The 56,930-nt window shown below is 70.6% G+C and carries 49 protein-coding genes, 2 tRNA genes and 4 pseudogenes (1 of these 55 running past the window's edge); 23 read left to right on the forward strand and 32 right to left on the reverse strand.

Going from position 1 to position 56,930, the window contains the following annotated elements:
• Positions 1-115: 115 nt before the first annotated feature.
• Together C2L59_RS16095 and C2L59_RS16100 are read left to right on the forward strand one after the other, a co-directional pair.
• Positions 116-310, forward strand: coding sequence for a hypothetical protein (locus C2L59_RS16095; RefSeq protein ID WP_103350324.1), 195 nt, complete (start codon positions 116-118; stop codon positions 308-310).
• Positions 311-524: 214 nt separating this feature from the next.
• The gene (locus C2L59_RS16100) at positions 525-938 is read left to right on the forward strand and encodes an Lsr2 family protein (RefSeq protein WP_103350325.1); all 414 of its coding nucleotides are present in this window, start codon (positions 525-527) and stop codon (positions 936-938) included.
• 198 nt (positions 939-1,136) lie between these two features.
• On the opposite strand, the gene C2L59_RS16105 is transcribed toward C2L59_RS16100, so the two are convergent.
• Genes C2L59_RS16105 through C2L59_RS16115 form a run of 3 tightly spaced genes read right to left on the reverse strand, consistent with a single transcriptional unit; the run spans position 1,137 to position 4,265 of the window.
• The gene (locus tag C2L59_RS16105; protein WP_103350326.1) at positions 1,137-1,736 is read right to left on the reverse strand and encodes a TetR/AcrR family transcriptional regulator; all 600 of its coding nucleotides are present in this window, start codon (positions 1,734-1,736) and stop codon (positions 1,137-1,139) included.
• Between the two features lie 28 nt (positions 1,737-1,764).
• Positions 1,765-2,817: a hypothetical protein gene (locus C2L59_RS16110; protein ID WP_103350327.1), complete on the reverse strand. Its 1,053-nt coding sequence runs from the start codon at positions 2,815-2,817 to the stop codon at positions 1,765-1,767.
• Positions 2,814-4,265 carry an NAD(P)/FAD-dependent oxidoreductase gene (locus C2L59_RS16115; RefSeq protein ID WP_103350328.1) on the reverse strand — a complete coding sequence of 484 codons (1,452 nt, stop codon included), beginning with the start codon at positions 4,263-4,265 and terminating at the stop codon, positions 2,814-2,816. The genes C2L59_RS16110 and C2L59_RS16115 overlap by 4 nt, the downstream gene beginning before the upstream one ends.
• 335 nt (positions 4,266-4,600) lie before the next feature.
• Here C2L59_RS16115 and C2L59_RS48960 point away from each other — a divergent pair.
• The 7 genes and pseudogenes from C2L59_RS48960 to C2L59_RS16140 form a co-directional block, all read left to right on the forward strand.
• Positions 4,601-4,798 (forward strand): annotated as a pseudogene (locus C2L59_RS48960) (arabinofuranosidase catalytic domain-containing protein); the annotation flags it as partial.
• Between the two features lie 46 nt (positions 4,799-4,844).
• Positions 4,845-4,892 (forward strand): annotated as a pseudogene (locus C2L59_RS49845) (hypothetical protein); the annotation flags it as partial.
• Between the two features lie 167 nt (positions 4,893-5,059).
• Positions 5,060-5,353: pseudogene (locus tag C2L59_RS48965) on the forward strand (AbfB domain-containing protein); the annotation flags it as partial.
• Positions 5,354-5,453: 100 nt separating this feature from the next.
• A complete protein-coding gene (locus C2L59_RS16125) occupies positions 5,454-5,831 on the forward strand; it encodes a DUF6292 family protein (protein WP_103350329.1) in 378 nt (125 codons plus the stop codon).
• A 129-nt stretch (positions 5,832-5,960) separates the two neighbouring features.
• On the forward strand, positions 5,961-6,719 hold the full coding sequence (locus tag C2L59_RS16130) for a sugar phosphate isomerase/epimerase (RefSeq protein WP_233223517.1): 759 nt from the start codon (positions 5,961-5,963) through the stop codon (positions 6,717-6,719).
• Between the two features lie 227 nt (positions 6,720-6,946).
• Positions 6,947-9,316, forward strand: coding sequence for a tetratricopeptide repeat protein (locus C2L59_RS16135; protein WP_158263089.1), 2,370 nt, complete (start codon positions 6,947-6,949; stop codon positions 9,314-9,316).
• Positions 9,317-9,612: 296 nt separating this feature from the next.
• Positions 9,613-10,005 (forward strand): Lsr2 family protein, encoded by a 393-nt coding sequence (locus C2L59_RS16140; protein ID WP_103350331.1) that lies wholly within the window; start codon positions 9,613-9,615, stop codon positions 10,003-10,005.
• A gap of 493 nt (positions 10,006-10,498) precedes the next feature.
• On the opposite strand, the gene C2L59_RS16145 is transcribed toward C2L59_RS16140, so the two are convergent.
• The 3 genes from C2L59_RS16145 to C2L59_RS16155 form a co-directional block, all read right to left on the reverse strand.
• Positions 10,499-10,574: transfer RNA gene (locus C2L59_RS16145), tRNA-Glu, on the reverse strand.
• Positions 10,575-10,675: 101 nt separating this feature from the next.
• Positions 10,676-10,747 (reverse strand) — tRNA-Gln (locus C2L59_RS16150).
• A 49-nt stretch (positions 10,748-10,796) separates the two neighbouring features.
• Complete coding sequence (locus tag C2L59_RS16155) at positions 10,797-11,624, reverse strand: HAD family hydrolase (protein ID WP_103350332.1); 828 nt, start codon at positions 11,622-11,624, stop codon at positions 10,797-10,799.
• Between the two features lie 408 nt (positions 11,625-12,032).
• Here C2L59_RS16155 and C2L59_RS16160 point away from each other — a divergent pair, with 408 nt between their 5' ends.
• Positions 12,033-13,283, forward strand: a complete 1,251-nt coding sequence (locus C2L59_RS16160) for an FAD-dependent oxidoreductase (protein WP_103350333.1) — start codon at positions 12,033-12,035, stop codon at positions 13,281-13,283.
• Here C2L59_RS16160 and C2L59_RS16165 read toward each other — a convergent pair.
• From C2L59_RS16165 to C2L59_RS16190, 6 genes are all read right to left on the reverse strand, one after another.
• On the reverse strand, positions 13,280-14,047 hold the full coding sequence (locus C2L59_RS16165) for a fumarylacetoacetate hydrolase family protein (protein WP_103350334.1): 768 nt from the start codon (positions 14,045-14,047) through the stop codon (positions 13,280-13,282). The two genes, C2L59_RS16160 and C2L59_RS16165, sit on opposite strands and share 4 nt — an antisense overlap.
• A 31-nt stretch (positions 14,048-14,078) precedes the next feature.
• Positions 14,079-15,683 (reverse strand): citramalate synthase, encoded by a 1,605-nt coding sequence (gene cimA, locus C2L59_RS16170; RefSeq protein WP_103350335.1) that lies wholly within the window; start codon positions 15,681-15,683, stop codon positions 14,079-14,081.
• Positions 15,684-15,953: 270 nt separating this feature from the next.
• Positions 15,954-16,994 (reverse strand): 3-isopropylmalate dehydrogenase, encoded by a 1,041-nt coding sequence (locus C2L59_RS16175; protein WP_103350336.1) that lies wholly within the window; start codon positions 16,992-16,994, stop codon positions 15,954-15,956.
• A 228-nt stretch (positions 16,995-17,222) separates the two neighbouring features.
• Positions 17,223-20,570 carry a S8 family serine peptidase gene (locus tag C2L59_RS16180; RefSeq protein WP_199199102.1) on the reverse strand — a complete coding sequence of 1,116 codons (3,348 nt, stop codon included), beginning with the start codon at positions 20,568-20,570 and terminating at the stop codon, positions 17,223-17,225.
• A 230-nt stretch (positions 20,571-20,800) separates the two neighbouring features.
• Positions 20,801-22,399 carry a phosphoglycerate dehydrogenase gene (serA, locus tag C2L59_RS16185; protein ID WP_103350337.1) on the reverse strand — a complete coding sequence of 533 codons (1,599 nt, stop codon included), beginning with the start codon at positions 22,397-22,399 and terminating at the stop codon, positions 20,801-20,803.
• A 125-nt stretch (positions 22,400-22,524) separates the two neighbouring features.
• Positions 22,525-23,088, reverse strand: a complete 564-nt coding sequence (locus C2L59_RS16190) for a TetR/AcrR family transcriptional regulator (protein WP_103350338.1) — start codon at positions 23,086-23,088, stop codon at positions 22,525-22,527.
• Positions 23,089-23,176: 88 nt separating this feature from the next.
• Between C2L59_RS16190 and C2L59_RS16195 the strand changes: the two genes are divergently transcribed.
• The 4 genes and pseudogenes from C2L59_RS16195 to C2L59_RS16210 all read left to right on the forward strand — a co-directional run bounded on the left by C2L59_RS16195 (position 23,177) and on the right by C2L59_RS16210 (position 27,137).
• Entirely contained in the window at positions 23,177-24,076 is a 900-nt protein-coding gene (locus C2L59_RS16195) for a TIGR03620 family F420-dependent LLM class oxidoreductase (protein ID WP_103350339.1), read from the forward strand.
• Positions 24,073-24,656, forward strand: a pseudogene (locus C2L59_RS16200) (LLM class flavin-dependent oxidoreductase); the annotation flags it as partial. The gene C2L59_RS16195 and the pseudogene C2L59_RS16200, both read left to right, overlap by 4 nt.
• Positions 24,657-24,885: 229 nt before the next feature.
• A complete protein-coding gene (locus C2L59_RS16205; protein WP_103350340.1) occupies positions 24,886-26,202 on the forward strand; it encodes an ankyrin repeat domain-containing protein in 1,317 nt (438 codons plus the stop codon).
• 71 nt (positions 26,203-26,273) lie between these two features.
• Positions 26,274-27,137 carry a nuclear transport factor 2 family protein gene (locus C2L59_RS16210; protein WP_103350341.1) on the forward strand — a complete coding sequence of 288 codons (864 nt, stop codon included), beginning with the start codon at positions 26,274-26,276 and terminating at the stop codon, positions 27,135-27,137.
• Here C2L59_RS16210 and C2L59_RS16215 read toward each other — a convergent pair.
• From C2L59_RS16215 to C2L59_RS16230, 4 genes are all read right to left on the reverse strand, one after another.
• A complete protein-coding gene (locus tag C2L59_RS16215; RefSeq protein ID WP_103350342.1) occupies positions 27,134-27,412 on the reverse strand; it encodes a DUF397 domain-containing protein in 279 nt (92 codons plus the stop codon). The genes C2L59_RS16210 and C2L59_RS16215 overlap by 4 nt on opposite strands.
• A 79-nt stretch (positions 27,413-27,491) precedes the next feature.
• Entirely contained in the window at positions 27,492-28,505 is a 1,014-nt protein-coding gene (ilvC, locus tag C2L59_RS16220; protein WP_026469083.1) for a ketol-acid reductoisomerase, read from the reverse strand.
• A 34-nt stretch (positions 28,506-28,539) separates the two neighbouring features.
• On the reverse strand, positions 28,540-29,046 hold the full coding sequence (ilvN, locus tag C2L59_RS16225; RefSeq protein WP_003080760.1) for an acetolactate synthase small subunit: 507 nt from the start codon (positions 29,044-29,046) through the stop codon (positions 28,540-28,542).
• A gap of 1 nt (position 29,047) precedes the next feature.
• Entirely contained in the window at positions 29,048-30,940 is a 1,893-nt protein-coding gene (locus tag C2L59_RS16230; protein WP_233223518.1) for an acetolactate synthase large subunit, read from the reverse strand.
• Positions 30,941-31,264: 324 nt separating this feature from the next.
• Between C2L59_RS16230 and C2L59_RS16235 the strand changes: the two genes are divergently transcribed.
• Together C2L59_RS16235 and ilvD are read left to right on the forward strand one after the other, a co-directional pair.
• Positions 31,265-31,714 carry a PH domain-containing protein gene (locus C2L59_RS16235; protein WP_103350416.1) on the forward strand — a complete coding sequence of 150 codons (450 nt, stop codon included), beginning with the start codon at positions 31,265-31,267 and terminating at the stop codon, positions 31,712-31,714.
• Between the two features lie 47 nt (positions 31,715-31,761).
• Positions 31,762-33,606: a dihydroxy-acid dehydratase gene (ilvD, locus tag C2L59_RS16240; RefSeq protein ID WP_103350344.1), complete on the forward strand. Its 1,845-nt coding sequence runs from the start codon at positions 31,762-31,764 to the stop codon at positions 33,604-33,606.
• A gap of 58 nt (positions 33,607-33,664) precedes the next feature.
• On the opposite strand, the gene C2L59_RS16245 is transcribed toward ilvD, so the two are convergent.
• From C2L59_RS16245 to C2L59_RS16255, 3 genes are all read right to left on the reverse strand, one after another.
• Positions 33,665-34,024, reverse strand: coding sequence for a VOC family protein (locus C2L59_RS16245; protein WP_103350345.1), 360 nt, complete (start codon positions 34,022-34,024; stop codon positions 33,665-33,667).
• A gap of 248 nt (positions 34,025-34,272) precedes the next feature.
• A complete protein-coding gene (locus tag C2L59_RS16250) occupies positions 34,273-34,848 on the reverse strand; it encodes a DoxX family membrane protein (protein WP_103350346.1) in 576 nt (191 codons plus the stop codon).
• A 37-nt stretch (positions 34,849-34,885) separates the two neighbouring features.
• On the reverse strand, positions 34,886-35,794 hold the full coding sequence (locus C2L59_RS16255) for a 2-hydroxyacid dehydrogenase (protein WP_199199103.1): 909 nt from the start codon (positions 35,792-35,794) through the stop codon (positions 34,886-34,888).
• 65 nt (positions 35,795-35,859) lie between these two features.
• Here C2L59_RS16255 and C2L59_RS16260 point away from each other — a divergent pair, with 65 nt between their 5' ends.
• A complete protein-coding gene (locus tag C2L59_RS16260; protein WP_103350348.1) occupies positions 35,860-37,068 on the forward strand; it encodes a sorbosone dehydrogenase family protein in 1,209 nt (402 codons plus the stop codon).
• A gap of 227 nt (positions 37,069-37,295) precedes the next feature.
• On the opposite strand, the gene C2L59_RS16265 is transcribed toward C2L59_RS16260, so the two are convergent.
• From C2L59_RS16265 to gatC, 6 genes are all read right to left on the reverse strand, one after another.
• A complete protein-coding gene (locus C2L59_RS16265; protein WP_103350349.1) occupies positions 37,296-38,438 on the reverse strand; it encodes a Gfo/Idh/MocA family protein in 1,143 nt (380 codons plus the stop codon).
• The gene (locus C2L59_RS16270) at positions 38,438-39,169 is read right to left on the reverse strand and encodes a cupin domain-containing protein (RefSeq protein ID WP_103350350.1); all 732 of its coding nucleotides are present in this window, start codon (positions 39,167-39,169) and stop codon (positions 38,438-38,440) included. The genes C2L59_RS16265 and C2L59_RS16270 overlap by 1 nt, the downstream gene beginning before the upstream one ends.
• A gap of 405 nt (positions 39,170-39,574) precedes the next feature.
• Positions 39,575-40,105 (reverse strand): hypothetical protein, encoded by a 531-nt coding sequence (locus tag C2L59_RS16280; protein WP_103350352.1) that lies wholly within the window; start codon positions 40,103-40,105, stop codon positions 39,575-39,577.
• 8 nt (positions 40,106-40,113) lie between these two features.
• The gene (gene gatB / locus C2L59_RS16285; RefSeq protein WP_103350353.1) at positions 40,114-41,619 is read right to left on the reverse strand and encodes an Asp-tRNA(Asn)/Glu-tRNA(Gln) amidotransferase subunit GatB; all 1,506 of its coding nucleotides are present in this window, start codon (positions 41,617-41,619) and stop codon (positions 40,114-40,116) included.
• The gene (gene gatA / locus C2L59_RS16290) at positions 41,616-43,133 is read right to left on the reverse strand and encodes an Asp-tRNA(Asn)/Glu-tRNA(Gln) amidotransferase subunit GatA (protein WP_103350354.1); all 1,518 of its coding nucleotides are present in this window, start codon (positions 43,131-43,133) and stop codon (positions 41,616-41,618) included. The genes gatB and gatA overlap by 4 nt, the downstream gene beginning before the upstream one ends.
• Positions 43,130-43,429, reverse strand: a complete 300-nt coding sequence (gene gatC / locus C2L59_RS16295; RefSeq protein ID WP_103350355.1) for an Asp-tRNA(Asn)/Glu-tRNA(Gln) amidotransferase subunit GatC — start codon at positions 43,427-43,429, stop codon at positions 43,130-43,132. Before gatC ends, gatA begins: the two co-directional genes overlap by 4 nt.
• Before the next feature lie 236 nt (positions 43,430-43,665).
• On the opposite strand from gatC, the gene C2L59_RS16300 reads away from it, so the two are divergent.
• Positions 43,666-44,319, forward strand: a complete 654-nt coding sequence (locus C2L59_RS16300; protein ID WP_199199104.1) for an amino acid-binding protein — start codon at positions 43,666-43,668, stop codon at positions 44,317-44,319.
• Between the two features lie 71 nt (positions 44,320-44,390).
• Here C2L59_RS16300 and C2L59_RS16305 read toward each other — a convergent pair whose 3' ends face one another.
• From C2L59_RS16305 to C2L59_RS16320, 4 genes are all read right to left on the reverse strand, one after another.
• Positions 44,391-44,885, reverse strand: coding sequence for a GNAT family N-acetyltransferase (locus tag C2L59_RS16305; protein WP_103350357.1), 495 nt, complete (start codon positions 44,883-44,885; stop codon positions 44,391-44,393).
• Positions 44,885-47,044 (reverse strand): NAD-dependent DNA ligase LigA, encoded by a 2,160-nt coding sequence (gene ligA / locus C2L59_RS16310; RefSeq protein ID WP_103350358.1) that lies wholly within the window; start codon positions 47,042-47,044, stop codon positions 44,885-44,887. Before ligA ends, C2L59_RS16305 begins: the two co-directional genes overlap by 1 nt.
• Positions 47,045-47,055: 11 nt before the next feature.
• On the reverse strand, positions 47,056-47,760 hold the full coding sequence (locus C2L59_RS16315; protein ID WP_103350359.1) for a hypothetical protein: 705 nt from the start codon (positions 47,758-47,760) through the stop codon (positions 47,056-47,058).
• A gap of 85 nt (positions 47,761-47,845) precedes the next feature.
• Complete coding sequence (locus C2L59_RS16320) at positions 47,846-48,883, reverse strand: methionine synthase (protein WP_103350417.1); 1,038 nt, start codon at positions 48,881-48,883, stop codon at positions 47,846-47,848.
• A 134-nt stretch (positions 48,884-49,017) separates the two neighbouring features.
• On the opposite strand from C2L59_RS16320, the gene C2L59_RS16325 reads away from it, so the two are divergent.
• From C2L59_RS16325 to C2L59_RS16345, 5 genes are all read left to right on the forward strand, one after another.
• A complete protein-coding gene (locus C2L59_RS16325; protein ID WP_103350360.1) occupies positions 49,018-49,842 on the forward strand; it encodes a phospholipid scramblase-related protein in 825 nt (274 codons plus the stop codon).
• A gap of 104 nt (positions 49,843-49,946) precedes the next feature.
• Positions 49,947-50,990, forward strand: coding sequence for an MBL fold metallo-hydrolase (locus C2L59_RS16330; RefSeq protein ID WP_103350361.1), 1,044 nt, complete (start codon positions 49,947-49,949; stop codon positions 50,988-50,990).
• A gap of 77 nt (positions 50,991-51,067) precedes the next feature.
• Complete coding sequence (locus C2L59_RS16335; RefSeq protein ID WP_103350362.1) at positions 51,068-51,469, forward strand: GNAT family N-acetyltransferase; 402 nt, start codon at positions 51,068-51,070, stop codon at positions 51,467-51,469.
• A 10-nt stretch (positions 51,470-51,479) separates the two neighbouring features.
• Complete coding sequence (locus tag C2L59_RS16340) at positions 51,480-51,932, forward strand: GNAT family N-acetyltransferase (RefSeq protein ID WP_103350363.1); 453 nt, start codon at positions 51,480-51,482, stop codon at positions 51,930-51,932.
• Between the two features lie 193 nt (positions 51,933-52,125).
• Positions 52,126-53,388: a DUF222 domain-containing protein gene (locus tag C2L59_RS16345; RefSeq protein WP_103350418.1), complete on the forward strand. Its 1,263-nt coding sequence runs from the start codon at positions 52,126-52,128 to the stop codon at positions 53,386-53,388.
• A gap of 7 nt (positions 53,389-53,395) precedes the next feature.
• Here C2L59_RS16345 and mnmA read toward each other — a convergent pair whose 3' ends face one another.
• The 3 genes from mnmA to C2L59_RS16360 form a co-directional block, all read right to left on the reverse strand.
• On the reverse strand, positions 53,396-54,487 hold the full coding sequence (gene mnmA, locus C2L59_RS16350; protein WP_103350364.1) for a tRNA 2-thiouridine(34) synthase MnmA: 1,092 nt from the start codon (positions 54,485-54,487) through the stop codon (positions 53,396-53,398).
• Positions 54,488-54,491: 4 nt separating this feature from the next.
• The gene (locus tag C2L59_RS16355) at positions 54,492-55,688 is read right to left on the reverse strand and encodes a cysteine desulfurase family protein (RefSeq protein ID WP_103350365.1); all 1,197 of its coding nucleotides are present in this window, start codon (positions 55,686-55,688) and stop codon (positions 54,492-54,494) included.
• Between the two features lie 64 nt (positions 55,689-55,752).
• Positions 55,753-56,930, reverse strand: the 3' portion of a protein-coding gene (locus tag C2L59_RS16360; RefSeq protein WP_103350366.1) for an MFS transporter. It continues 190 nt past the right edge of the window; 1,178 of the gene's 1,368 nt are visible here — the last part of the coding sequence; the start codon falls outside the window, past its right edge; its stop codon occupies positions 55,753-55,755.

The raw sequence follows: 56,930 nt of genomic DNA on the forward strand, positions 1-56,930 counted from the left end.
CGCCCCAACCCGCCGGAGAATTCCGTGTCGCCACTCGTTGGGGTGAGGCGCCCGTGGTTGTCCGTGCGGCTCTCGGGGTAGCCAGGAGAAACCCCCGTCCGATCGAGGAGTGGCGATGACCGAGAACGAAAACCGGCCCGGCGATCCCGCAGCGGACCTCGCGCGGAGCCGGCAGTCCATCAAAGAGGCCAAAGAAGCCGCCGAGAAGGCCGATCTCGCCGATCCGGCCGAAGGGGCCGCCGACGATGCCGTGCCCACCGATCCGCCCTACCACCACGGCGAGCAGGGCTCCACGCCGTCCGGGACGTAGGTTTCCGGCCGCATTTCCGCCGGCCTTTCGGCCGGAACGCGGCGGCCGGCGAGTCCTATCAGGACCCGCTCGGCCGCCGTGCGTTACACGTATCCGGGAGGAAATTGCCGAAGGTCTCCTCGGGTGGATACACTCCACCGAAGAACGCCGACCATTGTGCAACTTGTCACACGTCGCGTTCCCCCGGACGCACATCCAGCTGAGGAGCATTCACGTGGCCCAGAAAGTCCTCGTCGAGATCCTGGACGACATCGACGGCAGCACCGCCGCCCAGACCGTTCAGTTCGGCCTCGACGGCGTCACCTACGAAATCGACCTTTCGGACGAGAACGCCGCCGCCCTGCGCGACGAACTGGCCCGCTTCATCGGGGCCGGCCGGCGCGTCGGCGGCCGGAAGGTCCGGGTCGCGACCGGCCAGTCGACCACCACCAGCACCACCGACCGCGAGCGCAACCAGCAGATCCGCGCCTGGGCCAACGCGAACGGCTACGAGGTTTCCGAGCGGGGACGGCTGTCCTCCGAGGTGATCTCCGCCTACGAGCAGGCCCAGGTCGAGGAAGCCGAGACGCCCGCCGCGCCGCCGCGCAAGCGTGCGCCGCGCAAGAAGGTCGCCGCCGCCAAGAAGTAACGCGGTGACCGGCAGATCACTGGGGAAAGATCACGGCCGCGCGGGTGGCGGGGACCGAACCTCCTCGCCGCCCGCGTCCGGCATTCCCGGATCGGCGTGTTCACGGTCACACGAACCGCGTTGTCAGGAATTGTCAGCGCATTCGGCGTAGCGTTTCCGCAAAACCACAGCGCGACCGGACGGCCACCGACAGCGAAGCTATCCGCGCAACGCCGGCCCGATCCACCGGCGGACCAGGGCCCGCAGCTCGTCGTCGGTGAGCGGCGGGGTCGACGGGTACTGCAGGAACGACAGGAACAGCCGCATCAGGACCTCGGCGAGTCCACGAAGGTCTTCGTCCGTGGTGACGCCGGCGGCCGCCCAGTCGACCGGGACGTTGCGGAGGATCTGCGCGCCGTAGGAAAAGGCCGGCGGGGACACGACCCCGTCGGTGAAGAAGTCGGCTTCGCCCGCCTGCAGGAGCAGGCCCATGCGCGGGTCACCGGGGATGGTCCGGACCGCGAACACCACCGACTCCACGGCGGCTTCCCCGGCGCTGCCGAAGGCGGCCAGGTGCCGTTCCATCCGACCGGCGAACTCCGCCACCCCGGCCAGGGCCACCGCCCGCAGGATGTCCTTCAGGCCCGGGAAGTAGCGGTACACGGTCTGGCGGGTGACGCCGGCTTCGGCGGCCACGTCGGACAGGCTCGTTTTGGCCAGGCCGGCCCGGTCGAGGCACGCCGTCGCCGCTTCGACGATCCGGCGGCGTGCCGCGTCTTCGGTGCCGGGCGGGTTGCCCTGCCATCCGTGGTGCCCCATGCGGTCCATCTTCCCCGAGCCGGCGGGGTCAGCCGGCGGCAGGTGCTTTCCGCGTCAGCGCGAGCAGCAGCAACCCGGCCGCGGCGAAGCAGGCCAGGGTGTAGAGCCCGCTGCCGTCCGGGGTGACGCCGTCGCGGGCGGCGAAGTACGCCGGCAGGGCGGCGATCCAGCACACGAGCAGCCCGCCCAGGTAGACAGCCGGGTAGTGGCGGGTGAACGCGGGCAACGGCTCGTCCCGGGGGAAGCGCAGGCTCGAGCCGACGACCACAGCGCCCACCGACCAGATCAGGACCAGCTCGACGCCGAGGATCCAGGCCCGCGCCGTGAAGTTTTCGCCCGCGAGTCCCGAAGGGATCCCGGCGATCGCCATGGCCGGCGGCGTCAGCACGCCGGCCACCAGGATCCGCAACGCCAACGGCCACCCGCGGCGCGGCGCCAGGCGCACCACGAGGTACGTCATGGCCGCCATCGAAACCGACGCGAACAGCACCATGCTGGTCATCGGCACCGACGCGAGCGCCGGGTCATTCACGATCGTGTTGCCCGGGTTCCACGCCCACCACTTCAGCTGCGGGCCCAGCTGGTCGAAGACCTCGTAGAACACCTGGCAGACGAAGGCGACGGCCACCGAACCGGTCAGCGCGCCCCGGCGGCGGAAGACGCCGAGCGAGCGCACCACCTCGTAGGCGAGCTGGCTGAAGGCCGGGTAGAACGCCACGATGTAGAGCGGCAGCCGGTCGGCCATGAACTGCACGGTGAACCGGTTGTGGGCGAAGATGAAGCCGTACACGCGGTCGAGCCCGAACCACTCCGGGAAGTACAGCGGCGGTTCGGTGACGAACAGGTACACCAGCGACGCGCACCACAACGCCAGGTTGACCGGATCGCCCGCCCGGTACCGGCGGATCGCGTGAACGAGCGCGAAGACCGCGCCGCCGACGACGAGCAGTTCCAGCAGCGGCATCGTCCAGTGCGCGAGCTCCCACGGCGGCCGGACCGAAACCACCGCCGAGACGTCGTGGCAGTCGAACCCGAGGCCGCGCGTGACGGCTTCGGCGTCCGGCCCGCACCCCGCGCTCATCGCGCAGTCGCCGTCGAGTAGTCCGTCGCCGGCGGTTCGGCCTGCGGGTCGAAGCCGAACGGCACGCGCTGCCGGCCCAGCGCCGCGCGGACGCGGTGACGCACCAGCCCGGCGAGCACCCGGGGGTTGCGCAGCATCTGCCCCAGCGACTCGTCCAGGTTGAACACCTTGGCGAAGTGCTCGTCGACCACGGCGTCCTCCCGGGCGGCGCCGACGACGAGGCTAAACGCCGGCGCGGACAGTGCCGCGACGATGCGCCGCCGCCACTCGGGCAGCTTTTCGGTGCCGGCCGCGCACGCGTACCCCTGGTCCCGCGCCATCGCCAGGCTCCACGGCACGCGGAGCAGCCTGCGCTGCGCGGCGAGGAACCGTGCGGAGAACCCCGCGTCGAGGTGACCGGCGCGGGCCAAGTGCTCGCGCAGCAGCAGCGCCGAACCCGCCGCGGAGCTGATGCCCTGGGCGTAGAAGGGGTTGAACGCGCAGATCGAGTCGCCGACGAACGCCAGCCGCCGCGGCGGGGTCCGCAGCCGGTCGAAGCGCCGCCACCTGTTGCCGGTCGACCGGGTCAGGTGGACCGGCGAGGCGGGGACGCACCGGTCCATGGCGGCGGCGAACAACGGCGTCCGGACGCGGCGGGCCGTTTCCACGAAGGTGTCGGTGGTGCTGGGCATTTCCAGCCCCCACGAGCCCATGCACGCGATGACGCGGTTGCCCTCGATGGGGAAGAAGTTGACCAGGAACTCGTGCTCGGCGGGGTGTGCGCCCTTGTCCGGCGTCGGCATGATCACCAGGTGCCGCCACCACCAGGACGCGGGGCGTTCGGCGGGCAGGTCGTACCAGCGCGAGGTGTAGGTGACCTTGGCGTCGAGCGTCCGCACCTCGGGCTCGGGCCAGCCGGCCGCCACCAGCCAGCCGGCGACCGGGGAACCGCGGCCCATCGCGTCCACCACGAACTCGGCGTCGACGTGGTCTTCGCCCTCGGCCGTGGTGAAGCCGACGCCGGTGACTTCGCCGTCGTGCGTGGTCAGGCCGCGCACCGAGACCCCTTCGCGGACGACGACGTTGCCCAGTTCCCGCACCTTGTCCCGCAGCACCCGCTCGATGAGGATCCGCGAGCCGTAGACCATCGTCATGGCGCTGCGCTTGCGGGCCGACCAGCCCGGGCCGTCGAGGTAGGCCGCGTCCATGGACGGCATCAGCAGGAGGCCGCCGGCGGCGATGAGGTCGTCCTCGAACCCGGGGAACAGCGCGCCGATCGCACGCCGCCCCGAGTTCAGCAGGAAGTGCGGGTGCTTGCTCTGCGGCACGCCGCGCCGGTGCTCGGCCCCGGCGGGCAGTTCGTCGCGTTCCAGCACCAGCACGTGGTCGAAGTGGGGGGCGAGCGCGCCGGCGGCGCACAGACCGGCGGCACTGCCGCCCAGGACGACGGCGGTCTTGCCGAGCCGCATGCGAACCAACTCCCGTCATTCATACAAAGAGACGTTGACTGTATGAATGGCCCGGGACGGGTGTCAAGCCCCCTCAGGCGTCCACAGTGGACAGCTTCGCCCGGTTCGCCGGAATTTCCGGGGCTGCTCGTCGTCGCCGGTTCACCCTGAGCCTTCGCTCCGCTCCTGATCACCGGGCTGACAGCCACCGGGCCGGTCAGCTCCCCCAGGTCTCCCCCCATTCCGGCCGTCTCCCGGAACCGTTCCGCGCTCTTTTGCCGCGGTCCCCCACCCTCGAAACGGAGAGCCTTCGTGTTCGCTCGGAAACTGCGTCCCTCCTGACCGCCGGCTTGCTGGTGCTCGCCGCCACGGTCCTGACGTCCGGGACCCACGTCGACAATCGGTGCTGCTTCGACTCCGGCAACGCCGAAGCGTCCATCGCCGACACCGGCAACGGTCACCTGGACGCGATGAACTTCGGCACCGAATGCTGGTTCTCGCCCTGCGTGGGCCAGGGTTCGTGGGTGCAGGCCGACCTGGAGAACGGCCTGTTCCAGTCCGACGCCGGCCCCGGAACCCACCCAGCCGGGGTACTCCCCGATGCAGCAGGAGGGTTCGATCGTCCTCGGCACCGGCGGCGACAACAGCAACGGCTCGATCGGGTCGTTCTTCGAAGGCGTGATGACCAGCGGGCTGCCGACCGACGCGCCGACAACGCCGTGCAGGCCAACGTCGTCTCGGTCGGCTACGGCGGCCCCAGCCCGGTGGCGGGCGGCGCCCTCACCCCCGGGTCGACGATCTCGCTGCGCGCCGAAACCGCGTGCTGCACCACCCGGTACGTCCGGCACCAGTTCGACGACGCGGTCACGTCGGTGGCGAGCTCCACCAGCCCGGCGCTGGACGAGGCCGACGCGTCCTGGATCGTCCGCCGCGGGCCGGCGAACCCGTCGTGCGTGTCGTCCGAGTCCCGCAACTACCCCGGCGACTTCCTGCGCCACTACGACAACACCGTGTACATCGCCGCCGACGGCGGCCCGAACGCCTTCGACGCCACGGCCTCCTGGGCCGACGACGTCAGCTGGGCCGCCGGCAGCCCCTGGACGCCGTAGCCCTCCCGGCCCGCGGAACCGGGTCCGGTTCCGCGGGCCCGGCGTTTCCCGCCGCGCCCGGCCGGGTAGCCACCGGGTGCGACAGAAGGGCGGGCGGGCCATGACGAACGAACCGCCCACGGCCGCGCACCTGCCGGCCGTGGCCGCCGAACTCGGGCTGCAGCCCGAGGACACCCGCGCCCGCACGGGCGACTTCGAGGGCGGCCGCATCCGGTTCGCGGGCCGCGCTCCGGAGCGCGAACCGAGCGACTACCTGCTGCTCTGGATCCCGGGCGAAGGCTGGCAGCTCGCGGCCGACGACGGCCGCGACGGCGCGGTGCAGGTCGTGGCCACGCTGCCGGGGGCGCGAACGCCGGAAGCTGTGGCCGACTTCGTCCTCTCCACCCTCGACGGACGCGGGGAGCGGTTGGTGCGCCGGTCGGACGAGCCGGCCGGGGAGCCGGTTCCGCCCGGGGTGAAGGACCGGTCGCCGGCGTAGCCTTTCGCGGCCTGGCAACGGCTCCAGCCCGACTCCGCACCCGCGTCGGAAAGCGCTTTCCCGTCGCCCTTGCCCGCCGCGGACGACGTCACTTACGCTCGTAGGAAAGCGATCACCCGGAGGAGCCGCGTGCCGGACACCACACGGATCGGCCTGTGCTCGGTGACGTTCCGCGCGCTGCCCGCCGACGAGGTGGCCCGGGTCGCCGCCGCGGCCGGGCTGCGCCGGGTCGAGTGGGGCGCCGATGTCCACGCTCCCCCGCGGCCGGTCGCGGCCCTGCGCGAGGTGCGCGAGCAGACCGCCGCCCACGGGCTGACCGCGTGCTCCTACGGCTCGTACTGGCGCGCGGGCCGGGACAGCACCGAGGAGTTCGACGCCCTCGCCGAAGCCGCGGCCGCCCTCGGCGCGCCGCGGATCCGGGTCTGGGCCGGCACCGAAGACTCCGCGGACGCGTCCGCGCCGGCCCGCGCGCGGGTGACGGCGGCCCTGCGCGAGGCGGCGTCGATCGCCGCCGGACGGGGACTGACCGTCGCGCTGGAGTTCCACTCCGGCACGCTGGCGGACACCCCGCCGGCGGCGTTGCGGCTGCTCGACGACGTCGGCCACGACGCACTGTCCACCTACTGGCAGCCCCCGGTCGACGCGCCGGACGAACCGGCGCTCGCCGGCCTGGCGACGATGCTGGAGCGGGTCAGCGCGGTCCACGTCTTCTCGTGGTGGCCCGGGCCGGCCCGCCTCCCGCTGCACGAACGCGAGCGCCTGTGGCGGCCCGCGCTGAACCTGGTCGCCGGCCGCCCGGTGGACGTGCTGCTCGAATTCGTGCCGGAGGACGACCCGGCCGTGCTGCCGCGCGAAACGGCGACTCTGCTGAGCTGGCTCGGGACCTGAGCTACGCCCACCAGCTCGAAGGACCGGTGGGGGTTCACCTGGCCGGCCCCGGCGTCCACCGGTCGTTGCGGTTGGGCCGTCCGCGGGACTGGGCCCCGGAACCGGCAACCTGTCGCCGGTCCCCGGCGTTGCTCTGATGGGGTCACCACGGCCCCGGACACGGTCTCGTGCGGCCGGCCGGGAGTTATCGTCGGGGCACGGGGAGGGAAACCGAGGGGGAATCCGGCGTGGACGATCGGCCGAGCACGACCTTCAAACGCCTGCGGCTCCACGTCGGGCTGACCCAGGAGGCGCTCGCCGAGCGCTCGGGGGTGTCGGTCCGGACGATCCGCGGGCTGGAGACCGGGACACGGCGGAATCCGCAACGCAGTTCGCTGCGGCAGCTGGCCGACGCGATGGAGCTGTCCGCCGGCGACCGCGCCGAGCTGATGGCCGCGGTGGTGGGAGGCGCGGCGGCGGCCCGCCCGGTCCCGCGGCAGCTGCCACCGCCCCCGCACCGGTTCACCGGCCGGGACAGCGAACTGGCCGAGCTGACCCGGGCGGCGACGGCCGCCGGCCGCGGCGCGGTCGCCGTCTCGGCCGTCGGCGGCGCGGGCGGCATCGGCAAGACCTGGCTGGTCCTGCACTGGGCGCACCGGCACGCGGACGACTTCCCCGACGGCCAGCTGTACGCCAACCTCCGCGGCTTCGACGCGAGCGGGACGCCGGCGCGGCCCGAGGCGGTGGTCCGCGGGTTCCTGGAGGCGCTGGGCGTGCCGTCGGCGTCGCTGCCCCTGGAGGCCGAGGCGCAGTACGGCCTGTTCCGCAGCCTCACCGAAGGCCGCCGCCTGCTGATCGTCCTCGACAACGCCCGCGACACCGGGCAGCTCGCCCCGCTGCTGCCGGGCCGGTCGGCGTGCGTGGTCCTGGTGACCAGCCGCCACCGGCTCGCCGGGCTGGTCGCCACGCACGGCGCGACGACGGTGGAACTCGACGTCCTCGCCCCGGCCGAAGCCCGGCGGCTGCTGACCCGGCACGTCGGCCGGGCCCGGACCGACCGCGAGGCCGACGCCGTCGACGAGCTGCTGGCCCACTGCTCGGGGCTGCCGCTGGCGCTCGGCATCGTCGCGGCGCGGGCCACGGGCAACCCGGCCTTCCCGTTGCGGGCGCTGGCGGACGAGCTGCGCACCGCGCGGCTCGACGGGTTCGACGCCGGCGAGCTCAACGCCGACCTGCGGGCCGTCTTCTCGGCGTCCTACGGCGTCCTGGACCCCGAAGCCGGCCGGCTGTTCGGGCTGCTGGGGCTGGCGCCGGTGACCGAGTCCGGTGTTCCCGCGGCGGCGAGCCTCGCGGGGTGGCCGGCCACCAAGGCCGGGCAGGTGCTGCGGGTGCTCGAGAACGCCCACCTCGTCGGGCAGCCGCGGCCCGGCCGGTACCGGATGCACGACCTGATCGGGCGCTACGCCACCGAGCGGGCCCGGGCCGACCTGCCGCCCCGCGACCGCGCGCCGGCCCTGGACCGCCTGGTCGACCACTACGTGCACACCGCGGTCGCGGCCGACCGGGTGCTGCGCGAACGCAGCGAGGCGGCCGGCCTCGGCGAGCCCGCCGAAGGCTGCGTGCCGGAAGCGCCGGCGGACATCGGCACCGCGATGGCCTGGCTGGCCACCGAGCACGGCACCCTGCTCGCGATCCAGGCCGCGGCGGCCGCGCGGGGCCGCCACGAAGCGGTTTGGCGGCTCGGGCAGGCGCTGGCCATCTTCCACTGGCGGCGGGCCCTGTTCGCCGAGGACGTGGTTTCCTCGCGGCGCGCTCTCGCCGCCGCGGAGGCGCTGGGCGACCCGGCGGCGACCGCGATCGTCGCCCGCAACCTGGGCTACGACCTGCTCCGGCTCGGCGAGCGCGCCCAGGCGGCGGCGTGCCTGGAACGGGCGCGGCGGATCAACGAGGAGCACGGCTTCACCGAGGCGCTCGCGCACACCTTCGGCGTCCTGACGCACCTCGCGGACCTGGGCGGCGACCACCGGACGGCGATCGGCTACGCGATCCGGTCGGCGAGGTTGTTCCGGTCGATCGGCAAGCCGGTCGACGAGGCCAACGCCCTCAACGCGATGGGCTGGCACCACGCGATGCTCGGCGAATTCGAGTCGGCGCGGGAGTACTGCGCCACGGCACTGGACATGCTGGTCCGCTCCGGCGGGCGCCGGTACGAGGTGTGCGCGCTGCACAGCCTCGGTTACATCGCGAAGAGAACCGGCCGGTACGCGGAGGCATTGCGCTACTTCCGCCGTTCCATCCCCGTCTACCACGACATCGGCGACAAATTCGCCGAAGCGAACGCCCACGTGGACCTCGCCGAAGTGCACGCGGCCATGGCGGACCCGGCCGCGGCGGAAACCGCGTGGCGCACCGCGCTCGCGATGTTCGAAACCCAGAACCGGACCGCGGACGCCCGGCGCGTGCGGCAGCGGTTGACCGGGCTCGAGCGGCGGCCGGCGTTGCGGCGAGGGGCGGCGCCGGACGCGACCCTCCACAGCGGACGGACGGCCCCGGATTTCCGAAACCCGGCTGACCTGGGCACGGAGGCGAATACCGGATCGCCGATCATCACTCGATGAGGCGAATGTGTGACATTTAGCCGCCGCCCGGCGCGGACTACGCCGAACGGCCCCACGGCGTTTCCCCGGAATGCGCGGCCCGGCCGGATCGCCAATGCCGGCAACGGAAGATCCTTCTTCCGACCTCGGCGCACGCCGCCCGAAGAACGGCTGATGGTGCGGTTTCCGCAGCGCCGCGCGTGGGAACGGTATTTCCCTTTCCGGCGGTTCTGTGGATACACTCGCCCGGGACGACGTCGCCCATTGTGCACCCGCCAGACTCACGTTCCTGGACAGTCCACCCCGAGGAGCAATCAATGGCCCAGAAAGTCCATGTCGAGATCCTCGACGACCTCGACGGCAGCGCCGCCGCCCAGACGGTCCAGTTCGGCCTCGACGGCGTCACCTACGAGATCGACCTGTCGGACGAGAACGCCACGGCCCTGCGCGACGAATTCACCCGCTACATCGGCGCCGGCCGCCGAATCGGCGGCCGCCGGGGCCGCGGCGCGTCGGCCCGCCCGGCGATGACGACCTCCGACCGCGAGCGCAACCAGCAGATCCGCGCCTGGGCCAACGCGAACGGCTACGAGGTCTCCGAGCGCGGCCGCCTGTCGTCCCAGGTGGTGACGGCGTACGAGCAGGCCCACGCGGCCGGCGACGCACCGGCCCCGCCGAGGCGCTCCTCCCGCAAGAACGCGGCTGCCTGACCCGGTGCGGGGCCAGGCAGCCACGGCCGTCCCGTCGGCGGCGAGCGGGCGTTACCGCCGTCGACGGCCTCGCTGCGGCCGAAGGGCGCCTTGAGCGGCGTTTGGAGCGAAAAGCACCGGTTGAACGGGAACGGCGGCTGGTCGCGCCCGGCGCGGCAGTAGTGCTCACCACCCAAGCTGGTCGCGGCCGGCGCGGCAGTAGTGCTCGCCACCCAAGCTGGTCGCGGTCGGCGCAGTAGTAGTCCTCATCACGCAAGCTGATCGCCGCCGGCGCGGCCGGCCTCACCACGCACGTGAGCCGCGCTTGTCGCCGCCGCGCGGCTCTCGCCCCAGGCGATCACAGCTGGGATCCACGCGGCCATTTCGCAGCCCCGCGCGCCGAACCGCAGAGGATGATCACCGGCACGAGCCCACTCGCGCTTCGAACGCCGATCCCCGCGCGCAAACCAAAAAGCCCGCCTGACCTGGGTCAGACGGGCTTCAACGGTCTTGCTGGTACCCCCGATGGGATTCGAACCCACGCTACCGGCGTGAGAGGCCGGCGTCCTAGGCCGCTAGACGACGGGGGCTTAGGATCTTCCCTGGTTTTCCAGGGGCTTTTCTGTTTTTCTTGCTGGAGAGAACCTACCAGAGCCGATTTCCCGCCTCGCAGGGGGGTCACTCTCCGCAGCTGGGGTACCAGGACTCGAACCTAGACTAACTGGACCAGAACCAGTCGTGCTGCCAATTACACCATACCCCAGTGAGGTACCGATCCGGCTGGCCGGTTCAGCACCGCACGAGGAGAAATACTAGAGCACGCCGTTCCGGACGGTGAACGCGGGGGTGCCACTGCCGCGCTGGGCGGGGACGCCGATCGTGGCGTACTCCGAAACCAGCAGCTCAGGCAGCTCGGCGAGGCCGGTGACCGTGTGGACGCCTTCGGGGGCGCGCTCGCCGATGCCGTCGCGGTCGAGCCAGACCGCGCCCAGCCCTGCGTCGCGGGCGCCGATCGCGTCCGTGTCCAGTTTGTCGCCGACGTGGACCGTCTGGGCGGGTGCGCAGCCCAGGCCGAGGCACACGGTGTGGAACATCACCGGGTCGGGTTTCGCCACGCCCAGCTCGCCCGCGATGGCGACGTGGTCGAAAAACGGCGCCAGGCCCAGGTCGGCGATTTTCCGGCGCTGGTGGGCGCCCGACGCGTTCGTCACGGCGGCGAGGATCAGGCCGGCCGCCCGCAGCCATTCGAGGCACGGGACGACGTCGTCGAACAGCTGCCAGGAGTGGTCGAGCAGTTCTCTTCGGCGCCGTTCGAACGAGCTCACCTGCTCGGCGTCGGCGAGGATGCCGATTTCGGCCAGGAAGCAGTCGGTGCGCCGCTGGTGCATGGTCGGGTAGTCGAGTTCGCCGGCGACGACGAGCGCGACGTGCTCTTCGGTGATCAGATCCCACAACGGCCACAGGTCACCCCGGCCGGTGAGGATGTGGAGGCTCCGGCGGATCGCCGCGGTGCAGTCGATGAGCGTGTCGTCGATGTCCAGGCACACCAGCCGGAGCTCGGGCGGTGCCCAGGGCTCGGACGCCGCCGCGGCGGGCGAAGCGGTTCGCGAAGGGGTCCGGGGTGCCAGGGCGAAATCCACCCAGTGAGGCTAGGGCAACCGCCGCGTTCGCGACGCTGCCAAAGAGGTGATTGCCGCTCCCCTGTTCCGGCGCACCGGTTCTACTCCCAGTTGGCGGACCGTCCCCATCCGGTTATCCGGCCCCGCGCACCGGACCTGTCGTCTCCTCGAGTGCCGACTCGACGGACCACCAAAACCGTTGTACTGCTTGGGGATTCACTCCGTCCACATGGGCACTTCGGCGCCCGGCCACAGATACCGCCCAGACCTGGCACAGGACCGACGAACTGTCGCGTTTGGACGGTTTCCGGTCACCGGCCGCGCGGGCGGCACGCCGTCGCCCGATCAGCGTATCCCCGGTCACAGCCCTTGACGCCGCCGCTCGCGGGGTGCATCCTCGTCTTATTCAACAGACGATGAATAAGGGAGATGGTCGAGATGACCGAGCGCACGAGCTGCGTCGTCATCGGTGGTGGGCCGGCCGGGATGGTCACGGGGCTGCTGCTGGCCCGGGCCGGCGTCGAGGTGACGGTGCTGGAGAAGCACGCCGACTTCCTGCGCGACTTCCGCGGGGACACGGTGCACCCGTCGACGTTGACGCTGCTCGACGAACTGGGCCTCGGCGAGAAGTTCCACGCGCTGCCGCACAGCGAGCTGCACTCGGCCGGGTTCCCGCAGGAAGACGGCGAAATGATGAAGCTCGCCGACTTCACCCGGTTGAAGGTGGCGCACCCGTACATCGCGATGGTCCCGCAGTGGGACTTCCTCGACCTGCTCGCCGAAAGCGCGCGCAAGGAGCCGACGTTCGTCCAGCGGATGGAGACCGAGTGCACCGGCCTGGTCCGCGAGCACGGCCGGATCGCCGGCGTCACCTACCGCACGGCCGCAGGCGAGACCGGCGAAATCCGCGCCGACCTGGTGATCGCCGCCGACGGCCGCTGGTCGCTGGCCCGCCGGGAAGCCGGCCTGGTGCCGCGGGAGTACGACTGCCCGTTCGACGTCTGGTGGTTCCGGCTTTCGCGCGGCGAAGGCGAGGAAGGCGGCATGCTGCTGCCGAAGATGCGGGACCGCCGCTTCGCGGTGCCGCTCCCCCGGCCGGACTTCTACCAGGTCGCCTACCTCGCGCCGAAGGGCGACGACCTCCGGAAGCAGGGCATCGAGGCGTTCCGCGAGAACGTCGCGCAGATCTGCCCCGAGTTCACCGACCGGGTCCACGAGCTGACGGCGATGGACGACGTCAAGTTCCTCGACGTGCGGCTCAACCTGCTGCGCAGGTGGCACGTCGACGGGCTGCTGTGCATCGGCGACGCGGCGCACGCGATGTCGCCGATCGGCGGGGTGGGCATCAACCTGGCGGTGCAGGACGCGGTCGCGGCGGCGACGCTGCTGGCCGAACCACTGCGCCGGGGCCGTCCGACGGAGGCCGACCTGGCGAAGGTGCGCGTCCGGCGCCTCGCGCCGACGCTGCTGGTGCAGGGGCTGCAGCGCCTGATGCACCGGACCGTCGTGCGCGGGGTGATGACCGGCAAGCGCAACGGCCCGCCGGAGCCGATGATCAAGGCGTTCGCGCGGTTCCCGCGGCTGTCGTACGTCCCGGCCCGGCTCCTCGGCCTGGGGCTGCGGCCGGAGCACGCTCCGGCGTTCGCCCGGCGGCCGATGGAGCCGGTCGCCCGGGGTTAGACGTTCTCGACCGGGTTGGTCAGGGTGCCGATGCCGTCGATGGTGATCGAGACGCTCTGGCCGCCCTCGATCGGGCCGACGCCCTCGGGGGTGCCGGTGAGGATGATGTCGCCGGGCAGGAGGGTCATGATGCCGGAGACGAACTCGACCAGCTCGGGGATCTTGTGGACGAGGTCCGAAGTACGCCCGTCCTGCTTGAGCTCGCCGTCGACCTCGGTCCGGAGTGCGAGGTCGGACGCGTCGAGCGACGTCTCGATCCACGGGCCGATCGGGCAGAAGGTGTCGAAGCCCTTGGCGCGGCCCCACTGGCCGTCGGCCTTCTGGAGGTCGCGGGCGCTGACGTCGTTGGCGATCGTGTAGCCGAGGATGACGCTCGCGGCGCGGGCGGCCGGCACGTTCTTCACCGGCTGCCCGATGACGATGGCCAGCTCACCCTCGAAGTCGACGCGGCCGACGTCGGGGCGGCGGATGGCCGCGTGGGGCCCGATGACCGTCGTCGACGGCTTGAGGAACAGCATGGGGGCGCTGGGGACCTCGTTGCCGAACTCGGCCGCGTGCTTGGCGTAGTTGCGGCCGACGGCGATCACCTTCGACGGCAGGATCGGCGCGAGCAGCCGGACGTCGGCCAGCGGCCACCGCTTGCCGGTGAAGTTCGGCTGGCCGAAGGGGTGTTCGGCGATTTCGAGGACCTGGGCGTCGTCTCCGTCGCCTTCGATCGAGGCGAACGCGACACCACCGGGATGAGCAATTCGGGCTAGGCGCACGCGGCCAGTCTACGTGCGCTCGGCCCGTGACTCAGGACACGGTGGTGCTCTTGTGCACCAGCGCGTCGCACAGGGCCAGCCAGCTGGCCTCGACGATGTTGCCGTGCACGCCGACCGTGGTCCACTCGCGTTCGCCGTCGGTGCTCTCGACCAGCACGCGCGTCACCGCGTCGGTGCCGGGGTGGCCCTGGAGGATGCGGACCTTGTAGTCGGCCAGCTCCACACTGTCCAACCAGGACAGGTGCGGGGAGAGCGCCTCCCGCAGGGCCGCGTCGAGGGCGTGCACCGGCCCGATGCCCTCGGCGGTGGCGATCACGCGCCGGCCGCCGACGTGCACCTTGACCGTGGCCTCGGCCATCACCTCGCCGTCCGGGCGGTGGTCGAGCACCACGCGGTAGGACTCGAGCTGGAACGGCGCCTCCACGGGCTCGTCGGCTTCCTGACGCAGCAGGAGTTCCAGGGAGGCGTCGGCGGCCTCGAAGGACCAGCCTTCGGCTTCGAGGCGCTTGACCTTCGTGATGGCGCTCGTCAGCGCTTCGGGCCGGCCGGCAAGGTCGACCCCGAGCTCACGTCCCTTGAGCTCGAGGCTGGCCCTGCCGGCCATCTCGGTGACCAGTACCCGCATGTCGTTGCCGACGGAAGACGGATCGATGTGGTTGTACAACAACGGATCCACCTTGATCGCGCTCGCGTGCAGTCCCGCCTTGTGGGCGAAGGCCGACGCCCCTACGTAAGCCTGGTGGGTGTAGGGGGCGAGGTTGGCGATTTCGGCAAGGGCATGGGAGACCCGGGTGAGCTCGGCGGCGCCTCCGGTCGGGAGGACGTCGAGGCCGAGCTTGGTCACCAGGTTTCCCGTCACGGCGAAGAGGTCGGCGTTGCCGGCCCGCTCCCCGTAACCGTTGGCGGTGCACTGGACGTGCGTCACGCCGGCCTGCACCGCGGCGACGGAGTTCGCCACGGCGCAGGAAGTGTCGTCCTGACAGTGGATTCCCAGCCGGAACCCGGTCTTTTCCTTGATGCTCCGGACGGTCTCGGCGAGCCCGAGCGGCAGCTGGCCGCCGTTGGTGTCGCAGAGCACCAGGACGTCGGCCCCCGCGTGGGCGGCGGCGTCCAGGACCTTGAGGGACGTCTCGGGGGAATACGCGTAGCCGTCGAAGAAGTGCTCGGCGTCGAGGAAAACGCGCCGGCCTTCCTTGGTGAGGAACCGGACGGTGTCTTCCACCATCGCGCAGGCCTCCTCGACGTCGACGCGGAGGGCGCGTTCGATGTGCCGGAGGTCGGACTTGGCGACGAGCGTGATGACCGGCGCTTCGCTGTCGAGCAGGGCCCGCACCTGCGGATCGGCGTCGGCGGTGGTGCCGGCCTTGCGGGTCGCGCCGAACGCGACCAGGGCGGCGTGCGTCAGCTTCAGCTCGCCCTTCGCCGCCCGGGCGAAGAACTCCGTGTCCTTGGGGAGCGCCCCGGGCCAGCCGCCTTCGATGAACCCGACGCCGAGTTCGTCCAGCAGCCGCGCGACGGCGAGCTTGTCCTGGACGGAGTAGGAGATGCCTTCCCGCTGCGCACCGTCGCGCAGGGTGGTGTCGTAGAGGTGGAAGGCGTCGCCGAGCGGGGTGCCGGCGGGCTCCGTGCGGGTCACGGTCTTCTCCTAGATTTCCTGGCTGTCCGGGCGTTCCAAGGCAACAAAAAAACCTCCCGCAGGGTGCGAGAGGTTGCGCGCCGGGTGCTCTTGTGGAGCTACCGTCCGGCGCGCTCGGCGATAATGATCGCGAAGCTGGTCACGGTCGCATCATGCCACAGGGATCGAGCACGAGTCCAGGAACTGGGCCAGGCTCCCACCATCCGGGAACACCGCGGGCACGAAAAAGCCCCGCGCCCGGAGGGACGCGGGGCTTTTCGCCGGAAAACCTCAGCCGGCCGTCCGCACGTTGGACGACACCAGCGCCGCCAGCCGGTCGCCGATCGCCTGGGTGGCCCCCGGCGACGCCTGGTCCCGGGTGGCCAGGTCGAACGCCACCGACGCCTCGATCCGCCGCGCCGATTCCTTCTGCCCCAGGTGGTCCAGCAGCAGCGCCACCGAAAGGACCGCCGCCGTCGGGTCGGCCAGGCCCTGGCCCGCGATGTCCGGGGCCGAACCGTGCACCGGCTCGAACATGCTCGGGTTCCGCCGGGTGATGTCCAGGTTGCCGCTCGCCGCCAGGCCGATGCCGCCGGTCACCGCGGCCGCCAGGTCGGTGATGATGTCGCCGAACAGGTTGTCCGTCACGATCACGTCGAACCGGGACGGGTCGGTCACCAGGTGGATCGTCGCCGCGTCCACGTGGGAGTAGGCGACCGTCACCTCCGGGTGCTCCAGCGAGACCTCTTCGACGATCCGCGACCACAGCGAACCCGCGTACTCGAGCACGTTGGTCTTGTGCACCAGCGTCAGGTGCTTGCGCGGGCGGTTCTCGGCGCGGTTGAACGCGTCCGCGACCACGCGGCGGATGCCGAACGCCGTGTTGACGCTGACCTCCGTCGCGATCTCGTGCTCGGTGTCCTTGCGCAGCAGGCCGCCGGTGCCCGCGTACGGGCCTTCGGTGCCTTCGCGCACGACGACCATGTCGACGTCGCCGGCGTCGGCCAGCGGGCCCCGGACACCCGGGTACAGCCGCGCCGGGCGCAGGTTGACGTGGTGGTCCATCTCGAACCGCAGGCGCAGCAGCAGGCCACGCTCGAGGATGCCGCTCGGCACGCTCGGGTCGCCGACCGCGCCCAGCAGGATCGCGTCGTGCTGGCGGAGTTCCCCGAGGACCGACTCCGGGAGCAGCTCACCGGTCGAGTGCCACCGGGCCGCGCCGAGGTCGTAGTTCGTGATCTCCGCCGTCGGTACTACTTCGCCGAGCACCTTCAGCGCCTCGGAGACCACCTCGGGCCCGATCCCGTCTCCTGGGATCACCGCGAGCCGCATCCACACACCTCCGTCGACCGGACCACCGGCCGCACCGATGGTCCATCGCAACAAAACGCCAGCAGCCGGAAGGTTACCGGCCGTAGACAAACCGCCGTAGCCGCACCACCCTTATGCCGCATCCTCCCGCAGGGTGAGACACCCAATTGGGTGAATAGCCCAGGGGCGTCCCCGGCGGAAAACCCCCGGAGACGCCCCTGGTCCTGCAGGAATCGATCTTGCCACGACCTAGTGGCGACCAGCCCCGATCGGCTGACGGCCGTTCCCCGAGCGGGCGTCCTCCACCTTGACCACGCTCGCCCGGTTGCCCGCGGCGTTGTGGTGCTCGATGGCCAGCAGCCCGAGGGCGTTGTCGGCCGCGGCCGACGCCGCGTTCCGCGTCACGACCAGCGCCGTTCCCGGCTTCGCGACGTAGCCGAGCGCGGCGTCGCCGCCGCCCTGCACCGCGTAGCCCGGCGCGAGCGCGTCGAACGAGAGCGGCGTGCCGACGTAGTCGATCAGCCCGTTGGTCGTGCCCGGCGCGACGTAGAACCCGCTCACCCCCACCGTGTAGGAGATCCGGTGGGACTCGGCGTTCGCGTCGATGCCCAGCGCGGCCAGCGAAACCGGCAGCGTGAGCACGTTCGTGTCGAACACGTTGGTGTCGACGTCGCCGAGCTGGCCGTTGACCGCCTGGACGTCCACGGCCGGGAAGCCCGGGGTCAGCGCGACCGTGGTGGCCAGGAGGACGTCGGTGGACGTCGCCTTGGTCACGTAGGTCTCGAAGTCCGGCTGCCCGTCCCCGGTCGTGTCGATGTCGACGAACGGCGAGGTGTTGCTGCCGATGTTCGCCCAGTCCCCCCAGGTGGAGAGGCCGAACGCGAGCAGCGCGTTCTCCGGCTCGCCCTGCGCCTTGGCCAGCGGCGCGGTGGACGCCGCGCCGATGTAGCGGAGGTCGCCGCCCTTGGCCGTCTTGTTCAGCGTGCAGTCGGTGACCACGTCCGCGTCGCACTCGGGCAGCTGCGGGGACTCCGCCTGCAGCTCCAGGACGCTGATCAGCGAGCGGTACCGCTGGGCGCCGGTGCCCTGGTCGACACCCTTGCCGCCCAGGTTCAGCACGGCCTGGGTCGCGTCCGCGCCGAACTTCACCGACGCCGGCGTCGAAATCGACGAGACCGGTTTGGGCGCGGCGTAGACCGAAACCCGCAGCGGCACCTTGGCCCCGCTGACCGGCGTGAAGGCGACGCGGCCGGAGGCGTCGGCGACGAACTGCCGGGCCAGGCCGGCCTGGGTGGCCGCCATGGTCGGGTCCAGCACCTTGCGCAGCGCCTTCGGGTCGGTGATCTTCAGCGTCACCTTCACCTTGGCCGTGCCGCGCGGGGTCAGCTTCACCGACTGCTTGTCCACTGTGTACTCGACACCCGGCAGCGCGTTGACCGCCTGGTAGGCGACGGTGTACTCGGCCGGGGTGACGCCCTTGTTGACCAGCTTGACCGTCTTCGACAGCGTGACGGGGCCACCGGCCTCGACCGTGCCGAAGCTGACGCTGACCGCGCCCGGGTCGTCCTGGACGTAGGCGAGCACCTGGTTGTCCAGCGCCGCCTTGGCGTCGATCCGGCCGCTGCCGACGCGCTGCGGCGCGTAGGTGTGGCCGGCGCCGTCGGAGACGTCGTGGCCGGCGGTGCCGATGACCGACGCCTTGACCTCCTCGACCGACCAGTCCGGGTGTGACTGGCGGACGAGCGCGGTGATGCCCGTGGTGTGCGGGGCGGCCATCGACGTGCCGGAGAGCACGGTCCGGCCGTTGCCGCTGCCGCGGAAGGCCGAGGTGATCGTGTCACCGGGCGCGGCGACGTCCGGCTTGACGGCCGGGCCGCGGGTGCCGCGCGAGGTGAACGAGCTCGGGGTGTCCACGATCGTCTTGTCGTAGGTCTGGATCGAGGCGCGCCCGGCGCCGTAGAGCCGGACCTGCAGCGTGCCCGCGGTCAGCGCCGCGCGCAGCGTCTTCGTGGCGGACCCGGTGAACTGGAACATCGGGATCGCCGCGTTGCCCGCGATGCCCGCGCTGAAGTGCTCCGAAGTGGACGACAGCAGCGCGCCTTTGGCGCCGGCGGCCTGCGCGTTGTTCGCGCGGGCGGCCGAACCGCAGGCGCGGGTCGAGTCGTTGTCGTCCCACTCCAGCCAGACGAACTTGCCCGCGGCCTTCGCCTTGTCCTCGGCGGAGTACGGCGCGCAGCCCGCGCTGTTCGACGCGGACAGCGTGACGACCGGCGCGGTCACGTCCAGGGTGTCGTAGCCGGTGAAGTTCTGGCTGTACTGGCCGGTCTTCTGGCCCGCGGTGGGCGCCTTGACCTCGGCGGCGTCGCGCAGGATGCCGGCGTCGCGCGTGCTGGCGACGGTGAGCGCCTCGGGCGTGTTGCCCGGGGAGCCGGCGATGTCGTTGATGTCGCCGCCGTTGCCCGCGGAGATCACCGGGAGCACGTTGTTCGCGGCGAGCTTGCGCACGAACAGCGAGTCCGGGTCGTCCGGCGCGCCGAAGTCGGAGCCGAGCGAGAGGTTGACGATGTCGAGGTGGTCGGTGAAGTCGCCGTCGCCGTCCGGGTCGAGCGCCCAGTCCAGCGCCTGCGAGGTGACGTTCGTCGAGCCCGTGCAGCCGAACACCTTGATGGCGTAGAGCAGCGACTTCGGCGCGGTGCCCGGGCCGATCAGCATCGCGTCGACCTTCTTGGCGTCCAGCTTCTTGTAGTCGCCCTTGAAGGTCTTGCCGTCGGCGGTGACGCCGAAGCCGCCGATGGTGCCGGCCACGTGCGTGCCGTGCTCACCGCAGGCGAGCGGGTTGGGGTCCGGCTTCGGGGTGGTCTTGCCGGCCGTCGCGGCGTCGTAGTCGTCGCCGACGAGGTCGGTGCCGCCGACGACCTTGGCGCTCGGGAAGAGCGGGGTCGGCTTGGTGCTGTCCACGCTCTTGTAGGCGGCCTGCGTGCCGGGGCCGCCGAAGTCGGCGTGGGTGTAGTCGATGCCGTCGTCGATGACGCCGACGCGGACCCCGTCGCCGAACCTGCCGGTCTGCTGCCAGGCGGCGAGCGTGTTGGTCAGCTGCTCGGCGCTGGCGTTGGTGCGCGTCTTCGGCACCACCGTCCGCACCGCGACGACGTCCGCCCGCTTCGCGACCTCACGCAGCTTCGCGGCGTCCGCGGTGACGACCACACCGGGAACGGCGTTGGCGGTCTGGGTGACGACCTGCGGCTTGGCGTCGGCCGCGCGCAGCTGGCTCACGACCGAGTTCACCGCGGCGGCGGTGTCGTCCTTCGCGGCCCGGGCGGCGCGCTTGGCGGCCTCCTTGCCCTGCGGCTGCGCGGAGGTGAACGCGTCGACGGCCGGTTTCTTCGCCAGCTCGACGAACGCGGTGACCCGGCCCTGCGCGGCCCCCAGCCGCGGCGAAACCTTGCCCTGCAGCTTCGCGTCGTCGATCTTGGCCGGTGCGACGCCTTCGGCGAGCGGAGCATCCGCCGCGCTCGCCACCGGCGCCCCGAGCGCGGCGGCCAGAACGACGGCGAAGGCCGCCGTCGTGGCGCGCGCCGGGAGGCGGGATCTGCTCATGAGTCGGCCCCTTACCGAGGTCTGGACCCGAACCTGCCGACCGCTCCGGAACACCCCCGACGGTGAAGGGCGGCACAGCGCCGTGCCCTCGACGGCGCGTGGTTCGACCTCGCGAAAGGAACCTAATGCCCCAAAACACCTACTTAGGTAGGCAAAAGACTCCGTTACGTGAATGTGATTGCGCACGAAGGCCCCCTGCTGGGTGGCAGGGGGCCCTCGAAAGTGTTACGTCAGTTGAAGTCCACCGCACGGATCGTGTGCGCGCCCACCGCGGCCCCGATCGGCTCCAACAGGTGCGCGTCGATGTGGCGGTCGACGCGCAGCAGCATCACCGCGTCCGAACCGTCCGTCGTCTGGCTGATCTGCGCGGCCTCGATGTTGATGCCGGCCTCGCCGAGCAGCGTCCCGACGCGGCCCATCACGCCCGGGCGGTCCGGGTACTCGACCAGCAGCACGGTGCCCTCGGCGCGCAGGTCGAAGCCGCGGCCGTTGACCTCGACCAGCTTCTCGACCTCGTCCAGGCCGGTGACCGAACCGGACACGGTCAGCACCGCGCCGTCCGAGTGCACCGCGCGCACGGTGACCAGGCTGCGGAACTTGGGGCTCTCCGACTCGGTCTCCAGCTCGACCTGCACGCCCAGCTTCTCCGCCAGCTGCGGCGCGTTGACGAAGGTGACCTGGTCCTCGACCACGCCGGTGAACACCCCGCGCAGCGCGGCCAGCTGGAGCACGCCGGTGTCCTCGCTGGAGATCTCACCCTTGACCTGCACGGTCACCGACGTCGGCGACGTCGGGTTGAGCGCGGTCAGCAGCTGGCCGAGCTTCTGGGTCAGCGACAGGTACGGGCGGACGTGCTCGCCGACCGCGCCGCCGCCGGAGACGTTCACCGCGTCCGGCACGAAGTCGCCGCGCAGGGCCAGCAGCACCGACTTCGCGACGTCGGTGCCCGCGCGGTCCTGCGCCTCGGCCGTCGAGGCGCCCAGGTGCGGCGTCACGACGACGTTCTCCAGCTCGAACAGGGGGCTGGACGTGGTCGGCTCGGAGACGAAGACGTCGACGCCGGCGCCGCCGACGTGGCCCGAGCGCAGCGCGTCGGCCAGGTCCTCTTCGACGATCAGCCCGCCGCGGGCGGCGTTCACGATGATGACGCCCGGCTTGGTCTTCTTCAGCGCCTCGGCGTCGATGAGGCCCTTGGTCTCCGGCGTCTTCGGCAGATGGATGGAGATGGCGTCGGCGCGGGTCAGCAGCTCGTCGAGGGTGACGAGCTCGATGCCGAGCTGCGCGGCGCGGGCGGCCGAGACGTAGGGGTCGTAGGCGATGAGGTGCGTGTCGAAGGCGGCGAGGCGCTGGGCGAACAGCTGGCCGATCTTGCCGAGGCCGACCACGCCGATGGTCTTGCCCTGCAGCTCGACGCCGGAGAACGAGCTGCGCTTCCACTCACCGCCGCGGAGGCTCTGGTCGGCGGCCGGGACGCGGCGCGCGACCGACAGCAGCAGCGCGACGGCGTGCTCGGCGGCGGAGACGATGTTCGACGTCGGCGCGTTGACGACCAGGACGCCGCGCTCGGTCGCGGCGGGCACCTCGACGTTGTCCAGGCCCACGCCCGCGCGGGCGACGACCTTGAGCTGCGTGGTGGCCGCGAAGACCTCGGCGTTCACCTGGGTGGCGGAGCGGACCAGGAGCGCGTCGGCGCTCTTCACCGCCTCGAGCAGCGCGGACCGGTCCGTGCCGTCGACGTGCCGGACCTCCACCTCGTCACCGAAGACGCTCAGCACGGAGGGGGCGAGCTTTTCCGCGATGAGGACGACGGGCTTATTGGGCTTGCTCACGATACGGCTCCCACTATCTGGTCATTTCCAGGACGCTCGGTGTCGACAAACGGTCACAGCACGTCGTTGTGCCCCGGTCGAGGCGGAGTTTAACGCGCGGGCCGGGCCCGTGGCGTCTCCTGGTGTTAACTTGCCCGCAATCCTTCGAAAACAAGAGCCAGGAGCCGCTGCATGCCCCCTTCGCCGGGCAGGTGGCCACCCGCCCAGGATGCCGCGTGCAGCAACAGAAGGAGCTCGTGCGCCGAGACGTCCTGACGCAGCTCGCCCGCGAGCTTCGCGCGTTCCACCAGTTGGGAACCGACGTCACGCATCGCGTGGCACGATTCGTACAACCGGGATGATTCGTCGTTCAGCGCGTCGGCAGTGAGCTCGACCAGGCCGCGGAAGGTGCCGGTGGCGTCGCCGAGCCCGGCGAGCCACGCGTGCAGCGCGTTGAGCGGCTCGGGGTGGGTGAGCAGCTCGCGGGCCCGCTCGGCCTGCGCGTCGAACCGGGCGCGCAGGAGCGTCTCGAGCAGCGCGTCCCGGGTCGGGAAGTGCCGGTACAGCGTGCCGATGCCGACCCCGGCGCGGCGCGCGATCTCTTCCAGTGACGCCTCGACGCCGTGCTCGGCGAAGGCGCGCTGCGCCTCTTCGAGGAGGCGCTCGTAGTTGCGGCGGGCGTCCGCGCGCATCGGTTTGACGTCGGTCATCGCACTCACGAGCCTACCGGGTAGCCAATCGGAGGCTGCCTCCGTATATTACCGGAGGCAGCCTCAGCTTACTGGAGGGAACTCGAGGATGACCCTGATCGAAGACACCCGGGCACGGCTCGGCGCGGTCGGCGCCTGGTTGCCGAGCGCACCACTGGCCCCGCCCCCGGACGTCGAACGCGCGGCGACGCGGCGGCTCGCCGACGCGGGCTACCGCTCGGTCTGGAGCGGCGAAGGACCCGGCACGCGGGAGGTGTTCGCCGCCTTCGGCGACCTCCTGGGCGCGGTCCCGGACGTCGTGCTCGGCACCGGCATTGCGAACCTGTGGGCCCGGCGCGGGGTGACTGCGCAGAAGGGCGGCGCGACGCTCGCCCACGCCCACCCGGGCCGGTTCGTGCTCGGCGTCGGCGCCGGACACGCGTTCCAGGCCGCGAAACTCGGCGAGGACTACCGGCCGATCGACCGGATGCGCGCCTACCTGTCCGATATGGACGCCGCGGAGGCCGAGAACCCTTCACCGGTCGCGTTTCCGCGGGTGCTGGCCGCCGTCGGGCCGAAGATGCTGGCGCTGTCGCGCGACCACGCGGACGGCGCCCACCCGTTCGCCCAGCCGGTCTCGCACACGCCGTACGCCCGGGAGATCCTCGGGCCGGGCAAGCTGCTGATCCCGCAGCAGACGGTGCTGCTCGGCACCCGGGAACAGGCCCGCGAAACCGTCCGCCACCGGGTCGCGCAATCGCTTGCGCACCGCGTGACGGCCTACCTGGCGGGGTGGAAGCGGCTCGGTTACACGGCCGCCGACATCGACGGGCCGAGCGACCGGTTCGTCGACGACCTCGTGCTGTGGGGCGACGCGGGAACCATCGCGAAACGCGTCGGCGAACTGCTCGACGCCGGCGCGGACCACGTCCTGCTGACACCGGCCGCACCTACGTTCGAGTCCACTGTGGACGCCTTGGTCGAGCTGGCCCCGGAGGTGGTCCGATGAGCGTCGGGATCTGGCGGTTCTTCGGCGGCGCCCCGATCGGCGAGCTCCGCGAAACGGCCGCCGAGGTGGAGGAACTCGGCTTCGCCGCGCTCTGGTTCGGCGAATACGCCGGCCGCGAGGCGTTCACCCAGGCGGCGCTGCTGCTCGGGGCGACGTCCCGGCTCACGGTCGCCACCGGGGTCGCGCGGTTCGACCAGCGCTCCCCGCTCGCGGCGGAGGGCGCCGTCCGCGCCTACCCGTACTTCGTCCCGCCGGAGCACACCGCGATGGCGCGCGAGCGGCTCGGCCCGGGCAAGTACCTGGCGGTCGAGCAGGCGGTCCTGCTCGACTGGCTCCCGACGTGGCCCGCGAGCACGTCGACGGGTACGTCCGGCTCGCGCGGCACCACCAGGAAAACCTGCGTCGCCTCGGCTTCACCGACGCCGACCTCGCCGACGGCGGCAGCGACCGCCTGGTCGACGCCATCGTCACCACCGGCGAACAGGCGGCGGCGGACCGCATCCGCGCCCACCTCGACGCGGGCGCCGACCACGTCTGCGTCCAGGTCCTGGCCCGCACGGACAAGTCCTACCGCAGGCTGGATCACGCGAGTTACGCCTTCAATCACGTGAGTTACGCCTTCAATCACGTGAGTTACGTCGGGAATCACGGGAGGTGCGGGTTCGGGGGTAGGGTGGCGGGGCGCGGTGCGGGCCGCGTCCCGTCCGCGGAAAGGGCCGAGCCCACCCCCGCTTCACCGCACCACCAGCTCCGCACCTTCTTTCCTGCCCGGTGCCGGCGGACCACGGGCGACGAGGGAAGGAGGCACCATGGGCGTGCTGCCCGCAAAACCCAGCCTGGACCAGCTGCGCAAACGCGCGAAGGACCTCGCGCGCGCCGAAGCCGTGAAGCTGTCCGAAGCACAGTTCCGCATCGCCCGCGACCACGGGTTCCCGAGCTGGCCGAAGCTGCAGGCCTACGTCCGGCGCGTCACCGAGCACGGCGAAACCCTGCAGCACCCGTACCACCAGGACGTCGCGTACTACGCCGAACGCGCGCTCGGCCTGCTCGCCTCGGCCGAGGACGACACACCCGGTGCGAAGGAACCGTTCGTCCGCTGGAACCAGCCCCTCGCCCGCGACGGCGCCCGCGCGGTCGTCGCCCGGGAACACGGTTTCGGTTCCTGGAAAGCACTCCGCGACCACGTCAAGTCCCTTGTGGACAGCGGCGAGCCGTTCGCCCGCGCGTACCGGGCGATCGAGGCCCGCGATCCCGGGCAGCTCGAAACGCTCTTGGCCGAGTTCCCCGGGCTCGTCGACGCCCGCGGCACCAACGGCAACGACCTGCTCGGCATGGCGGGCGCGACGCACGACGAGCGGCTCAGCCGCCTCCTCCTCGACCACGGCGCCGACCCGGCCCGCGGCAACGTCCACGGCTGGACACCCCTGCACCAAGCCGCCTACAGCAACCTGCCTCTCCTGCTCGACCTGCTCCTGCAGCACGGCGCACCGGTCGACGTCTCAGCCCGCGGCGACGGCGGCACTCCCCTGGTCGTCGCCCTGTTCTGGGGTCACCGCGAGGCCGCCGAAAAGCTGGCGGAACACAGCCGCGCGCCGGGCAACCTCCGCGTCGCGGCGGGCCTCGGCGACACCGACGCCATCGGCGAACTTCTGACGTCGGGCCGCGCCGGCGCCCACCGCGGCTTTTACCGCCCCCACAGCGGTTTCCCGGCCTGGCACCCGGCGGACGACCCCGCCGAAGTCAGGAACGAAGCCCTCGCCTGGGCCGCCCGCAACGACCGCGTCGACGCCCTCAAGACCCTCGTCGAGCACGGCGCCGCGGTCGACGCCGACGTCTACCGCGGCACGGCACTGACGTGGGCCGCCGCGCAGGGCAGGCTCGAGGCCGTCCGCACACTCCTCGACTTCGGCGCCGACGTGAACTTCCGCGGCACGTTCGGCGGCCCGAACCACGGCGAAGGCGTCACGGCCCTGCACCTGGCCGCGCAGTCCGGGCACCTCGACGTCATCCGCACCCTCGTCGAAAACGGCGCCGATCCGGGCGCCCGGGACGCGATTTACCACAGCACCCCGGAGAAGTGGGCGGAAGTGGGTGAGCAGCCGGCCGCGCAGGACCTGCTCAGGTAGACAACCGGAGTGGATAGTCCGTATCGTCGAAGACGGACTAACCACTCCGTTTTTGTCACTGGGAGGAACTCGTGAACTCACCCCGCGAGGTGTTCGCCGCGCTGTCCGACGGCATCGGCGAAGGGAGGTGGGCAGACCTTTCCGCGCTCTACGCCGAAGATGCCGTCGTCGAGCACCCCCAGGCCGTGCCGCGGCCCACCCGCACCATCGGCCGCGCGACGATCCACGAGCACTTCACCGGCGCCCTCGCCGGATCGCTGCGGCTCAAGCGCAAGAACATCGTCGTCCACGAGACGACGGACCCCGAGGTGATCGTCGCCGAATACGGCTACGACGCCGAGTCGGTCGAAACCGGGCGGACGATCTCCACGGCCAACATCCAGGTGCTGCGCATCCGCGACGGCCTGATCGTCCATTCCCGCGACTACCACGACTACCTGCGGCTCGCGGTCATCCGCGACGGCGTCGACCAGCTGGCCAAGGCCTACGAGCAGGCGCCGCCGCGCGGACTGTCCCCGGTCACGCCGGAAAGCGCGGGCACGGTGTTCGAGCGGCTCGTGCACGGCGTCGCCGGCGGCCGCTGGGACGAGCTGCCGAAGCTGTACGCCGAGGAAACGCACGTCACGCACCCGTTCCTGCCGGGCTCCGAGGTGGTGCGCACCCGTGACGAGCTGCGGGCGCACTTCGCGGCGGGCAAGGCGCTGAACCCGGCCTTCGCCGTCGCGGACCTGGTCACCTACCAGGGCACCGATCCGGAGGTGCTGATCGGCGAGTTCGCCTACCAGGGCGAGTACGGCGGGAAGCCGGTCCGGATCGCGAACATCTTCGCCATGCGGATCCGCGATGGCCTGGTCGTCGAATCCCGCGACTACGGCGACCATCTGGGCATCGCCGGCGACCTCGGCGCGATCCCCGAGCTGGCGGCGAAGCTCTAGGCTTCGGCGAGGTCTTCGGGCAGGTCGAACTCGCCGTCGCGGACGCCCTTGACGAACGCGTCCCACTCCGACGGCGTGAAGACGAGGATCACGCCGTCCGGCTTCGCCGACTGCCGCATCGCCGTGTAGGTGACGCCGTCGGTGTGCTCGATGAACGCGTACTCGACGCAGTCGTCGAGGGTGACGCCTTCGGGCTCGGCCCGGATCCACTCGGCCTTGGTGAAGTCGAGGTGGTGCCGGATGTGCGCCTTGTCGTCGACCGGCTGATCGCTCATGTCTCCAGCGTAGCGACCCGGGCACCGAACGCACCGAAGGGGACGCCCGGCACCGGGCGTCCCCTTCGGGTGGCAGAACTCAGGCGGTCTCGGTGATCGGCCGGTCCACCCACGACATCAGGTCGCGCAGCTTCTTGCCGGTCGCCTCGATCGGGTGCTGGTTGCCCTGCTCCTCGAGCTTGGTGAAGTTCGGCCGGCCGGCCTCGTCCTCGGCGACCCACTCACGCGCGAACGTGCCGTCCTGGATCTCGCCGAGGATCTTCTTCATCTCTTCCTTGACCGCCGGCGAGATGACGCGCGGGCCGCGGGTCAGGTCGCCGTACTCGGCGGTGTCGGAGATCGAGTAGCGCTGGCGCGCGATGCCGCCCTCGTACATGAGGTCGACGATCAGCTTCAGCTCGTGCAGCACCTCGAAGTAGGCGATCTCCGGGGCGTAGCCGGCCTCGGTGAGCACCTCGAACCCGGTCTGCACCAGCGCGGACGCGCCACCGCAGAGCACGGCCTGCTCGCCGAAGAGGTCGGTCTCGGTCTCCTCGGTGAACGTCGTCTTGATGACGCCGGCGCGGGCGCCACCGATGGCGGCCGCGTAGGAGAGCGCGAGCGCCTGGGCGTTGCCGGAGGCGTCCTGCTCCACGGCGATGAGCGCCGGGACGCCCTTGCCGTCGACGAACTGGCGGCGGACCAGGTGGCCCGGGCCCTTCGGGGCGACCATGGCGACGTCGACGTTCGCCGGCGGCTTGATCAGGTCGTAGCGGATGTTGAAGCCGTGCCCGAAGAAGAGGGCGTCGCCGTCCTTGAGGTTCGGCGCGATGTCCTGCTCGTAGATGTGGCGCTGCTTGGTGTCCGGCGCCAGGATCATGATCAGGTCGGCCTCGGCCGACGCCTCGGCCGGGGTGAGCACGCGCAGGCCCTGCTCCTCGGCCTTCGCCCGCGACTTGGACCCCTCGGGCAGGCCGATGCGGACGTCGACGCCGGAGTCGCGCAGGCTCAGCGAGTGGGCGTGGCCCTGGCTGCCGTAGCCGATGACAGCGACCTTGCGCCCCTGGATGATCGAGAGGTCGGCGTCGTCGTCGTAGAAGATTTCCACTGCCATGGGGGTTACTGCTTCCTTTCCTGACTTACTTCTTTTAGCGCGGCGAGGTGGCGGTGATCGAACGGGCGCCGCGACCCACCGCGACCATGCCGGACTGCACGAGTTCGCGGATGCCATACGGCTCCAGCATCCGGAGCAACGCACCGATCTTGTCGGACGTCCCGGTGGCCTCGACGGTGAGTGCCTCGGGAGAGACGTCCACCACCTTGGCCCGGAAGAGCTGGACGGTTTCGAGGACCTGGCTGCGCACGGTGTTGTCGGCGCGCACCTTCACGAGCAGCAGTTCGCGCTGCACGGCGGTCGACTGCTCCAGCTCGACGATCTTGATCACGTTGACCAGCTTGTTGAGCTGCTTCGTCACCTGTTCGAGCGGTAGCTCTTCCACGGCGACCACGATCGTCATGCGGGACACCTCGGGGTTTTCCGTGGGCCCGACGGCGAGGGACTCGATGTTGAACCCGCGGCGGGAGAACAGGCCGGACACGCGCGCGAGCACACCGGGCTTGTTCTCGACCAGGACACTCAGCGTGTGGACGCTCATTTCAGCGCTCACCTTCCCCAGCGGCTTCCGCGGCGGCCTCGGTCGTCTCGACCGAAACCTCGTCGTCGTCGAACAGCGGCCGGATGCCCCGGACCGCCATGATCTCGTCGTTGCCGGTGCCGGCCGCGACCATCGGCCACACCTGGGCATCCTTCCCCACGACGAAGTCGATCACGACGGGGCGGTCGTTGATTTCCATCGCGCGGCGGATGGTGGCGTCGACGTCTTCCTTCGTCTCGCACCGCAGGCCCGCGCAGCCCAGCGCCTCGGCCAGCAGCACGAAATCCGGGATGCGATGCTTGTGCGTGCCGAGGTCGGTGTTGGAGTACCGCTCCGAGTAGAAGAGGTTTTGCCACTGCCGGACCATGCCGAGGTTGCCGTTGTTGATCACGGCGACCTTGATCGGCGCGCCTTCGATGGCGCAGGTGGCCAGCTCCTGGTTGGTCATCTGGAAGCAGCCGTCGCCGTCGATCGCCCACACCTGGGTGCCCGGGACGCCGAACTGCGCGCCCATCGCGGCCGGCACGGCGTACCCCATCGTGCCGAGGCCGCCGGAGTTGATCCAGGTGCGCGGGTTCTCGTACTTGACGAACTGCGCGGCCCACATCTGGTGCTGGCCGACGCCCGCGGCGTAAACGGCGTCGGGGCCGACGATCTCGCCGATCCGCTCGATGACGTACTGCGGCGACAGCGAACCGTCGTCGGGCCACTCGTAGCCGGCCGGGTAGGTCTTGCGCCAGTCGTCGGCCTGGGTCCACCAGTCGGCGAGGTCGGGCTTCCCGCCGTGGTCGAACTCGGTCTGCACGGCGGTGATCAGCTCGCCGATGATCTCCTTGCAGTCGCCCACGATCGGGACGTCGGCCTTGCGGTTCTTGGAGATCTCGGCCGGGTCGATGTCGGCGTGCACGATCGCGGCGTCCGGCGCGAAGGAGGACAGCTGGCCGGTGACCCGGTCGTCGAACCGGGCGCCGAGGGCGATCAGCAGGTCGGCGCGCTGCATGGCGGCGACCGCGGCGACCGTGCCGTGCATGCCCGGCATGCCGAGGTGCTGCGGGTGCGAGTCGGGGAACGCGCCGCGCGCCATCAGCGTGGTGACGACGGGGATGTTCGTCAGCTCGGCGAGCTGCTTCAGCTGCTCGTGCGCTTCGGCCTTGATGACACCGCCACCGACGTAGAGCACCGGGCGCCGCGACTTCGCGATCAGCTTCGCCGCTTCGCGGACCTGCTTGCCGTGCGGGCGCAGCGTCGGGCGGTAACCCGGGAGCCGCAGTTCGGTCGGCCAGGAGAACGAGGTCATCTCCTGCAGCACGTCCTTGGGGATGTCCACCAGGACGGGGCCGGGGCGGCCGGTCGCGGCCAGGTGGAACGCCTCGGCGATGGTCCGCGGGATGTCCGCGGGGTCGGTGACGAGGAAGTTGTGCTTGGTGATCGGCATGGTGATGCCGCAGATGTCGGCTTCCTGGAACGCGTCCGTGCCGATCAGCGCCCGGGACTGCTGCCCGGTGATGGCCACGACCGGGACCGAGTCCATGTTCGCGTCGGCGAGCGGGGTGACCAGGTTGGTCGCGCCCGGGCCCGAGGTGGCCATGCAGACGCCGACCTTGCCGGTGGCCTGCGCGTAGCCGGTGGCCGCGTGGCCGGCGCCCTGTTCGTGGCGGACCAGGACGTGGCGGACCTTCGTCGAGTCGAGCAGCGGGTCGTAGGCGGGCAGGATGGTGCCGCCCGGAATCCCGAAGACCACCTCGGCGCCGACGGCCTCGAGCGAACGCACGAGGGACTGGGCGCCGGTGACGCGCACCGGCGTTCCCGCCGGTGGTGCCGGCTTCGGACGTGCTCCGGGCGTTCCGGGCGTCGGCCCGGGCTTCGCGTCGCTGCGCGACGTCGCACTGGTCATCGGATCTGCCTCGTGGGTCTCGGTGTCACTCGTTCGGGTCGGTTTTTTGCGGTGGGGCCAGGAATCTCTTCCCTTGGGCAACAAAAAACCCTCGCCGACCGTAAGGTCGCACGAGGGTTCGCGCGTCGACGCAGCGGAAAGTCTTCCCTAAGCGTCGACGCGCTTGGGAAGTACGAGGCCGGTCAGCGGTGTCACGGCGATGACGCTAGACCGAACGCCCCGCGGGTGTCAACTCTGCGGGACGGAGTGTCCGCATCGTGGACGTGGGTCACACCCGCGCGACCCGGGTCCGGGCCGGTGAGCGGCGCGGTGCACCATTTCCGGGTGGCCGAAAAACAGCAGGACGAAGGCCGGAAGGCCGTCTTCCGCATCCCCCGCACGTCGTTCATGGCGATCGCCCTCCTGACGGTGTGCGTGACGCCGATCGCGCTCGGGGAAATCCCGTACCTGCAGTGGCTCTACATCTTCCCGATCGCGCTGGCGGTGTTCGTGGTCCGCCACCGCACCGTGGCGACGCGCTCGGGGCTGGCGGTCCGGACGGTGTTCGGCCACCGCGACATCCCGTGGTCGGCGCTGAAGGGGCTGGCGATCACGAAGCGGGCCCGCGTGCAGGCGGTGCTGCAGGACGACACGAAGGTGCCGCTGCCGACGGTCCGGACCCGGCACCTGCCGGTGCTGTCGCTGGTCAGCGAAGGTCTGGTCGCGGACCCGAGCGGCGTCCTCGAAACCGGGGACATCAAGCCCGGCACGCCGGAAGCTTCCACACCGGAGTAAATTGGTCCTACCAGTTTCGCCGGCCACCCTTTGACCTGGGAGTTCCCGTGCCGCCTCTCCGTTCCCGGACCACCACCCACGGCCGCAACGCGGCGGGCGCGCGCTCGCTCTGGCGCGCCACGGGCATGACCGACAGCGACTTCGGCAAGCCGATCATCGCGATCGCCAACTCCTACACGCAGTTCGTGCCGGGGCACGTGCACCTGAAGGACCTCGGCGAGATCGTCGCGGACGCGGTCAAGGAAGCCGGCGGCGTCGCGCGCGAGTTCCACACGATCGCCGTCGACGACGGCATCGCGATGGGCCACTCCGGCATGCTCTACTCGCTGCCCTCGCGCGAGATCATCGCCGACTCGGTGGAGTACATGGTCAACGCGCACCAGGCCGACGCGCTGGTGTGCATCTCCAACTGCGACAAGATCACCCCGGGCATGCTCAACGCGGCGATGCGCCTGAACATCCCGGTGGTCTTCGTCTCGGGCGGCCCGATGGAGGCCGGCAAGGCAGTCGTCGTCGGTGGCGTCGCGCAGGCCCCGACCGACCTGATCACCGCGATCGCCGCGTCGGCCAGCCCCGAGGTCGACGAAGACGGCCTTTCGATCGTCGAGCGTTCGGCCTGTCCGACCTGCGGGTCGTGCTCCGGCATGTTCACCGCCAACTCGATGAACTGCCTCACCGAGGCCCTCGGGTTGTCGCTTCCCGGCAACGGCTCGACGCTGGCGACGCACGCCGCGCGCCGCGCGCTGTTCGAGGCGGCCGGCCGGACCGTCGTCGAGCTGTGCCGCCGCTGGTACGAGGAGGACGACGCATCGGTGCTGCCGCGGTCGATCGCGTCGAAGGCGGCGTTCGAGAACGCGATGGCCCTGGACATGGCCATGGGCGGTTCGACGAACACGGTCCTGCACATCCTCGCGGCGGCCCAGGAGGGCGAGGTCGACTTCACGATCGCCGACATCGACGCGATCGGCCGCCGCGTGCCCTGCCTGTCGAAGGTGGCGCCGAACTCCGACTACCACATGGAAGACGTCCACCGGGCCGGCGGAATCCCGGCGATCCTCGGCGAGCTCTACCGCGGCGGCCTGCTCAACACCGACGTCTGGTCGGTGCACTCGCGTGATCTGGACTCGTGGCTCGGTTCCTGGGACATCCGGGCTTCGTCGCCGTCTGCGGTCGCTCTCGAACTGTTCCACGCGGCGCCGGGCGGAGTCCGCACGACGCAGGCGTTCTCGACGGAGAACCGCTGGTCGTCCCTGGACACGGACGCGGCGGGTGGCTGCATCCGCGACGTCGAGCACGCGTATACGAAGGACGGCGGCCTGGCGATTCTCCGGGGAAACCTCGCGGAGAACGGCGCGGTGATCAAGGCCGCGGGCATCGACGAGGACCTGTGGCACTTCGAGGGCCCGGCGCGCGTCCTGGAGAGCCAGGAGGAAGCGGTGTCGGCGATCCTGAAGAAGGAGATCCAGCCGGGCGAGGTCCTGGTGATCCGCTACGAGGGTCCGGCGGGCGGCCCGGGCATGCAGGAGATGCTGCACCCGACGGCGTTCCTCAAGGGCTCGGGCCTGGGCAAGAAGTGCGCGTTGATCACCGACGGGCGGTTTTCGGGCGGCTCGTCGGGCATTTCGGTGGGCCACATCTCCCCGGAGGCGGCCGCGGGCGGCCTGATCGGCCTGGTCGAAAACGGCGACCGCATCCTCCTGGACATCCACGAGCGACGCCTGGAGCTGCTGGTCTCCCCCGAGGTTCTGGCGGAGCGGCGGTCGAAGATGGAGGCGTCGGAGCGGCCGTGGCAGCCGAAGGAGCGCCAGCGCCCGGTGACGGCGGCCCTGCGCGCGTACGCCCGGATGGCAACGTCGGCGGACACCGGCGCGGTCCGCGACGTGAACAAGTAGGTTTTCTGCCGAAAAAGGCCGTCCCGGTTCCCCGGGGCGGCCTTTTTCGCTGGGCGGATCAGCCGCGGTCGTGAAGCGTGATCCGGTAGCCGTCGGGGTCGGCGAAGGTGAACGTCCGGCCGAACGGGCCATCGATCGGCGCGGAGACGATGGTGTGCCCGTCGGCGACGAGAGCATCGTGGATGGCCTGGACATCGGTGGCGTGCAGCCAGATCGCGGCACCGGCCCCGGGCTGCGCGAGATCGGTCCCAGGGATGACCTCGCGAAGCGCAAAGGCGATCGGCTTCGTCTCGAAGACCACAGCGTGCGGAGGCCCCGCGGGTGAGCGGACGAGGCCCAGGTACTGCTCGTAGAACGCCTGCGAAGCGTCGAGGTCGCGCGCTTGCAGCGAGACGAAGTCGGGGCCGGTGGCGGGCATGGTGACGCTCCTTGTCTTGGTGTCAGGTTCCTGACACCAACCAAGGTATGTCAGGAACCTGACATCCGTCAAGGCGCGCGGTCACCGATCCGAGTCGCAGCGCGTCTTTTCTGGCTCACCAACCGGTTCCCAGCCGCAGTTTTCGCCCGTTCCCCAGCCCTCAGCCGCGAGGGGGACCCCCGATTTCAACGTTACCGGAGGCCACCGACAGTTCCGGCCGGCCCGAGCCGAGTTATCCACACCTCCGGTTACCGCGTCAGAACGATGACCACCACGGCCGCGGCGGCCGCCAGCAGCAGCGCCACCAGCCCCAACGGCAGCGGCCGCTTCCGCCACGGCGTGTTCCGCTCCAGCGAGATCGGCCCGGCCCCGGTGAACAGCAGGCTCAACGCCGCCGCCCCGAGCAGCAGCTCCAGCTCGAAACCCTGCCCCTGCCCCTCGAAGAACCCGCCGTGGAACTTCGCGTACACCGCGTTGGCCGCGACCCCCAGCAGGCCCGCCGCCGCCAGCGGGGTGAACAGCCCGACGATCACCAGCACGCCGCCGCCGACCTCGGTGATGCCGGTGATCCACGACAGCAGCGTCGTCTGCTTGTGGTAGCCGAACGTCTCCAGCACCCGCGCGAACCCGCCGATGCCCGGCCCGCCGAACAGGCCGAACAGGTGCTGCAGGCCGTGCGCGCCCATGGTCAGGCCGAGCGCCAGCCGCAGGATCAGCAGGCCGAGGCCGAGGCCGCCCTGGCGCGGCGTGTCGTCCGGCCGGTCGTCCTCGACACCCGACAGGACGCTGGTGGGCTGCTGCGAAAAGTCGTCTCCACTGCTCACCCGCGCAGGTTAGGGGATCGCCGCGGCCCTGGCGAGCTCAGTATTCGCCGTGGACGAGGTTGTCCGGCAGCTCCCCGCCGGCGTACCGCGCGATCTCGGCCGCGGCCACGGCGTAAGAACGACCACGGACCCCGCGCACGGCCCCGCCGACGTGCGGGGTCAGCAGCAACCCCGGCACCGTCCACAGCGGGTGCCCGGCGGGCGGCGGCTCCGGATCGGTGACGTCGAGCGCGGCCCGCAGCCGTCCCGTGGTCAGTTCGGCGACCAGGGCGTCGGTGTCCACGACGGCGCCGCGCGAGGCGTTGACCAGCACCGCGCCGTCGCGCATCCGGGACAGGAACTCCGCGCCGGCCATCCCCCGGGTGCGGGACGTCAGCGGCACCATCAGCACCACGACGTCGTGCAGCTCGAGCAGGACAGGCAGCTCGCGCACGCCGTGCACGCCGTCCCGCGCGGTCATCCCGACCATGGTGCAGCGCGCGTCGAACGGCTCCAGCCGGCGCCGCAGGTGCTGCCCGAGGTCGCCGGCGCCGATCACGAGCACGCGCTTGCCCTGCAGCGTGTCGGTCGTTTGCCGCGCCCAGCGGCCTTCGCGCTGCGCGGCGGCGAAGACGTCCAGCTGCCGGTACAGCGACAGCAGCACGGCGACGACCCACTCAGCGGTGCTCCCGCCGTGCGCGCCGCGGCAGGTGGAGAGGAGGACGCCGTCGGGCACCTTGCCGACCCAGTCCTCGGCGCCGGCGGACAACAGCTGGATCAGCTTCAGGTTCGGCACGGTGCGCCACAGCTGGTCACCCGGCGGGTGCTTGCCGGGGATCAGGACCTCGGCTTTCGAGGCTTCGGGCGGCACCGGCTCGCCCCACTGGTAGCGCACGGGCAGGACCCGCGGAACCTCGGCGAGCACGGTCATGCCCTCGTCGTCGGGCACCAGCACGGTCAGCGTCATGATCCCCAACGTAATCGAGGAGGACTCACCCATGGTTCACGCACCGGCCCCTAGGCTGGGGGATCATGCGCACCCGGTACCGCTCGGCCCTGCTGGCGATCGTGGCCTGCGGCGTCCTGCTGCCCACCGGATGTGCGCGGTTCGACGACACCGCGGCGGGCCAGACGTTCAGCCCGGCCCCCGTGCCGAGCCCCGAGTCGCCGCCCGAGGTCCAGGGCCCGGGCGCGGATTCGGGCAGTGAGGGCAAGCAGCAGCGGCCGGGCCAGTCGGCGGCGCCGGTGCCCCCGCCGCAGGGCTGCAAGGACTTCGATTCGTCGGTGATCGCGACCTGCCTGGACACCGTGGCCGCGGTGGCCGGCCTGCCGGGCGACGGCTCCACGCCGAGCGCGCTGGCCGGCGAGCGCAAAAGCGGCCGCGTCATGCTGGCCACCGGCGGCAAGGACGCGACGGACTTCGCGAAGCTCGACGTCCAGCCGGCCGGCGACGGCGGCCTGACCGGCCTCGCGCTCTCGCCGTCGTACGTCGAGGACCAGCTGGTGTTCGCCTACGTCACGACGGCGACCGACAACCGTGTCGTGCGGTTCGCCAAGGGCCAGCCGCCCAAGCCGGTGCTGACCGGCATCCCGAAGGGCGCGTCCGGCAACCGCGGCACGATCGGCACCGACAACAAGGGCGCGCTCCTGGTCGCCACCGGCGACGCGGGCAACCCGGGCGCGGCGGCCGACCCGAGTTCCCTCGCCGGGAAGGTGCTGCGCATCGACACGTCGGGCAAGGCCGCGGCGGGCAACCCGAACGGCAACCTGGTGGTGGCGGCGGGCCTGCACGCCCCGGGCGGCGTGTGCGCCTCCGCCGACGGCAGCCGCGTCTGGGTCACCGACCGCCTGCCGGACAAGGACGCCCTCTACCGGATCCAGGCCGGCCGGCCCCTGACGACGCCGGCGTGGACGTGGCCGGACAAACCGGGCGTCGCGGGCTGCGCGGACTTCGTCGACGCCAACGGCTCGTTGTCGGTGGGTACGTCCCTGGCCGGAAACCTGCAGAACCTCGCGGTGACCGCGGAGGGCGCGATCAGCGGCAAGCCGACGGTGAGCCTCGACGGCAAGACGGGCAAGCCCCCGCTGACGTACGGCCGGCTCGCGGGCATGAGCATGATCAACCCGCAACTGGCGGTGGCGGGCACGGTGAACAAGGACGGCGGCACCCCGGTCTCGAGCGACGACCGGGTGGTCCTGATCACCCCAGCCACCTCCGGCGGCGGCAACGGCAAGGACTGACCTGCGGGTTTCGCCTTGTCGCCGAAAATCGACGACGGCGCGCGCCGGTCCGGGTTCACCACGCACGCCGGCCGATTACCCGTCGCCGATTATCGACCAAGGCATGGCTCGCGCCGCCGGGCACCGCCCGCCGGACTAGGGCCAGACCCGCCCCCTCAGCCACATGGTCCGTTCAACGACCACACCGGCCGCCGTACCCAACCCCGCCAGGCACGGCCGGCGGCGGGTCAGCTCAGCGGCTTCAGCTCGACCCGGCGCCCCTCCGCCGACGACGTCAACCCGGCCTCCGCGAGCTGCAGCCCCCGCGCGGCCGAGAAGAAGTCGAACCGGTGTTGCCGCCCGGCGACCACGTCCCGCACGAACTCCTCCCACTGCGCCTTGAAGCCGTTGTCGAACTCGGCGTTGTCCGGCACCTCCTGCCACTGGTCGCGGAACGGCTCGGTCGCCGGCAGATCCGGGTTCCACACCGGCTTCGGCGTCGCCGACCGGTGCTGCACGCGGCAACGCCGCAGGCCCGCGACCGCGCTGCCTTCGGTGCCGTCGACCTGGAACTCGACCAGTTCGTCGCGGAAGACCCGCGTGGACCACGACGAGTTGATCTGCGCGATGGCCCCCGACTCGAGCTCGAAGATGCCGTACGCGGCGTCGTCCGCCGTCGCCGCGTACGCCTCGCCCTGCTCGTCCCAGCGGCGCGGGATGTGCGTCACCGCCTTCGCCGTCACCGCCGAAACGCGGCCGAAGAGGTTCTCCAGCACGTAGTTCCAGTGGCAGAACATGTCGAGCACGATCCCGCCGCCGTCCTCGGCGCGGTAGTTCCAGCTCGGGCGCTGCGCCTCCTGCCAGTCACCCTCGAAGACCCAGTAGCCGAACTCGCCGCGCACCGACAGGATCCGGCCGAAGAACCCGCCGTCGACCAGCCGACGCAGCTTCCGCAGCCCGGGCAGGAACAGCTTGTCGTGCACGACCCCGTGGCAGATCCCGGCGTCCTGCGCGAGCGCGGCCAGCTCCAGCGCCGCCGGCAGCGACTCGGCCAGCGGCTTCTCGGCGTAGACGTGCTTGCCCGCGGCGATCGCCGCCCGCACCGACGGCTCGCGCGCTGTCGTGAGCTGCGCGTCGAAGTAGATGTCGACGTCCTGCAGCGCGGAGCCGGCGTCGGTGGTCCACGCCGTGAGGTCGTGCCGGTCGGCGAGGTCCTTGAGCTTGGCGGCGTTGCGCCCGGCGAGGATCGGCTCGAGCTGCACGCGGCTGCCGTCCGGCAGGGCGACGCCGCCCTGGTCGCGGATCGCCAGGACCGACCGGAGCAGGTGCTGCCGGTAGCCCATCCGGCCGGTCACCCCGTTGAGCAGCACTCCGATGCTGGACTGGTTCATCACTGCATGCCTTCCTGGTCGAGGGATCCGTCCCACGGGATGTCGTATTCGGCGCGACGTCCGCACGTGCCGTAGCCGTCCGGGTTCGACGGCGTCGCGACCCGGACGCCGGACCGGTCGAGGTGGCTCCCGTCGCCGTCGGCGAGGGCCGCAAGGCGCGCACCGGTCAGCTCGGCGGCCTGCAGCGCCCCGGCGCGCCAGCGCGGTACCCACTCTGCGACCTTCGGCGCGACGAGCGCGACGGCCGCGCGGTGGAACGTCCGCAGCGGCTCGGAATCGCCGTCCCGCAGGGCGTCGCGCACAGGCAGGTACCCACGAACCGCCAGGTCACGACGGTGCCGCGCGGCGTGGTCGGTTTTCGGCAACGCCGCGGCCCCGGCGTACGCGGCCGCGTCGGCGAGCACGTCGGGCGGAAAGGTGAACACGGCGTCCCCCACCTCGGGCAGGCCGCTGTTCTGCATGAGGACCGGGACGCGCAGGCCGTCGTCCTGCACCATCCGGTGCACGGTCCCGGGCGCGAACCACGCGATCACCCCGGCCTCCAGCGGCGTCTCGACGTAGCCGCCGACGCTCAGCGTCTGGACGGCACCCCGTCCCCCCGTGACGACGTAGGCCTCGGTGCAGGCGAAATGGACGTGCGGGCTGCCACCGCAGACGCCGTCTTCGGCCGTCCAGTCGTAGGCGCGCAGGTGCGAGACGCCGATGCCACCCGGTAGCGGAAATCCGGTCATGACCATCCGTGCCCGTCTAAAGAGCGGATCACCCGGTCGCGGTCCCAGGCGCCGTCGGCGACGACGATCCGGTAGCGGTAGATGTCCGCGATGGCCCCGGTCCCCGACGACGGCGACCCGTAAGCGCTTTCCCTGAGCCAACGGGGTCTCCTTCCTCGGTTCCTGGCGCCCAGCCTGCGCCGCTCCACACCGCCCGTGACGCCGACGGACCAAGCGACCTTGTCCTGGCTGGGCCGCACCTCTCCGACCGTTTCAGAAAGCGCTTTCTCATGCAACGCCGACCGCGGATGACAACGTCGTCAGCGACCGCGATCAGCCAGACGGACGACCGCGATACCGAGGTCAGAAATTCACCGAACGTTAAGAACCCTGCCGAACTCGCAAAGCAGTCCCGCGAGCGAAGGCTTAACGGCTTTGACTGCGAGCCTTCCGCGGCTGCCGGCTTTCCGCGCGCATAGCTCGCACGTCCAGGAAAGCGATCACGACGGAACTTAGCCCGGCGAGCAGTCCGAGGTACCGCCCAAGGCCGGCGCCGATGGTGATTCCGGCGGCGTCGAAGATGCCGCGCTGGTCGGCGTCGAACTCCCAGTCGAGGGTGACCCAGCCGATCGCCATCAGCAGCAGCGCCGCGGCGGCGACCACCAGCCACAGGTGCGGCAGGCCGCTGACCCGCAGGTTCCGGATCCGCCCGAAAACGACCACGACCAGACCAGCCAGCAGCAACGGCAGCGGCGGGCACCAGGCGAAGAAGCTCGAGTCCCACGCGTTGCGGACGACATCACCGTGCGGCAGCTGCGCGAGGATGCCCTCGATGTCCGGCTTGTCGGCGCTGAGGGTCGTCCACGGCAGGAACGTCGACCCCAGCGCGAGCAGCCCGGCCGCCAGGCCGAGCCACTCGCGCCAGGTGACGCTTTTGACGGAGATCGGCTGTGTCATCGAAAAGGTCAAGAACCGACGCGCTCGATGATCAGCTCACGAACCCGCTTGGCATCGGCCTGCCCCTTGGTCGCCTTCATGACCGCACCGACGATCGCCCCCGCCGCGGCGACCTTCCCGCCACGGATCTTGTCCGCGACGTCGGGCTGGCCCGCCAGGGCTTCGTCGATCGCCGCGAGCAGCGCCGAGTCGTCCGAGACGACCTTCAGCCCCCGCTTCTCGACGACCTCCCGCGGCTCGCCCTCACCCGCGAGCACACCCTGGACGACCTCCTTGGCGAGCTTGTTCGTCAGCTCACCGGACGACACGAGCCCAATGACCTCGGCCACCTGCTTCGGCGTTATCGCCAGGTCGGTCAGCTCGACCTCGCGCGTGTTCGCCTCCTGGGCGAGGGTGTTGACCCACCAGCCGCGCGCCTCGTCCGGCGTGGCGCCGGCCTCGACGGTGGCCGCGACGAGGTCGACGGCACCGACGTTCAGCAGGTCACGCAGGGCTTCGTCGGAAAGCGACCACTCGTGCTGGATCCGCTTCCGCCGCTCCGAAGGCATCTCCGGCAGCGTCCCGCGCAGCTGTTCGACCCACTCGCGCGACGGCGCGATCGGGACCAGGTCGGGCTCCGGGAAGTACCGGTAGTCCTCGGCGGTCTCCTTCGTCCGGCCTGCCGACGTGGTGCCGTCGGCCTCCTGGAAGTGCCGCGTCTCCTGCTTGATCGAGCCGCCCTCGGCAAGGATCGCCGCCTGCCGCGTCATCTCGTAGCGGACAGCGCGCTCGACACTGCGCAGCGAGTTGACGTTCTTCGTCTCGGTGCGGGTGCCGAACTCGGTCGCGTCCTTCGCCATGAGCGAAACGTTCGCGTCGCACCGCAGCGACCCCTGGTCCATCCGGACGTCGGACACGTCGAGGGCGCGAAGCAGGTCCCGCAGCGCGCTCACGTACGCCCGCGCGACCTCGGGCGCCCGCTCCCCGGTGCCTTCGATCGGCTTTGTCACGATTTCGATCAACGGCACGCCGGCCCGGTTGTAGTCGAGCAGCGAGTGCTCGGCACCGTGGATCCGCCCGGTGGCGCCGCCGACGTGCAGCGACTTGCCGGTGTCCTCCTCCATGTGCGCGCGCTCGATCTCCACGCGCACGACCTCACCGTCGTCGAGCGTGACGTCGAGGTAGCCGTTGAAGGCGATCGGCTCGTCGTACTGCGAGGTCTGGAAGTTCTTCGGCATGTCCGGGTAGAAGTAGTTCTTCCGGGCGAACCGGCACCACTCGGCGATCTCGCAGTTCAGCGCGAGACCGATCCGGATCGCGCCCTCGACGGCCTTGCCGTTCACCGCCGGCAGCGCGCCGGGCAGACCGAGGCACGTCGGGCAGACCTTCGTGTTCGGCTCGCCCCCGAACTCGTTCGGGCAGCCGCAGAACATCTTCGTGTTCGTGTTCAGCTCGACGTGCACTTCGAGCCCGAGGACGGGGTTGAAGCGTTCGATGACGTCGGCGTAGTCCATCAACTCGGCCACGGCAGTCACTTCGTTCCTCCCAGCTCCGGGACCTTGTGGATGAGGGCCCCGCCGGCGGCGGCGTCGCGGGCGGCCTCGTAGGCGGCGCCGACCCGGTAGAGCCGGTCGTCGGCGAGCGCCGGGGCCATGATCTGCAGCCCGACCGGCAGGCCGTCCTCGTCGGACAGCCCGCTCGGCACGCTCATGGCGGCGTTGCCGGCGAGGTTCGACGGGATCGTGCACAGGTCGGCGAGGTACATCGCCATCGGGTCGTCCACGCGCTCGCCGATCTTGAACGCCGTGGTCGGCGTCGTGGGCGAAACGAGGACATCGACCTTCTCGAAGGCGGCGTCGAAGTCACGCGTGATCAGCGTGCGCACCTTCTGCGCGGAGCCGTAGTAGGCGTCGTAGTAGCCGGACGACAACGCGTAGGTGCCCAGCATGATCCGCCGCTTGACCTCGGCGCCGAAGCCCTTCTCGCGAGTCAGCGACATGACCTCTTCCGCGCTGTGCGTGCCGTCGTCGGCGACGCGCAGGCCGTAGCGCATGGCGTCGAACCGCGCGAGGTTCGACGAGCACTCGCTCGGCGCGATCAGGTAGTACGCGGGCAGCGCGTAGACGAAATTCGGACAAGAGACCTCGACGACCTCAGCCCCGAGCGCCCGCAGCTGCTCGACCGCGGCCTGGAACGACCGCTCGACCCCCGGCTGGTAGCCGTCGCCGCCGAACTCCTTCACGACGCCGACCTTGACGCCCTTCAGGTCACCGTTCGCACCCTGGCGCGCAGCGGCGACGACCGGCGGCACCGGTGCGTCGATGGACGTCGAGTCCCGCGGGTCGTACCCGGCGATGACCTCGTGCAGCAGCGCAGCGTCGAGCACCGTCCGGGCACACGGGCCGGCCTGGTCGAGCGACGACGAAAAAGCGACCAGGCCGTAGCGCGACACGCCACCATAGGTGGGCTTGACCCCGACGGTCCCGGTGACGGACCCGGGCTGCCGGATCGAGCCGCCCGTGTCGGTGCCGATGGCCAGCGCCGCCTCGAAGGCCGCGATCGACGCCGACGAGCCACCGCCCGACCCGCCCGGGATGCGGGCGTGGTCCCACGGGTTGTGCGTCGGGCCGTACGCGGAGTTCTCGGTCGACGACCCCATGGCGAACTCGTCCATGTTCGTCTTGCCGAGAATCACGACACCGGCCTCGCGCAGCTTGCGCGTCACGGTCGCGTCGTACGGCGGGATCCAGCCTTCGAGCGTTTTCGAACCACAGGTCGTCGGCACACCCTCGGTGGTGAGGACGTCCTTCAGCGCGAGCGGCACGCCGGCCAGCGGCGACGCGGGCGCGTTGCCCTCGGCGAGCCCTTCGTCGACCTTCTTGGCCGCGGCCAGCGCGCCCTCGGTGTCGACGTGCAGGAACGCGTGGATGTGGTCGTCGACCTCGGCGATCCGGTCCAGGTGGGCCTGCGCGACCTCGACCGCGGACACCTCACGCGCGTGGATCTTGCCCGCCAGCTCCGCGGCGGTCAGCTTGATGAGCTCGGTCACTGCTCTTCCCCCAGGATCCGCGGCACCCGGAAACGGCCTTCTTCGGTGGCCGGCGCACCGGCCAGCGCCTGCTGCTGCGAGAGCCCGGGGACGACGACGTCCTGTCGGAAGACGTTCGTCAGCGGCACGGCGTGCGACGTCGGCGGCACGTCGTCGGCGGCGACCTCGCTCACCTTGGCCACCGAGTCCAGGATCTGGTCGAGCTGGCCGGCGAAGACGTCGAGTTCGTCGTCGGTCACGGCCAGCCTGGCCAGCTTCGCGAGGTGCGCGACCTCGTCTCGGGAAATGTTGGGCACGCGGGTGACTCCCGGGTTGTGCTGTGCGGGTTGTCTCGGAAGCTGCAAGTCTATGGTGGCGGCGCGGGCGGACTCGACTGGGTTACGCCCGGCGCAGGCAGGCTGCCGCCCGGCGACGCTCACATCCCGCCCGGCGGACAGCAGGCCCCGTGAGCCGGATGGGTCTGTCACAATCGGCGACCGGCATCGAGCGTCCCACGGCAAGGCTGGGACGCCAGAGGTGAGAGGGGCGCGTGGTGTCGTTCCTGATCCGGGTCCTCCTCCCGGACAGCCCGGGGACCCTCGGCGCAGTCGCCACGGCACTCGGCACGGTAGGCGCCGACATCCTCAGCGTGGACGTCGTCGAGCGCGGCAGCGGAGTCGCCGTCGACGACCTGGTGGTCGAGCTCCCGTCGGGCCGCTTGCCCGACGCGCTGATCACGGCCGCGGAGAGCGTCGAAGGCGTCGAAGTGGACGCGGTCCGTCCCTACGCGGGTGTCCTGGACACGCACCGCGAGCTCGAGCTGGTCGAAGAGATCGCGGCGCAACCGAAGTCCGGCCTCGACATCCTCGCCGAGGGCGTCCCCCGCATCGTGCGCGCGGGCTGGGCGATGATCGTCGAATATTCGGAGACCGGCGCGGTCCGCCTGGCCTCGTCGAGCGCGGCCCCGGAGACCCCGATCACGGACCTGCCGTGGCTGCCTCTCGAGCGCGCGACGGTCCTCGACAGCGAAGAAGCGTGGATCCCGGAGACGTGGAAGGAGCTCGGTACCGAGCTGGCGGCAACGCCGCTCGGCAAACCGGGCAAGGCCCTGCTGGTCGCCCGCCCTGGAGGCCCGAACTTCCGCGCCGCCGAGGTCGCCCGGCTCGCCCACCTCGCCGGCATCGTCGCGGTCGTCCTCGACGGCTGACGCGACCGGCAGTCGTCGTCGGAAAAGGGACGAGCCCCACACGGCTCGTCCCTTTTCCGTCCAACCCCAGGTCAGACGTCGATCTGGTAGGCGATCAGCGTGACGTGCGGAAACGGCCGCCAGTCCCGCTCGGCCAGCCGCGCAAATCCCAGCCGCTCGTAAAGCCGGTGCGCGCTGTGCATCCGGTCGAGGCTGCTCAGCACCACCTTGCGGAGCCCGAGCGCGCGAGCGCGGTCGAACACGGCCCCGACCAGGGCGTCGCCGACACCGCGACCACGCGCCGACGGCGCCACCGCCAGCATCCGGAACTCCAGCTCCCCCGGACGCGAGATCTCGGCGTATTCGGACCCCGGCTGCACGATGGTCACCGTGCCGACCACGTCGCCCACCCGGTCCACGGCAACGAGGACCTCGGCCGCCTCGACCCGCCGAGCGACGTCACGCAGAATCGCGTCGTAGCCGACGTCGTCGGCCAGGTGACCATCGGATTCGTACGCCAGCACCGTGACCTCGCCCGCCGCGGCGTACTCCTCGGGCCGCGGCGGCCGGATCTCGACGTCACCCATCAGTCTCCCCCGATTTCTCCCTCGGCGGTCTCGTCACCGGCCGGCAGCGCCACCTCCTGCGCCGCCTCGGGCCCCTGCTCCAGCAGGACGCGGAAGCCGCCTTCGTCGAGCACCGGCACCTTCAGCTGAACGGCCTTGTCGTATTTCGAACCAGGCGAATCCCCGACGACGACGAACGCGGTCTTCTTCGAGACCGACCCGGCAGCCTTCCCGCCGCGGGCCATGATGACCTCCTTGGCCTCGTCGCGGGAGAAGCCGTCGAGCGAGCCCGTCACCACGATCGACAGGCCTTCGAGGTTGCGCGGGATCGAGTCGTCGCGCTCCTCCTCCATCCGCACGCCGGCGCGTCGCCACTTTTCGACGATCTCCCGGTGCCAGCCGACCTCGAACCACTCCTGAGTCGCGCGGGCGATGGTCGGACCGACGCCGTCGACGTCCGCAAGCTCTTCCTCGGTCGCCTGCTCGATGCGCTCGACCGAGCCGAACTCCCGCGCCAGCGCCTGCGCCGCGGTCGGCCCGACGTGCCGGATCGACAAAGCGACCAGCACCTTCCACAGCGGCCGGTCCTTCGCCACGTCCAGGTTGGCGAGCAGCTTTCGCGCGTTCGCCGACAACTCGCCGGCCTTGGTCCGGAACAGTTCGACCTCGGCGAGGCTGTCCTCGTTCAGGTCGAAGACGTCGCCCTCGTCGGCGATCACCCGCGCGTCGAGCAGGGCGGCCGCCGCCTCGTATCCGAGGACCTCGATGTCGAAGGCGCCCCGTCCGGCGAGGCTGAACAGCCGCTCCCGCAGCTGCGCGGGGCAGAACCGGCTGTTCGGGCACCGGATGTCCTTGTCGCCTTCTTTCTGATAGGCGAGTTCGGTACCACAGGCCGGGCAGTGGGTGGGCATGACGAACTCGCGCTCGTCACCGGTCCGCGCGTCCACCACCGGCCCGAGCACCTCGGGGATGACGTCACCGGCCTTCCGGATGACGATCCGGTCGCCGATCAGCACGCCCTTGCGCTTGACCTCTTCCTGGTTGTGCAGGGTCGCCCGCGCGACGGTCGACCCCGCGACCTTGACCGGTTCGGTGATGGCGAACGGCGTCACCCGCCCGGTCCGCCCGACGTTGACCTGGATGTCCAGCAGCGTCGTGATGGCTTCTTCGGGCGGGTACTTGTACGCGATCGCCCACCGCGGCGCGCGCGACGTCGTGCCGAGCCGCCGTTGCAGCGCGACCCGGTCGACCTTGATGACCACGCCGTCGATCTCGTGCTCGGCGTCGTGCCGGTGTTCACCCCAGTAGGTGATGTGCGCGGTGAGTTCGTCCGCCGACGTCAGGACCTTGCTGTGCGGCGACACCGGCAGACCCCACGCCGCCAGCGCGTCGTACGCCTCCGACTGGCGTTGCGGCTCGAAGCCGTCGCGTTTGCCCAATCCGTGGCAAATCAGCCGCAGCCGCCGCTCGCGGGTGATTTTCGGGTCTTTTTGCCGCAGCGAGCCGGCCGCGGTGTTGCGCGGGTTCGCGTACGGCGGCTTCCCTGCTTCGACCATCTTCGCATTCAGCTCGAGGAAGTCCTCGACGCGGAAGAAGACCTCGCCGCGCACCTCGACCAGAGCGGGCACCGGGAACTCGTCGGTCCCGGTCAGCGTCTCCGGGACCTGCTCGAGCGTGCGGACGTTGAGCGTGACGTCCTCGCCCGTCCGGCCGTCACCGCGGGTGAGCGCCCGGGTGAGGTGGCCCTTTTCGTACAACAGGTTGATCGCCAGGCCGTCGATCTTCAGTTCGGCCAGGAACTCGGTCTGCCCGACCTCCTTCTCGACGCGCTCCACCCAGGCCAGGAACTCGTCGGGGTCGAACACGTTGTCCAGGCTGAGCATGCGCTCGAGGTGGTCGTACGCGGTGAACTCGGTCGAGAACGTGCCCCCGACCCGCTGCGTCGGCGAATCGGGCGTGACCAGCCCGGGGTATTGGTCCTCGAGCTGCTGCAGTTCGCTGAGCAGCTCGTCGAACTGCCCGTCGGAGATGATCGGCGAGTCCAGGACGTAGTAGCGGAACTGGTGGTTGCGCAGTTCCTCGGCGAGGGCGCCGTGCCGCTCACGCACGTCGGCCGGGACGTCGGTCACGTCCTCGGCGGCCGCCGCGCTCTGGTCCGGGGGAAGTTCGGTGCTGCTCACGGGTGGTAACCCTAGTCGGCGGTACCGACATTTTCGGCCTGGTCGCCGCCCAGCCCGCGCACCAGTTCACGGAACTCCAGAAGGGTGATCGCCCCGGCCGGCTCGGCCGCCGCGGTCTCGACGCGGCGTAACCGTTCGGCGGCCAGCCGTTCACCCAATGTGGCATCGAGGGGTAGGAAGGTCATGGTCTGCCGGGTGGCTTCGTCGAGGTCCCCAAACCCGGGGTGGAAGACGGCGACGTCGACGACCTGCTCCTCGTCGTCCACCTGCGCGACGACCCGCACATCGGCCAGCGCGATCCGGCGTTCCCCGAGGTTCACCGTGACCTCGGTCGGGTCGGGCACGGGCGGAACCGAGTCGTGGTACTCCCAGATCGCGTCGTCCGGCGGCGCGGCGGCGCGCCACGCGTCGGTGAACGGCCGCACGGCCGGATCCTCCTGACCGGTCACGACCAGGGCGTAGATCGCTCGGCGACCACGCTCGAGCGAGAAGTGCAGCCGCGGGTGGAGCGCCTCGACCAGCTGGCAGAGCTCGTGCTCGACCCGGTGCGGCTCGCCCTCACCCAAGGCCGCGCTGACCATCGGCAGCAGCTCGAACCAGCCGTGCCAGAACGTCTCGGCGGCCGCCGACGGGTCCTCCGGCACGGGCTGCTCGGGCCACGCGGTACGCGGATCAGGCGGATCGGCGGCGGCGTTCTTGCGGCGGAACAGGCGCATGGTTACGGGTGGTCCTCGTTCGGTCGGCTTCCCCGACACGCTACTTGCCGGCCACGACGGACGTCGGCGAGTTGCCGGATTTCCGTCACCAGCCTTCAGGCGGCTCGACGAAGGCTTTGCCGAGATCCCGCGTCAGGGAGAGGGCCCGGCGCATCCACTCCGGCGTCGCGCCGGCGAGGCCGCAGGCAGGTGTCGGCACTGCCCGTTCGACGAGGACGCTGCGGTTGAAGCCAAGCCGGCTGGCCAGCCTGAAGGCGGGCTCACCGACGTCCTTCAGGCTCGGCGACACCGCGGGAGGCGTCGCCGGAACCGCGCCGAAGAACAGCGTGGCGCCGCCGTCCCACACCTCGCCGATCTCGTCAAGGAACGCAGCGGAGGCCCCGTCGAGCGCGGCCAGGTCGAAAGCCAGCGCGTCGGCCCCCGCCTCGCGCAGCAGGCCCAGGGGCGGTTTCGCGGCGCAGCAGTGCAGGATCACCGCCTGGCCGGTGATCCGCCGGACGCCGTCGATCACGGTGGCCAGCAGCTGGCGGGCCTCGGGCGCCGGAACGGCCGGGACGGTCCCGTACCCGGACGGCGTCGACAGGCCACCGGCCAGCACGGCAGGCAGCGACGGCTCGTCGATCTGGACGACGACCGGCGCCCCGGTCCTGGACTGCACTTCGGCAACGTGTTCGGTGAGGCCGTCCAACAGGGACGACGTGAAGTCGCGCAGGGCGCCGTGGTCGGTGAGCACCCGATGGCCCCGCGGAAGCTCGATCCCGGCGCCGAGCGTCCACGGCCCGGCCACCTGGATCTTGAAAACCGGCGGCGTGACCCCGGCCTTCTCGCGCGCCTCCTGCACGGCGTCGAGATCCCAGCGAAGCAGGTCAACGGCCCGGCGGTGCTCATGCCCGGGCCGGGCGGCGACGCGGTAACCGCTCGGCACGACGTCGACGGCCAGGTCGACGAGCAGGGCGGCGGTCCGGCCGAGCATGTCCGCCCCGACGCCACGGGCCGGCAGTTCGGGCAGATGCGGGAAGTCGGATAGCTCGCCGAACACGACCGCCGCGGCCTCGGCGGGGTCCTTGCCCGGCATCGAGCCGATCGCCGTCGCGGCCCCGACGGGCCAGATTCGCTCGCTCACGACCACCGATTCTGGTCGACCACCCACCGTCGACGCCGACCGGGCCGGCGTACCGGGCCGCCGGGATGCGGACATTCACCGCATATCCGTTGAGCAGCACCATGAGCGGGTCGGCCCGGATAGGCTGACCGGCCATGACGAGTTCGCCACCGCAGCCGGGCTGGTATCCCGACGCGCGGGACCCCCGTCTGCATCGTTGGTGGGATGGCCGGGCATGGACCGCCGACACCCGGCCTGCCTACCAGGCGCCGCCGCCGAGCGATTCCGTGCCGATCGAGCTGGACATCGAACGCGCCCACGATCCGGCCCGCATCCAGAACCAGGTCAGCCGCGCAACACGCGGCCGAGGCGGCGCCCGCAGCGGCGGTGGCACTCTGTTCACCGAGCCGGTCCTGGTGGTCAACCAGCGCGCGAAGCTGATCGAGATGGCCAACGAGTTCGGCGTCTTCGACCAGAACGGCAACCGGCTCGGCGGGGTCGTGGAGGTGGGCCAGAGCACGCTCAAGAAGGCGATCCGGCTCCTGACCAAGTACGACCAGTACCTGACCCACAAGTTCGAGGTCCGCGACGCCAACCACAGCACCGTGCTCAAGGTGACCCGGCCGGCGAAGGTGTTCAAGTCGCGGTTCCTGGTCACCAGGGCCGACGAGACCCCGATCGGCGAGATCGTCCAGGAGAACGTCTTCGGCAAGATCAGGTTCGGCTTCATCGTCGACGGCCGCTCGGTCGGCGGCATCTTCGCCGAGAACTGGCGTGCTTGGAACTTCTCGATCCGCGACCACGCCGGCGCCGAGGTCGCCCGCGTGACCAAGACCTGGGGCGGTTTCGTCAAAGCCGCCTTCACCACGGCAGACAACTACGTCGTGGAGATCCCGAATCCGCTGACGGACCCCCTCGCCAGCATGGTGGTCGCTGCGGCCCTGACGATCGACACCGCCCTGAAGCAGGACACCGACTGATCGAGTGACCGGCGTCTCAGTGCCGCCAGGTGGACAGCGGGCCCGGCACGGCTCAGGGTGAAGAAAGGCTGGGACACCGCAGTCTCGCCGGGACGGAGGTCGTCGTGGAACCGTTGCCGGAAAGCACCGACAGGAACTGGACCGAGCCCGGCATCTACGCGGTCTCGGACGGCGTGTACCGGATCCCGTTGCCTCTGCCCAACGACGCCCTGCGCGCGGTCAACGTCTACGCCGTCACCGACGGCAAGAAGCTGGTCCTGGTCGACTCGGGCTGGGCACTGACCGTCGCCCGTCAACAGCTTGCGGCCGCCCTCGGCGGGATCGGCGCCGAACTCGCCGACGTCAGCGAGTTCCTGGTCACCCACGTGCATCGCGACCACTATTCGCAAGCCGTGGTCCTTCGACGTGAATTCGGCTTGAAGATCGCCCTAGGCCAAGACGAGGAGCCCTCCCTCAAGGCATCGGGCAATCCCGACCGGCTGCCGATGGAGGCCCAGGTCGACCTCCTGTTCCAGGCCGGAGCGGGCGAAGTCGTGGAAGCGCTGGCTCGAGAATTCGGCACGGACCGGCGGCACACCGAAGCTGACCTCTGGGAAGCGCCCGACGAATGGCTGACACCCGGCCCGCGCCCGATTCTGCCCGGCCGCGAGTTCGACGTCGTCGCCACTCCGGGACACACGGCCGGACACGTCGTCTTCGTCGACGACACCGCCGGCTTGTTGTTCTCCGGTGACCACGTACTGCCCCACATCACGCCCTCGATCGGGTTCCAGCCCGTGCCGGCCGAGTTGCCGCTCAACGACTTCATCGACTCGCTTCGCCTCGTCCGCGCGATGCCGGACCGCCGCATGCTTCCCGCGCACGGACCGGTGTCGGAAAGCGTGCACACGCGCGTCGACGAGCTGCTGGAGCACCACCGGGAGCGCCTCGAGACGATAGGTGCGCAGATCGCGGCCGGCGCGACCAGCGCGTACGAAGCGGCGCACCGGATCGGCTGGACTCGCCGCAACCGCAAACTGTCTGAAATGGACTCGTTCAACCAGATGCTTGCAGTACTGGAAACCGCGGCCCACCTCGACCTTCTGGTGTCGCAAGGCAAGCTGAGCAACCAGATCGTCGACGGCATTCGGCGTTATACGCTGCCCTGACAGAGGACAACCACCACTGCGAGTAGCTGACTCGTAGCAGTTATGTCCATTGGTCGACCTCCTGCATACTGGCTTGAATGGATGTCATCAGACGCGCCCGGGCCACGGACATCGAGGCGCTCGTGCGTCTGTTCGGCGCACCGGGCCAACCGCTGGCAGCCGCGCTCCGAGAGCTCACGAAGGACCCGCATGTCACGCTGGTCGTGGCGGAGGACGACAACGGTGTTGCCGGCACCGCACAGCTGACGGTGCTGCGAGGTCTTGCTTGGGAAGGCGCGCCTCGCGGCCTGCTCGACGGCGTCCGCGCCGCCCGGCGGGGCGTGACAAGCGCCCTCCTGACCTGGGGCATCGACGAAGCCCGCCGACGCGGATGCACCCGCGTTCACCTGGATTCCGGCCTCAACCGCGGCGACCTGCGAGACTTCTACGCACGCTTCGGATTCGAGTACAGCTATCAAGGATTCACCCGAGTCCTGTGATACTGACGCCGTGACCAACTACACCATCCGCAAGGCACAGCGTGACGACGTCGGCGCGATCGTGCGCATGCTGGCGGACGACCAGCTCAGCGCCACCCGGGACGATCCTCGTGACCTTGAGCCGTACCTGGGTGCCTTCGACCACATCGATGCCGATCCGAATCAGCTTCTGGTGGTCGTCGTGTCCGACAACGAGCCGGTCGGCACCTTGCAGCTGACGATCATTCCCGGTCTGGCCAGGCGCGGCGCACTTCGTGGTCAGATCGAAGCCGTGCGGATCCGCGCCGACCACCGCGGGTCGGGGCTGGGTGCCAACCTCATCCGCTGGGCGATCAACGAGTCACGGCAGCGTGGGTGCGCACTCGTGCAGCTCACGTCGGACGTTTCCAGAACAGATGCACACCGGTTCTACGAGCGCCTCGGGTTTGCCCCCAGCCACACCGGATTCAAACTCAAGCTCTGAGCAGCAACGCTCATGACAGGCGAAAAATCTTCAGGTGTCCACCTTGGACAGTAATCCTTTCGAGTGATCGACACGGACCTCCATGCATGCGCCACGATCCCGAATTGATTGCGATTAGTCAAGGGAAGGGCACGAAAGGACCGTTCGCGCCCTTTCGATGACTTTCATCGTTCGTCGCCGTACGGTCGAAGCCATGACGTCTTCACAGCCAGTCCACCAGCTCGTCTCTCCGGCGACCACCGGCAACCTTCCGGCGAGCCTGCAGTCTTTCCGCGCCGACCCGAATTCGTTGCAGGACATGAAAGACGACCAGGTCGTCGCACTGATCCGCGATACCGACGCGGAGATCTCGAAGCTGCAAGCGCTACAACTGAGAGCGATTGCAGACTTGAGCGTGCGTCGGAGACGGGCGCCCAGCGCGTCGGCGGAAGTCGCGTTGGCCTTGTCCATAACGGAACACCGCGCCAGCGCCATCGTATCCGCGGCCAATGCGTTGATAGCCCGTCTCCCCCGCATGCTCAACCTGATGGACGACGGCCAGCTCGACCTCTATCGCGCCATGAAGGTCACTGATGCGACGTCATGGCTCTCAGGCGATCACGTACGCGTCGTCGACGCGACGCTCGAGGACCGGGTCCCGGGACGCAACGCGACCCAAGTACGCCGGGCCGCGGCCTACGCGGCGGCGGCAATCGATCCCGAGGGAGCGGCGCTCCGGACCGAGCGGAAGCTCGTCGAGCGGCGGTTCATCGTGCACCACCAGGACACTGGTGTAAGCAACATGTTGATCAACAACGCACCAACCGAGAAGGCAACCGCCGCCTACGCCCGCGTCGACCAGGCCGCCCGCGCGTTGAAAACTGCGGACGAGCCTCGAACACTGGATCAGCTCCGAGCAGACGTCGCCATCGATCTGCTCCTCAGCGGCACCGGCGGTCCGGGCGCGCGCACGGAAGTCTTCCTGCACATCGACCTGGCCACCTACCTCGGTCTCGGCCAGTCTCCGGCAACGCTGGCCGGCCGCGGGCCTATCGCGGCCGCGGTGGCGCGCCACATCATCAGCGGCGCCGACACGACGCTGCGCCGCGTTCTCACCGATCCACGAACGGGTCAGGCGACCGAACTGTCTCCGACCCGCTACCCGGTCCAGCGAGACGAGTTCATCCGGATCCGCGACCAGGAGTGCCGCCAACCCGGATGCACTCGCCCCGCGCAGAGTTGCGGGGTCGAAGGGACTCGCACAAAGGGCGCAGGCGAAGGAGCCGCCGACCAGCCGGTCACGTACTGCGCGCGGCACCGCAGGCTGAAGGGGCAGCCCGGCTGGGACTTCGAAGTCACCTCGGACGGCACCGTGAACGTGACGACTCCGGCCGGACAGGTGCATTCGACGACGGCACCATCAGTGCATCCCCTCCGCCAACGCGCGCACCGATTCTGGAAGAGACCAGTGAAGTGACCGACGGTCAGCGTGTGCCGGAGATCTTCGCGCTGCCCAAGACGACGTCCCCGTCTTCGGGGTCAGGGCGGTAGAGAACGACGACCTGGCCGGGGGCCACTCCCCTCAGCGGCTCACGCAAGTGCACAGTCATGGTGTCGGCATCCACGTCGGCAACTGCGTCCACGATGCCTCCGTGGGCTCGCACCTGGATCACGCACTCGGTAGGTTCGGTCAGCGGCCGACCGCTAGGCCAGATCGCGCGATCAGCCTCGATCACCTTGACGCCGAGCCCAGCCACGGACCCGACCTTCACAGACCCGGACACCGGTTCCAGCGACAGGACATACCGAGGCCGGCCGTCCGGCGCCGGAGCGTCGATTCCTAGCCCCTTGCGCTGGCCGACCGTGAATCCGTGCACGCCGGTGTGCTGGCCGAGGACCGCACCCGTCTCGGCGTCCACGAGTTCGCCGGGACGCTGCCCGAGCCGATTCTCCAGGAACTTCTTGGTGTCGCCGTCCGGGATGAAGCAGATGTCATGGCTGTCCGGCTTGTTGGCAACGGAGAGACCTCGTCGTTCGGCCTCGGCCCGCACATCTGTCTTCCAAGATCCGCCCAGAGGGAACATGGCGTGGCTGAGCTGCTCTGCGGTCAGCGAGGCGAGCACGTATGACTGGTCCTTGCCGCTGTCCGCACTACGACGCAACTCCGGCACGCCGTCCTCGACGGAGAGGCGCGCGTAATGGCCGGTCGCGACCGCGTCGAATCCGAGCGCCATCGCCTTCTCGAGAAGGGCTTCGAACTTGATCTTCTCATTGCAGGTGACACACGGATTGGGGGTACGTCCGGCGGCGTACTCGCCGACGAAGGTCTCGACGACCTCTTCGGTGAATCGCTCGGCGAAATCCCAGATATAGAAGGGAATGCCAAGGATGTCCGCGGCCCGCCGGGCATCGTGCGAGTCTTCGATCGTGCAGCAGCCGCGCGAGCCGGTCCGCAGTGTTCCCGGTTTGGCTGACAGAGCCAGGTGCACACCGACGACGTCGTGCCCGGCGTCGACCGCGCGCGCCGCAGCGACCGCCGAATCCACTCCTCCGCTCATCGCGGCCAAAACCCGCATTGTTTTACACCTCTTGCTTCTGGGTCTGCTTGCGCATTCCGGCGAGGCCGGCCTGCCGGGCGCGCATGACGACGCCGCTGATCTCCGCGGCCACCGCCTCGACGTCGGCGGCAGTGGATGTGTGGCCAAGGGAGAAACGGAGTGAACCGCGGGCGGCCGCTGGATCGGCTCCCATGGCGAGAAGTACGTGACTGGGCTGGGCGACGCCGGCTGTGCATGCCGAGCCCGTCGAACATTCGATGCCCTTGGCGTCGAGCAGCATCAGGAGGCTGTCGCCGGCGCACCCCGGGAACGTGAAGTGAGCGTGGCCGGGCAGCCTCTCGCCATCTCCACCGTTGAGGAGAGCGTCAGGTACCTCGCGCTCGATGACCTCGACGAGCCCGTCTCGAAGTTCCTCGACGCGCTTCGCGTATTCGGCTCGGGTCGCGACGCTGATTCGGACAGCAGCCGCGAACCCCACGATCGCCGGGACGTCCAGCGTGCCTGAACGGACGCTGCGTTCCTGGCCGCCGCCGTGCAGCAGGGGCACGCACGGTACGTCGCGTCCGAGAAGCAGGGCTCCCACTCCGAAGGGGCCGCCGAGCTTGTGTCCGGTCAGGGTGAGCGCAGCTGCGCCGCTGGCCGCGAAGTCGACCGGCACGGCTCCGACGGCCTGGACGGCGTCGGTGTGGAACGGGATGCCGAATTCGGCGCAGACTGCCGCCAGCTCGGGGATCGGGTTGATCGTGCCGACCTCGTTGTTCGCCCACATCACGGTCGCCAGGGCCACCGTTTCGGGGTCCGCGGCGATGGCTGCGCGAAGTACGTCGGGCGAGACTCGTCCTTGGCTGTCCACGTCCAGCAGGACGACCTCTGCGCCGCTGTGGGCTTCCAGCCACTCGACGGTGTCGAGCACGGCGTGGTGCTCTGCGGCGCCGCACAGAATGCGACGACGCTGCTCGTTTTCGTCGCGGCGGGCCCAGTAGATGCCCTTGATCGCGAGGTTGTCGCTCTCGGTGCCGCCGCCGGTGAAAATTACTTCGGAGGGACGGGCGCCCAGGGCGTCTGCGATGGTTTCGCGGGCTTCCTCGACCATGCGGCGGGCCCGGCGGCCCGATGAGTGCAGCGCCGAGGCGTTGCCCACGGTGGACAGCGCCTCGGTCATCGCCGCTATGGCTTCGGGCAACATCGGGGTGGTTGCCGCGTGGTCGAGATAGGTCATCGCCTCTTCAGGGTAGTCCGCTTCAGCGCGTGACGAAGCGCACCCTGGCTCTCGAAGTGGCCTGTCACACCTTTGACGGCCAGCGCCCGGTCAAGCGGACGCCCACCAGTGCGAGCGCCACCAAGGCCCCTGTGAGCAGCGCCATCGCCGGCGACGGGTCAAGCACCGAGCCGACCACGCCGAGCAGGACGCCGCCCAGGCCGATGAGCAGGGCCGAGCCGACCCAGTCCGCTAGCTGCACGGCCGAGGTGTTGAACCCGCGCTCTCCTTCGGGTGAATAGCGGAGCAGGAGGACGGAAATCGCGGGCATCGCGATCCCCATGCCGGCGCCGCCGATCGCGCAGGCCACGAAGGCCACCCAGCCGGGGAACCATGGCTGGGACACCAGGCCGAAGCAGACCAGCCCCGCAGTCACCAGCCAGAACCCCGTGCGCAGGGATGCCTCCCTCGACCAGTTGAGGTACCGGCCCTGCGCCGCCGACGCTGCGGACCAGCCCAAGGCCGTGATCGTCAGCGGCAGGCCCGCGAGGGCTGGGCTGTAGCCGTGGACCGCACTCATCGTCAGGGGCAAGTACGCCTCCATGCCCGCGTACGCGCCGGCGATCAGGGCGCGGGAGGCGACGACCGTCGGCAAGCCGGGGCGGGATGTCAGCGTTCCGGCCGGCAGCAGTGTCCGGAGGGCGTAGGCCAGGGCGATGAGGCCGACCGTGCCGTAGCCGAGCGCGACGAACGACTGGTGCTGGGCCGCCCACGTCAACGCCGCGACGCCGAGCGCGGCGATGATCGCCTGGGGCACGCTTGCCCGCCGTCCGCCTGGGGTGGGTGCGTGCTTCGGCAGGCGGCGGATGACCACCGCCAGCATGACGACGCCGAGGGCCACCAGCGGGACCAGGCCGAGGAAGACCCAGCGCCAGCCGACGCTGACCGTCACCACCCCGGCCACCGAGGGGCCGATGACCGCGGGGAGGACCCAGGCGGCCGCGTTCGCCGCGTAGATCACCGGGCGTTCGTGGTCAGTGAACGTCAACGCGATCAGGAGGGACACCGAGACCAGGAGCAGGCCCGAGCCGAAGCCCTGCAGCGCGCGGCCGAGGAGGAGCGTCGGCATTCCGTTCGCCGTTCCCGCGACAACCAGGCCGGCCGCGAACAGCAACGGTCCCGCGAGCAGGGCCGGCGCTGGGCCGCGGCGGTCGCCGATCCGGCCTGACAGCACCGTCGCGACCACGCTGGAAATCAGGAAGA

This window comes from Amycolatopsis sp. CA-128772 (assembly GCF_002904295.1).
Classification (GTDB): domain Bacteria; phylum Actinomycetota; class Actinomycetes; order Mycobacteriales; family Pseudonocardiaceae; genus Amycolatopsis.

Coding starts and splice junctions, on each gene's coding strand:
- C2L59_RS16095 (WP_103350324.1), top strand. CDS start 116: ATGACCGAGAACGAAAACCGGCCCGGCGATCCCGCAGCGGACCTCGCG.
- C2L59_RS16105 (WP_103350326.1), bottom strand. CDS start 1,736: ATGGGGCACCACGGATGGCAGGGCAACCCGCCCGGCACCGAAGACGCG.
- C2L59_RS16110 (WP_103350327.1), bottom strand. CDS start 2,817: ATGAGCGCGGGGTGCGGGCCGGACGCCGAAGCCGTCACGCGCGGCCTC.
- C2L59_RS16115 (WP_103350328.1), bottom strand. CDS start 4,265: ATGCGGCTCGGCAAGACCGCCGTCGTCCTGGGCGGCAGTGCCGCCGGT.
- C2L59_RS16125 (WP_103350329.1), top strand. CDS start 5,454: ATGACGAACGAACCGCCCACGGCCGCGCACCTGCCGGCCGTGGCCGCC.
- C2L59_RS16140 (WP_103350331.1), top strand. CDS start 9,613: ATGGCCCAGAAAGTCCATGTCGAGATCCTCGACGACCTCGACGGCAGC.
- C2L59_RS16160 (WP_103350333.1), top strand. CDS start 12,033: ATGGTCGAGATGACCGAGCGCACGAGCTGCGTCGTCATCGGTGGTGGG.
- C2L59_RS16175 (WP_103350336.1), bottom strand. CDS start 16,994: ATGCGGCTCGCGGTGATCCCAGGAGACGGGATCGGGCCCGAGGTGGTC.
- C2L59_RS16180 (WP_199199102.1), bottom strand. CDS start 20,570: ATGAGCAGATCCCGCCTCCCGGCGCGCGCCACGACGGCGGCCTTCGCC.
- C2L59_RS16190 (WP_103350338.1), bottom strand. CDS start 23,088: ATGACCGACGTCAAACCGATGCGCGCGGACGCCCGCCGCAACTACGAG.
- C2L59_RS16195 (WP_103350339.1), top strand. CDS start 23,177: ATGACCCTGATCGAAGACACCCGGGCACGGCTCGGCGCGGTCGGCGCC.
- C2L59_RS16205 (WP_103350340.1), top strand. CDS start 24,886: ATGGGCGTGCTGCCCGCAAAACCCAGCCTGGACCAGCTGCGCAAACGC.
- C2L59_RS16215 (WP_103350342.1), bottom strand. CDS start 27,412: ATGAGCGATCAGCCGGTCGACGACAAGGCGCACATCCGGCACCACCTC.
- ilvC (WP_026469083.1), bottom strand. CDS start 28,505: ATGGCAGTGGAAATCTTCTACGACGACGACGCCGACCTCTCGATCATC.
- ilvN (WP_003080760.1), bottom strand. CDS start 29,046: ATGAGCGTCCACACGCTGAGTGTCCTGGTCGAGAACAAGCCCGGTGTG.
- C2L59_RS16230 (WP_233223518.1), bottom strand. CDS start 30,940: ATGACCAGTGCGACGTCGCGCAGCGACGCGAAGCCCGGGCCGACGCCC.
- C2L59_RS16245 (WP_103350345.1), bottom strand. CDS start 34,024: ATGCCCGCCACCGGCCCCGACTTCGTCTCGCTGCAAGCGCGCGACCTC.
- C2L59_RS16255 (WP_199199103.1), bottom strand. CDS start 35,794: ATGACGCTGACCGTGCTGGTGCCCGACGACGAGGGCATGACCGTGCTC.
- C2L59_RS16260 (WP_103350348.1), top strand. CDS start 35,860: ATGCGCACCCGGTACCGCTCGGCCCTGCTGGCGATCGTGGCCTGCGGC.
- C2L59_RS16265 (WP_103350349.1), bottom strand. CDS start 38,438: ATGAACCAGTCCAGCATCGGAGTGCTGCTCAACGGGGTGACCGGCCGG.
- C2L59_RS16270 (WP_103350350.1), bottom strand. CDS start 39,169: ATGACCGGATTTCCGCTACCGGGTGGCATCGGCGTCTCGCACCTGCGC.
- C2L59_RS16280 (WP_103350352.1), bottom strand. CDS start 40,105: ATGACACAGCCGATCTCCGTCAAAAGCGTCACCTGGCGCGAGTGGCTC.
- C2L59_RS16305 (WP_103350357.1), bottom strand. CDS start 44,885: ATGGGTGACGTCGAGATCCGGCCGCCGCGGCCCGAGGAGTACGCCGCG.
- C2L59_RS16315 (WP_103350359.1), bottom strand. CDS start 47,760: ATGCGCCTGTTCCGCCGCAAGAACGCCGCCGCCGATCCGCCTGATCCG.
- C2L59_RS16325 (WP_103350360.1), top strand. CDS start 49,018: ATGACGAGTTCGCCACCGCAGCCGGGCTGGTATCCCGACGCGCGGGAC.
- C2L59_RS16335 (WP_103350362.1), top strand. CDS start 51,068: ATGGATGTCATCAGACGCGCCCGGGCCACGGACATCGAGGCGCTCGTG.
- C2L59_RS16345 (WP_103350418.1), top strand. CDS start 52,126: ATGACGTCTTCACAGCCAGTCCACCAGCTCGTCTCTCCGGCGACCACC.
- mnmA (WP_103350364.1), bottom strand. CDS start 54,487: ATGCGGGTTTTGGCCGCGATGAGCGGAGGAGTGGATTCGGCGGTCGCT.
- C2L59_RS16355 (WP_103350365.1), bottom strand. CDS start 55,688: ATGACCTATCTCGACCACGCGGCAACCACCCCGATGTTGCCCGAAGCC.